Annotated in this window: 49 protein-coding genes (2 of these 49 cut by a window edge); 31 read left to right on the top strand and 18 right to left on the bottom strand. The window is 63.9% G+C overall.

Going from position 1 to position 57671, the window contains the following annotated elements:
* The 4 genes from JNB89_RS05970 to JNB89_RS05955 form a co-directional block, all read left to right on the top strand.
* Positions 1 to 248: the 3' portion of a hypothetical protein gene (locus tag JNB89_RS05970; RefSeq protein ID WP_220361608.1), read on the top strand. Its footprint begins 13 nt before the window's first position; 248 of the gene's 261 nt are visible here — the last part of the coding sequence; the start codon falls outside the window, past its left edge; the stop codon is at positions 246 to 248.
* A gap of 156 nt (positions 249 to 404) precedes the next feature.
* A complete protein-coding gene (locus tag JNB89_RS05965; protein WP_013343040.1) occupies positions 405 to 1358 on the top strand; it encodes a GlxA family transcriptional regulator in 954 nt (317 codons plus the stop codon).
* Positions 1359 to 1405: 47 nt separating this feature from the next.
* Positions 1406 to 2710 carry a flippase gene (locus tag JNB89_RS05960; protein ID WP_220361607.1) on the top strand — a complete coding sequence of 435 codons (1305 nt, stop codon included), beginning with the start codon at positions 1406 to 1408 and terminating at the stop codon, positions 2708 to 2710.
* A gap of 37 nt (positions 2711 to 2747) precedes the next feature.
* Positions 2748 to 3707, top strand: a complete 960-nt coding sequence (locus tag JNB89_RS05955) for a glycosyltransferase family 2 protein (RefSeq protein ID WP_135895768.1) — start codon at positions 2748 to 2750, stop codon at positions 3705 to 3707.
* A gap of 68 nt (positions 3708 to 3775) precedes the next feature.
* On the opposite strand, the gene JNB89_RS05950 is transcribed toward JNB89_RS05955, so the two are convergent.
* The gene (locus JNB89_RS05950) at positions 3776 to 8074 is read right to left on the bottom strand and encodes an AIDA repeat-containing protein (RefSeq protein ID WP_220361606.1); all 4299 of its coding nucleotides are present in this window, start codon (positions 8072 to 8074) and stop codon (positions 3776 to 3778) included.
* Between the two features lie 81 nt (positions 8075 to 8155).
* A complete protein-coding gene (locus tag JNB89_RS05945) occupies positions 8156 to 9490 on the bottom strand; it encodes an autotransporter strand-loop-strand O-heptosyltransferase (RefSeq protein WP_220361661.1) in 1335 nt (444 codons plus the stop codon).
* A gap of 347 nt (positions 9491 to 9837) precedes the next feature.
* On the opposite strand from JNB89_RS05945, the gene JNB89_RS05940 reads away from it, so the two are divergent.
* Positions 9838 to 12282, top strand: coding sequence for a filamentous hemagglutinin N-terminal domain-containing protein (locus tag JNB89_RS05940; RefSeq protein WP_220361605.1), 2445 nt, complete (start codon positions 9838 to 9840; stop codon positions 12280 to 12282).
* Positions 12283 to 12910: 628 nt separating this feature from the next.
* Here the strand turns inward: JNB89_RS05940 and JNB89_RS05935 are convergent.
* Complete coding sequence (locus JNB89_RS05935; protein WP_013343034.1) at positions 12911 to 13294, bottom strand: winged helix-turn-helix transcriptional regulator; 384 nt, start codon at positions 13292 to 13294, stop codon at positions 12911 to 12913.
* 140 nt (positions 13295 to 13434) lie between these two features.
* Between JNB89_RS05935 and JNB89_RS05930 the strand changes: the two genes are divergently transcribed.
* On the top strand, positions 13435 to 14340 hold the full coding sequence (locus JNB89_RS05930; RefSeq protein WP_220361604.1) for an SDR family oxidoreductase: 906 nt from the start codon (positions 13435 to 13437) through the stop codon (positions 14338 to 14340).
* Between the two features lie 119 nt (positions 14341 to 14459).
* Positions 14460 to 14696 carry a hypothetical protein gene (locus JNB89_RS05925; protein ID WP_220361603.1) on the top strand — a complete coding sequence of 79 codons (237 nt, stop codon included), beginning with the start codon at positions 14460 to 14462 and terminating at the stop codon, positions 14694 to 14696.
* A 212-nt stretch (positions 14697 to 14908) separates the two neighbouring features.
* Here the strand turns inward: JNB89_RS05925 and JNB89_RS05920 are convergent, their stop codons facing one another.
* Entirely contained in the window at positions 14909 to 15526 is a 618-nt protein-coding gene (locus JNB89_RS05920; protein ID WP_220361660.1) for a TetR/AcrR family transcriptional regulator, read from the bottom strand.
* A gap of 238 nt (positions 15527 to 15764) precedes the next feature.
* On the opposite strand from JNB89_RS05920, the gene JNB89_RS05915 reads away from it, so the two are divergent.
* The 9 genes from JNB89_RS05915 to JNB89_RS05875 all read left to right on the top strand — a co-directional run bounded on the left by JNB89_RS05915 (position 15765) and on the right by JNB89_RS05875 (position 25975).
* A complete protein-coding gene (locus JNB89_RS05915; protein ID WP_220361602.1) occupies positions 15765 to 17255 on the top strand; it encodes an efflux transporter outer membrane subunit in 1491 nt (496 codons plus the stop codon).
* Between the two features lie 16 nt (positions 17256 to 17271).
* A complete protein-coding gene (locus tag JNB89_RS05910; protein ID WP_220361601.1) occupies positions 17272 to 18480 on the top strand; it encodes an HlyD family secretion protein in 1209 nt (402 codons plus the stop codon).
* A gap of 13 nt (positions 18481 to 18493) precedes the next feature.
* Complete coding sequence (locus tag JNB89_RS05905; RefSeq protein WP_276572769.1) at positions 18494 to 20035, top strand: DHA2 family efflux MFS transporter permease subunit; 1542 nt, start codon at positions 18494 to 18496, stop codon at positions 20033 to 20035.
* A 72-nt stretch (positions 20036 to 20107) separates the two neighbouring features.
* Complete coding sequence (locus tag JNB89_RS05900) at positions 20108 to 21400, top strand: NAD(P)/FAD-dependent oxidoreductase (RefSeq protein WP_220361600.1); 1293 nt, start codon at positions 20108 to 20110, stop codon at positions 21398 to 21400.
* Between the two features lie 59 nt (positions 21401 to 21459).
* Positions 21460 to 21687 (top strand): hypothetical protein, encoded by a 228-nt coding sequence (locus JNB89_RS05895; protein ID WP_135895757.1) that lies wholly within the window; start codon positions 21460 to 21462, stop codon positions 21685 to 21687.
* A gap of 71 nt (positions 21688 to 21758) precedes the next feature.
* Entirely contained in the window at positions 21759 to 22652 is an 894-nt protein-coding gene (locus tag JNB89_RS05890; protein WP_220361599.1) for a LysR family transcriptional regulator, read from the top strand.
* A 183-nt stretch (positions 22653 to 22835) separates the two neighbouring features.
* A complete protein-coding gene (locus JNB89_RS05885) occupies positions 22836 to 23636 on the top strand; it encodes a PadR family transcriptional regulator (protein WP_220361598.1) in 801 nt (266 codons plus the stop codon).
* Between the two features lie 162 nt (positions 23637 to 23798).
* Positions 23799 to 24623 (top strand): siderophore-interacting protein, encoded by an 825-nt coding sequence (locus JNB89_RS05880; RefSeq protein WP_220361597.1) that lies wholly within the window; start codon positions 23799 to 23801, stop codon positions 24621 to 24623.
* A gap of 83 nt (positions 24624 to 24706) precedes the next feature.
* Complete coding sequence (locus JNB89_RS05875) at positions 24707 to 25975, top strand: MFS transporter (RefSeq protein ID WP_220361596.1); 1269 nt, start codon at positions 24707 to 24709, stop codon at positions 25973 to 25975.
* Positions 25976 to 26031: 56 nt separating this feature from the next.
* Here JNB89_RS05875 and JNB89_RS05870 read toward each other — a convergent pair whose 3' ends face one another.
* From JNB89_RS05870 to JNB89_RS05845, 6 genes are all read right to left on the bottom strand, one after another.
* Complete coding sequence (locus JNB89_RS05870) at positions 26032 to 27189, bottom strand: enoyl-CoA hydratase/isomerase family protein (RefSeq protein ID WP_220361595.1); 1158 nt, start codon at positions 27187 to 27189, stop codon at positions 26032 to 26034.
* Positions 27186 to 28016, bottom strand: a complete 831-nt coding sequence (locus tag JNB89_RS05865) for an enoyl-CoA hydratase (RefSeq protein WP_220361594.1) — start codon at positions 28014 to 28016, stop codon at positions 27186 to 27188. The genes JNB89_RS05870 and JNB89_RS05865 overlap by 4 nt, the downstream gene beginning before the upstream one ends.
* The gene (mmsB, locus tag JNB89_RS05860; RefSeq protein ID WP_220361593.1) at positions 28013 to 28978 is read right to left on the bottom strand and encodes a 3-hydroxyisobutyrate dehydrogenase; all 966 of its coding nucleotides are present in this window, start codon (positions 28976 to 28978) and stop codon (positions 28013 to 28015) included. Before mmsB ends, JNB89_RS05865 begins: the two co-directional genes overlap by 4 nt.
* A gap of 28 nt (positions 28979 to 29006) precedes the next feature.
* A complete protein-coding gene (locus tag JNB89_RS05855) occupies positions 29007 to 30515 on the bottom strand; it encodes a CoA-acylating methylmalonate-semialdehyde dehydrogenase (protein WP_220361592.1) in 1509 nt (502 codons plus the stop codon).
* 113 nt (positions 30516 to 30628) lie between these two features.
* On the bottom strand, positions 30629 to 32332 hold the full coding sequence (locus JNB89_RS05850; protein WP_220361591.1) for an AMP-binding protein: 1704 nt from the start codon (positions 32330 to 32332) through the stop codon (positions 30629 to 30631).
* Between the two features lie 104 nt (positions 32333 to 32436).
* The gene (locus JNB89_RS05845; RefSeq protein WP_220361590.1) at positions 32437 to 33570 is read right to left on the bottom strand and encodes an acyl-CoA dehydrogenase family protein; all 1134 of its coding nucleotides are present in this window, start codon (positions 33568 to 33570) and stop codon (positions 32437 to 32439) included.
* 208 nt (positions 33571 to 33778) lie between these two features.
* Between JNB89_RS05845 and JNB89_RS05840 the strand changes: the two genes are divergently transcribed.
* The 5 genes from JNB89_RS05840 to JNB89_RS05820 all read left to right on the top strand — a co-directional run bounded on the left by JNB89_RS05840 (position 33779) and on the right by JNB89_RS05820 (position 39376).
* Positions 33779 to 34816, top strand: coding sequence for an AraC family transcriptional regulator (locus JNB89_RS05840; protein ID WP_220361589.1), 1038 nt, complete (start codon positions 33779 to 33781; stop codon positions 34814 to 34816).
* Positions 34817 to 34898: 82 nt separating this feature from the next.
* Positions 34899 to 36731: an NfeD family protein gene (locus JNB89_RS05835; RefSeq protein ID WP_220361588.1), complete on the top strand. Its 1833-nt coding sequence runs from the start codon at positions 34899 to 34901 to the stop codon at positions 36729 to 36731.
* Positions 36728 to 37504: a slipin family protein gene (locus JNB89_RS05830; protein ID WP_220361587.1), complete on the top strand. Its 777-nt coding sequence runs from the start codon at positions 36728 to 36730 to the stop codon at positions 37502 to 37504. The genes JNB89_RS05835 and JNB89_RS05830 overlap by 4 nt, the downstream gene beginning before the upstream one ends.
* A 127-nt stretch (positions 37505 to 37631) precedes the next feature.
* The gene (locus tag JNB89_RS05825; protein WP_013343012.1) at positions 37632 to 37892 is read left to right on the top strand and encodes a DUF4148 domain-containing protein; all 261 of its coding nucleotides are present in this window, start codon (positions 37632 to 37634) and stop codon (positions 37890 to 37892) included.
* Positions 37893 to 38074: 182 nt separating this feature from the next.
* The gene (locus tag JNB89_RS05820; protein ID WP_013343011.1) at positions 38075 to 39376 is read left to right on the top strand and encodes an NCS2 family permease; all 1302 of its coding nucleotides are present in this window, start codon (positions 38075 to 38077) and stop codon (positions 39374 to 39376) included.
* 96 nt (positions 39377 to 39472) lie between these two features.
* On the opposite strand, the gene JNB89_RS05815 is transcribed toward JNB89_RS05820, so the two are convergent.
* Entirely contained in the window at positions 39473 to 39763 is a 291-nt protein-coding gene (locus JNB89_RS05815; RefSeq protein ID WP_013343010.1) for a DUF1488 domain-containing protein, read from the bottom strand.
* Between the two features lie 453 nt (positions 39764 to 40216).
* Between JNB89_RS05815 and JNB89_RS05810 the strand changes: the two genes are divergently transcribed.
* Together JNB89_RS05810 and JNB89_RS05805 are read left to right on the top strand one after the other, a co-directional pair.
* Positions 40217 to 42229 carry a sigma-54-dependent Fis family transcriptional regulator gene (locus JNB89_RS05810; protein WP_220361586.1) on the top strand — a complete coding sequence of 671 codons (2013 nt, stop codon included), beginning with the start codon at positions 40217 to 40219 and terminating at the stop codon, positions 42227 to 42229.
* Positions 42230 to 42306: 77 nt separating this feature from the next.
* On the top strand, positions 42307 to 42624 hold the full coding sequence (locus tag JNB89_RS05805; RefSeq protein WP_220361658.1) for a 2Fe-2S iron-sulfur cluster-binding protein: 318 nt from the start codon (positions 42307 to 42309) through the stop codon (positions 42622 to 42624).
* A gap of 192 nt (positions 42625 to 42816) precedes the next feature.
* Here JNB89_RS05805 and JNB89_RS05800 read toward each other — a convergent pair whose 3' ends face one another.
* Both JNB89_RS05800 and JNB89_RS05795 read right to left on the bottom strand, forming a co-directional pair.
* Positions 42817 to 43020, bottom strand: coding sequence for a DUF1653 domain-containing protein (locus JNB89_RS05800; RefSeq protein WP_013343007.1), 204 nt, complete (start codon positions 43018 to 43020; stop codon positions 42817 to 42819).
* Positions 43021 to 43037: 17 nt separating this feature from the next.
* Positions 43038 to 43682, bottom strand: a complete 645-nt coding sequence (locus tag JNB89_RS05795) for a helix-turn-helix transcriptional regulator (RefSeq protein WP_013343006.1) — start codon at positions 43680 to 43682, stop codon at positions 43038 to 43040.
* Positions 43683 to 44260: 578 nt separating this feature from the next.
* Between JNB89_RS05795 and JNB89_RS05790 the strand changes: the two genes are divergently transcribed.
* The 4 genes from JNB89_RS05790 (at position 44261) to JNB89_RS05775 (ending at position 47013) form a co-directional block, all read left to right on the top strand.
* Positions 44261 to 44542, top strand: coding sequence for a hypothetical protein (locus JNB89_RS05790; protein WP_013343005.1), 282 nt, complete (start codon positions 44261 to 44263; stop codon positions 44540 to 44542).
* Positions 44543 to 44665: 123 nt separating this feature from the next.
* Complete coding sequence (gene infA, locus JNB89_RS05785; RefSeq protein WP_013343004.1) at positions 44666 to 44941, top strand: translation initiation factor IF-1; 276 nt, start codon at positions 44666 to 44668, stop codon at positions 44939 to 44941.
* Positions 44942 to 45268: 327 nt separating this feature from the next.
* Entirely contained in the window at positions 45269 to 45844 is a 576-nt protein-coding gene (locus JNB89_RS05780) for an ANTAR domain-containing response regulator (protein ID WP_013343003.1), read from the top strand.
* Between the two features lie 8 nt (positions 45845 to 45852).
* Positions 45853 to 47013 carry a CmpA/NrtA family ABC transporter substrate-binding protein gene (locus JNB89_RS05775; RefSeq protein ID WP_220361585.1) on the top strand — a complete coding sequence of 387 codons (1161 nt, stop codon included), beginning with the start codon at positions 45853 to 45855 and terminating at the stop codon, positions 47011 to 47013.
* Between the two features lie 9 nt (positions 47014 to 47022).
* On the opposite strand, the gene JNB89_RS05770 is transcribed toward JNB89_RS05775, so the two are convergent.
* Entirely contained in the window at positions 47023 to 48447 is a 1425-nt protein-coding gene (locus JNB89_RS05770) for a sensor histidine kinase (protein WP_220361584.1), read from the bottom strand.
* Positions 48444 to 49115 carry a response regulator gene (locus JNB89_RS05765; protein WP_041729717.1) on the bottom strand — a complete coding sequence of 224 codons (672 nt, stop codon included), beginning with the start codon at positions 49113 to 49115 and terminating at the stop codon, positions 48444 to 48446. Before JNB89_RS05765 ends, JNB89_RS05770 begins: the two co-directional genes overlap by 4 nt.
* A 140-nt stretch (positions 49116 to 49255) precedes the next feature.
* On the opposite strand from JNB89_RS05765, the gene JNB89_RS05760 reads away from it, so the two are divergent.
* The 4 genes from JNB89_RS05760 (at position 49256) to JNB89_RS05745 (ending at position 54475) form a co-directional block, all read left to right on the top strand.
* The gene (locus JNB89_RS05760; RefSeq protein WP_013342999.1) at positions 49256 to 50344 is read left to right on the top strand and encodes an ABC transporter substrate-binding protein; all 1089 of its coding nucleotides are present in this window, start codon (positions 49256 to 49258) and stop codon (positions 50342 to 50344) included.
* A gap of 123 nt (positions 50345 to 50467) precedes the next feature.
* Positions 50468 to 52237 (top strand): ABC transporter permease, encoded by a 1770-nt coding sequence (locus tag JNB89_RS05755; protein ID WP_220361583.1) that lies wholly within the window; start codon positions 50468 to 50470, stop codon positions 52235 to 52237.
* Positions 52230 to 53297 (top strand): ABC transporter ATP-binding protein, encoded by a 1068-nt coding sequence (locus JNB89_RS05750; protein ID WP_013342997.1) that lies wholly within the window; start codon positions 52230 to 52232, stop codon positions 53295 to 53297. The genes JNB89_RS05755 and JNB89_RS05750 overlap by 8 nt, the downstream gene beginning before the upstream one ends.
* A 74-nt stretch (positions 53298 to 53371) precedes the next feature.
* Entirely contained in the window at positions 53372 to 54475 is a 1104-nt protein-coding gene (locus JNB89_RS05745) for a porin (protein WP_013342996.1), read from the top strand.
* 168 nt (positions 54476 to 54643) lie between these two features.
* On the opposite strand, the gene rhaS is transcribed toward JNB89_RS05745, so the two are convergent.
* The 3 genes in view from rhaS to JNB89_RS05730 are tightly spaced (at most 55 nt apart) and all read right to left on the bottom strand, a layout consistent with a single transcriptional unit that may run on beyond the window.
* The gene (rhaS, locus tag JNB89_RS05740) at positions 54644 to 55651 is read right to left on the bottom strand and encodes a rhamnose ABC transporter substrate-binding protein (protein WP_013342995.1); all 1008 of its coding nucleotides are present in this window, start codon (positions 55649 to 55651) and stop codon (positions 54644 to 54646) included.
* 55 nt (positions 55652 to 55706) lie between these two features.
* Positions 55707 to 56723: an ABC transporter permease gene (locus tag JNB89_RS05735; protein ID WP_220361582.1), complete on the bottom strand. Its 1017-nt coding sequence runs from the start codon at positions 56721 to 56723 to the stop codon at positions 55707 to 55709.
* Positions 56716 to 57671, bottom strand: partial view of an ABC transporter permease gene (locus tag JNB89_RS05730; RefSeq protein ID WP_220361581.1) — the 3' portion only. Its footprint extends 106 nt past the window's final position; 956 of the gene's 1062 nt are visible here — the last part of the coding sequence; the start codon falls outside the window, past its right edge; the stop codon is at positions 56716 to 56718. The genes JNB89_RS05735 and JNB89_RS05730 overlap by 8 nt, the downstream gene beginning before the upstream one ends.

Raw genomic sequence — 57671 nt, 5'->3', positions numbered from 1 at the left:
CGCTGCGCGGTCATTGGCGAAACTTGCCACCGGCGTCGCGTGGCGAAAGGTTCTGGTTCACCCCGATACTCATTGTCTTTGCAACTTTTTATGTGCTGGCCGTATTCATCGTCTTTGTTTTCGTGGCGATTGCATTGATCCCTGTGCGGACTTTCGCCGCGATCGCTGCCCGTGTCGGGGCGGCAATGCGGCCCGAGATGAGGGCCGTAATGAGAGCCGTCATCAAGGCCGCCAAGCGGCGCGGATAACTGCGTTCGAAGCGAGCCGCGCATTGGCGAAGCACGACAAGCAATTGGCGGCTGAGCCGCCGATCAGCAGCACATCCGCAGAAACGGCCGTTATTACAATTCACTGTCCCCCGTGTTTTAGCTCGTTTAATAAATATATTGGGAGCCCTAATCGTGATGGATCTCGTCGAACTTTCCAGGCCGCTCGTCAACGAGAAACCCGACTGTCTGGCACCGTCGATGCACATAGGTCTTCTCGTTTCGCAGAACTTTTTCACCGCAAGCGCAGGTGCGATTGGCGACGCTTTCCGCCTCGCCAATCTGGCTGAGGTGCACCGTGGCGAGGGTGCTCCGTACCGCCTCACCGTATTGTCCGAAGAAGGAGGCCTTGTTACCAGCTCGTGCGGTATTTCGATCGTCACCGAGCAGTTGAGGCGCTACAGCGTGAGCGACTTTCACGCGTTGTTCGTGGCGTGCCGCGACGCCTCCGTAGTCACCGAACCGAACAACCGCCTCTATTCATGGATTACGCGCCAGGGCGCCGTTGCATCGCTGCGCATTACGCAGGGCTCGAAGCTTGCGCTGGTTTATAAAAACGCCTCACGGCTCGCAGTGCCGGTCTTTCTATTCGACGACAATCCCGCGACGTCCCGCACAAGCGGTGCTGCCCCGGCCGAGCTGGCCCTTTCGCAGGTCGAGCGCGACCTGGGTCCGCGCATAGCCCGAAAGGTGGCTGTGGATCTGCAGACGAATACGCTCAAGCATACGAGGCCGCGTGAAGGCGACGCGAAGTCGCTGACTACCACGAACAAGGTTCGCGAGTCGGCTCGCTGGATACAGGAGAACTACAGCAAGCCTATTTCCATTGCGCAGGCAGCGGAATCCGCGGCAATGAGCAAGCGCAATTTCCGCCGCCGTTTCAAGCAGGAATTCGGCATGACTCCGTTGGAGTACCTGCTGCGCACGCGCTTCGACGTGGTTCGAACCATGTTGAGTTCTACCAATATCCCGGTCGGAAAAATTGCGCGGCGATGCGGCATGGGCGACGGCAACCGCCTTGGCCGTCTTTTCAAGGAACGCTACGGCATGTCGCCCACCGAATTCCGCGCACAGAGGCATTTGAGCCTGTAGAGCGGCTTACGCATGACTAAAGCCACCATCGCACCAGGCGTATTTCCATGACCACTCCGATTCGCAAGACGCTGTTGTATCTGATCCTGATTCAGGGCGGCAATTACGTCGTGCCGTTGTTGATGTTGCCGTATCTGGGGCATGTACTCGGCGCGAGAGAGTTCGGAGTGTTGGCCTATTGTCAGGCTGTCGCGCAATACATGGTGTTGCTGACCGACTACGGCTTCAATTTCACCGCAACGCGGCATGTGTCGGTCGCGCGCGGCGATCCGCAAGGGCTCGCCGAGGTCTGTACCAGTACCTCGGCTGCGCGGCTGATACTGGTGGGCGTGGCCCTCGTTCTGATCGTTGCGGGCGTGGTGTTCGTGCCGGACCTGCGTGAGCATGCCGATGTACTCGCCGCGCTATTCATCGGTATTGTTGCCAACGCGGTTACGCCCGTGTGGCTTTTTCAGGGCCTCGAACGCATGCGGGCGCTGGTATTGCCGACTTTCGTTTCGCGGCTTCTCTGTCTTGCATTCGTCTATCTGGCAGTCAAGGGGCCGGGCGATGCCGCACTCGCCGCCCTTGGCGTCAGTCTCGGCAATGTACTGCTCGCGATCTGCGCGCTGTGGATCCTGTATCGCAACCGGTGGGTGAAACTTGTCGGCGTCTCCACGAAAAAGATTGTCGAGGCGCTGAAAGACGGCTTTCCGTTGTTCCTCTCTTTTGTATTGATCAGCTTTTATGTGAACTTCAACTCGATCCTGCTCAACTACTTTCACGGGGCGGAGGTGGTGGGTCAGTTCGCGATGGCGGACAAGATTCGTGTGGCCGCGCAGGCCATGTTCATGGTGATCAGTCAGGCTTTCTATCCGCGCATCAGTCAGTATCACGCAACCGATCCGCAAGCCGCGCAGCGGCTCATGCGCATGGCGATGCTGGCCGTGTTCTCCACGTCCGTGAGTCTCTTTATCGGCATCGAGCTACTGGCGGCATGGGGTATCGAAACCTGGGTCGGCCCGCAATTTCACGCCTCGATTCCTCTTCTGAGACTCGAAGCGGTGCTGCCGCCAATCATCAGCGTAGCCGTCGTATTCGGCGACCTGGGGCTGCTTGCTCAGGGCCGTGCCCGTTCACTGACCAATGTGTTTCTCGCCGCGACGGTTCTGCATCTTCTCTATGTCGTTCCGCTCACGCGCTACGGCGGCGCGAAGGGGACGATCGCCGCCGTGATCCTGACCGAAACGGTCGGTGCGGCGGCCTTCACCTGGCTGTATTTTCGCGGCGTTGCGCCAGTTTCGCGGCGCACGTCGCGCATCTCCGTTGCGTCGCCGGCGGCTCAGGAAGCACGCGGCGCGGATGCCGGTTGAGTTCCGGTTCCTGCTTACCAATCCATCGAGGTGCCCTATGCCTGCTTTTTCCATCATCGTACCGGCCTACAACGTGGAGCACTATCTCGACGAGGCGCTTGCCAGCGTCGCAGGTCAGTCCTTCACGGATTTCGAGGCGATCATCGTGGATGACGGCTCCACGGACGGCACGGCCGCGATTGCGCAGCGCTATTGCGAAAACGACTCGCGATTCAGATACGTGTATCAGCCGAACCGGGGACAATCCGCGGCGCGCAATCTGGGCACCTCGCTGACAACAGGCTCGTACGTGTACTACATGGACAGCGACGACCTGATCGACAGCGACACGTTGAGTGTCTGCCACCGGGAATTCAGCAATCCCGAGATCGATGCCGTGATGTTCGAAGCGGCGGTCTTCCCGAATGACGCCCCAATGTACAAGCAGGAGGTAAACGGATACCGGCGGCCGCTGGGAACCGCGACGTTATGGTCGGACGAGTTCGTGGTCGAGTCGCTCAGACAGGGACGGTACTTCGTTTCGCCGTGCTGCTTCGTCACGCGACGTTCTGCCATTGGCGATCTGCGTTTCGTGGAAGGCATCGTCTACGAGGACAATCATTTTTTCGCGGCGTTGCTGCTGCAGCAAAGAATCAAGCTCGCCGTGCTGAATCAGGCGTTGTTCAAGAGACGCCTGCGCATGGACTCGACGATGTTCACCACCAAGACGCTGCACCACTACAACAGCATGTACCGGCTGCTTCACGAGATCTCGCAACTGTCTTTCATCGCGCTCGAATCACCGGTGCGCGCGCAGATCAAGCAGGAGATCATCGGCAAGACGCTCGGCGACCTGCATTTCGCAAGCGCGCTCGTCGGACCCGATCTGAAGCTGCGCAGCATGAACGTCGCCGCGACGTGGTACGTCGCCACGCATATCTCGCCGCGGCTTTTTTCGTTCAAGCGTCTGTTGCTCGCACTCGTGCCGGAACTGTATCGACTCAAGCCCGAGATGTGAACGAGCCTTCAAGGGCAAGCTGAGAAGGCGCGACATGCGTCGCGCCGCTTCTGCCTGCACCTCGTGCGTCACCACTTCCACTGCGCGCCGGCCGTCGCCTCATAGTTCCGTGTATGCGAACCCGCTTGCGCACCCAGTTTCGCGTACACGGTGGTGCGCGCATTGGCATGCCAGTTCGCGCCAATCGCTAGACGTCCGGCGTCGCGATCCGACGGCGTACCGAATACCTGATACGTCTGCAACGGTGCATCGGCGAAGGCCGCGCTCACCGACTGCGCTGTGCTGCCGAAGCGGTGCTCCCACGCCAGCTCCGTCTGCCAGTCGAGCGGATGACCGAACAAGGTGCCGAGCCCTTTGAGAAAACGCAGCCCCAGCACGCTCGATAGCGCATTGCTGTTGGTCGACGCGTAGTCCAGATTGAACGCGCCGCCGCCATGCTCGCCAAAGCCCTGCTGCATGTAATGGCCGGCACGCATGCCCGCATACGGCTGCAAGGTGCCGATTGCGGACGTCAAATTGAATCCGCTCTCCACGTACATCGCCACGCTCGAGGTGTGAAACGAAGCCTCAGGCGAGCCCGCTATCGCGCCCACACGCGCAGAACGTTTGAGTGCGTTGTCCCAGTAGCCAACGCCTGCAAGGCCGCTCACATACAAGGCCGTGCCCGCGGGCATGTACGAGCCGTACAGCAACGCCTGCGCACCGTCGACCCGTGCATTCGCGTCACGGCTCGAAAACTGCACGGTGTCGTCGTTGATCGCGAGCGCACCACCAATTCGCACCGTGTGGGTCACCGCGCGGTCGTAGCCGAGCGTCAGATTCGCCGACTGGTCTTCGTAGGCGCTGCTGCCAATGCTGTCGTCGCCGGACACATGCGTGCGCTGATAATTGCCGCTGGCCCACAGATCGTTGCGCGTCGCGGCAGACGCGGTGGTCGCGAGGCGCTGCGCAACGACGTCCTGCGTCGCGCTCGTGCGGTGCTGGGCGACCTGCTGGAAAATCGCCGCTTCGTCGCCGGATAGCTGGCTGAGCGCACCGGACGCCTCTCTCTTCGACGCGCTCAGAAGTGCCGTGGTAAGCGCGTCGCCGCCGGCGTTATAGACGCGAGTCAACGCGTTGGCAACGTTCGCCTGATTGCGCGTCGTGGCTGCAATGGCGAACCCAGTAGGCACTGCGGGCGCTGCGGGCGCTCCGGGCGTGGTGGGCGTGGTGGGTGGCGTGGTGAAATCGGTCGACGGGTTCAGGGTGAGCGTAACCGCGCCTGCCGAGTAGTTGACTGATGGCGTCAGGTAGGCGAAGTCCGCATTCACCGCGGTGAACGCGCCGCTTTGCGTACCCGTGTAGGTGATGATTCGGTATGCCGTTCCAGCCGAATACGAACCGGCGCCTGCGGTGACTGCAAGCGTGCTACCGGCCGCGATGACGAGGTTGCCAACCACGGCGGTGACGCCGCTCAGGCCCGCCGCGTTGACGGTCACGGCGTACAAGGAGCCGCTGCCAAAAGTGAGCGTGCCGTTCACCGTGAGTCCCGTACCGAACGTACGGGCAACGAGCGTGCTGCCGCTCGCGAGGGTGAGGTCCGAGGCAATCGTGCCGCTACCCGTTACCACCGCGCCGCTACCGACGCTCAGGTTGGCCGCTGTGCCGTCGACGATAACCGTGCCGGAGGAAACCGTCGTGCCGCTCGCGTAGCCGCCGGCAAGAATGTTTTCGACGCCGCCGTTCGCGACCACCGTGGTGAACGCCGAGCCGCCGGAGAGCACGGTTTGCGTGCCGCCGCTCACCATGGTATCGATCGCCGAGCCAGCGGAATCGACGGTCTGAACGCCGCCCGCTTTGACCAGCGTGCCCGACGCGTAGCCGCCGAATGCCACTTCCTGGATCCCGCCGCTGTTGACCGTCGTGCTATAGGCGTAGCCTTCGATCACGCCATCCACGTATTGCAGGCCCCCGCTGTTGACCGTGGTCGCATAAGCGACGCCCCCGCCAAGGATGGACTGCGTGCCGCCGCTGTTGATCGTCGTGCCCGACGCAGTTCCCCCCGACGACAGCGTTTCGCCGCCGCCCGAGTTCACGACCGTACCGCTCGTCGCGCCGCCAGAGGACACGGTGAGCGCGCCTCCGTCGAGAATCGTTGCTATCGCAACGCCTGCCGCGCCTACCCGTTGCGCGCCGCCCGAGGTCACGTGTGTGTTGTGGGCGGTGCCCGACGTCACGGACTGCACGCCCCCTGCGGAAATCGTGACGCCGGTGGCCGTACCGCCGGAAATGACGTTCTGTGTGCCGCCCGAGAGAATGCGGGCATCCACGATCGTCGCGCCTGAGATGACATCCTGCACGCCGCCGCTGCTGACAACCGTCGAGATCGCCGTGCCGCCCGATGCGACCTGCTGCGTGCCGCCGCCGTTGACGACTGTCGAGCTCGCCGTGCCGCCCGATGCGACCTGCTGCGTGCCGCCGCTGTTGACGACCGTCGAAATCGCCGTGCCGCCTGATGCGACTTGCTGCGTGCCGCCGCCGTTGACAACCGTCGAGCTCGCCGTGCCGCCCGATGCGACCTGCTGCGTGCCGCCGCTGTTGATAACCGTCGAGCTCGCCGTGCCGCCCGATGCGACCTGCTGCGTGCCGCCGCTGTTGATAACCGTCGAGCTCGCCGTGCCGCCAGCCGCGACCGCCTGAGCGCCGCCGCTGTTGACGGTGGCGCCGAGCGCTGAGCCACCCGCAAGCACGCTCTGCGTGCCACTCGAGTTGAGCGTGGTGCTGCTTGCCACTCCGCCTGACGAAACGAGCTCCCTGCCGCCGCTGTTGACGATCGTGTCGATGGACGAAGCACCGCCCAGCACGGTAAGAACGCCGCCGTTTTCCAGCAGCGCATGCGTCGCGGTGTTGTTCGCGATTGAGAACGCTCCAGACGCGTTCGTGCCGGACACGATCGTGTCAGACGTGTCCGCGATCAGCGCGCCGCCCTGCGCGATGGAAAGATTAGCGCCGCCGAGCGCCGTCGGATGCGCGAGGCTACCGCCGCTCGCGACACTTATGGAACCGCCAGAAACGACAACACTGCCGCTCGCGGCGCCCCCGAGCAAGACCGCTTGCGATCCGGCATTGGTGATGGTCGTGCCGTTCGCCAATCCATATACCAGTTGCCGGCCTCCCGAAGTCACGAACGTGTCGAGCGAACTGCCGCCTGCCGATACCGTTTCGGTACCACCGCTGCTCACTTTCGTGTCGACCGAGCCGCCGCCGTTGAGCACGCTCAAACTGCCGCCATTCTCGAGCAATACGGAGTGCGCTGTATTGTTAGCGATCGAGAACGTGCCGGACGCGTTGGTGCCGGACACGATCGTGTCCGAAGTACTGGCGACCAGCGCGCCGCCTGCCGCGATTGTTGCGCTGCCTCCGGCCGTCACGTTCAGCGCCGATATCGCGCCGCCGCTCGATACGACCACGCTGCCACCGGAAGAAACCCGTGTGTCGGTAGCGTGAGCGCCGTTCAGCACGTTCTGCGTGGCGCCGCTGCTGACGAACGTCAACGACGCGGACGCCCCGCCCGAGACGTTCTGCACGCCGCCGAGCAGCAAGGTTGCATAGGCGGTTCCACCGGACATTACGTTCTGCGTGCCGCCCGTGAGGACCTCTGTATAAACCGATGCGCTGCCACCGCTGAAAACGTTCTGGGTACCGCCGTCATAGACAAAGGTGTTCGTAGCGAGGCCGCCGCTCTGGATGTTTTCCACCCCGCCCGAGTGGACGTACGACTGGTCTGCCAGTCCGCCGGACAGCACGTTCTGTTCTCCACCGCTATTGATGGACGTGTAGGTTGCCGAGCCACCTGCGAGTACATCCAGCTTACCGCCGCTCTCCAGAAGCACATTGAACGCGGAATTGCCCGAGATCGAGAAGGAGCCTCCTGAGTTAGTGCCTGACACCGTGGCGGACGTGTTCGTCACGAGTATTCCGCCGCTGCCTATGGCGACGCCGACAGCGGTTCCTCCCGCCGATACGGCGAGCTCGCCGCCGCTGCTCACCGTGAAGGCGTAATGAGTCGAGGTCGGCGCCGTGTCCGAGGCCCATCCACCGCTCGAGACGACCAGCATGCCGCCACCATCGACAGTCGTGCCCGCCGCGCTACCGCCGGCCTCGACGTACATCGCGTCGCCGGCTGACAAGGTCATGCCTACATACGCCGAACCTGCCGGAACGGTAATCACATTGGCATGGGCGCTGCCCGGAACAACAGACGGAGCCACCATGCCCACGCAGTAGAGACCCCATTGAACGAGATTCCAGGCCAGCTTCGACAGCCTTGCACTCGAGTATCCAAAACGATGCACGCCGTATTTACGGCGATATGTTAACGGCTTCATTACGACCCCCGATGTTCCCTTGTTATTGTTTCGCTTGTTCAGCTTGTTTCAGTTGTGCATCCGTTCAGCGCATACAGCGGTTCAGTGCCCTGCACCCCCCGCAGCCTGTGCGGCGAACGCCGGTATCCGCCGGATCGCCTGCTTGACCTGCTCTGTCGTAATGAGCCGCGTACATTCGAATTGGCGCGGCGTGCCGGCATGACGCGGGCACCACAGGAAATCCTTGTGATCGAACCGCACGCGTACGTCGTTCCAGCAGCTGTTGCAGGTGTGAAAGTTGATTACGCGGTACGGCGTCGCAAACTCGTTGGTTGGGTGGGTGAAACCGCTGATCATGACAACCGGCGTGCCCACTGCCCAGGCAAGCCATGACAGCCCGCTCGACAGTCCAACGAAAAATTCCGCGTGTCTGAGCCAGCGCGCGCGCTCGGTGAGCGGCCGGTCTCCCGTGTGATCCTCGGCGCCGTGAGGAATGTGATTCCAGACCATTCCTGCGCCATGCGTGGCCTTCTGGTCGATGCAAATGACGCGGTAACCATGCTCCTTCAGGAACGCGACCAGTTCGCGCCAACCCGGCGGATGGTTCCAGTACTTGCATTGGGTCGAGCTTTGCACCGCGACGCAAACGTATTTTTCAGCGATGGGACGGCTTTCCGTATCGGGAGAGCCGATCTTTGGCGGCTCTTCGGCCGGGTCCACCCCGAGAATGTAGCCGGCGGTGCGATGCAGCCCGACGATCTGAAAGTCGGTCGGCTGATGAACATTCGCTTCGTCGCCGAAAAAGAGTCCGACTCGATAGCTTGCGTAATAGCGCCCGGGCTCGACCTCTTCTGGAGTGACGAATTCGATGTCCGGGTAACAGTCCCGAAACAGCGGAATCAGCAGCGGCCCCATCGAGCACGTGAGTTTGCACTTATGCTGCCGCTGGAATTTCACCGCATACGGAAACCAGCCGATGATGTCGCCGAGCGTGCCAACCGGAAACTCGATTAATACGGGTTTATTCGTTGCGTCGAAACGATGCTCGAAAACCCGTTTGCCGTTTGCTTCCACTTCGATTGAAAACGGCACGAAGTATTTTTTACTGCTTGCCACGGTGCCCGCTTCGATCGTGGTTTCGAACAGCACATTGCCTGTCGAAAAATCCGCGAGCCTGACATGCCACGTGGTTTCCGCAGCCTTGGGCAAAACAATCCGGCAGCCGTCGTTGAAATCGAACCGCACGCCAAGCGGTGCGGTTTGCGTGGGCAACGGCGCCGCTGCGCGAAACGGCGGCTTGCGCGTGTCGGCGGGGTCGCCCGCCGCGCGCGCGCCGCTTCCCGACGCATCAGGCGCGGCAGCATTGGCCGCGGTGGTCTCCGCTGCGGCAGGCGCGTTTGCGGCACTCGCATCGACGGTGGCAAGCTCTCTGGTCATCATTATTGGAAAAATGTGCGTTTCAGGTGCGGAGCGCCAAATCTATGACCAGCACGGACCTCGATTTGGAAACCTGTCGAGTTACTCCCGTTTAAAAGCCAATGCTAAGCGCCCGCTGAATATATCAAATCAGTTTAACGGCGTCTTGATAAATCTTTGCATTTTCGGAAGCGATACATCGACGCGCGCTCAAGGTGTCATGCGCCAAATCGGCTGAAAAACCGGACGTTCCATCGGTAACACGAAAAATGCCGACTAGTATTTTGCGTGTAGATCAGCCACCGTCCACGTGGTTCGGGTCCGACTGCGGGCGCTGGTGAATCCGCGATTCCGATGCAGGAGGACATATGGCACGCTCGTCAGTCCGTCATTCCATACAACCCGCGCTGATACGGCGACAGCGCTGGCCCCGCAAGCTGCCCCTCGCGATTGTTTCGATCGCGGGGTTGTCGTGCGCACACGCTGCGATGGCAGGCGGCGCTCTTCCGCAGGGCGGTCACTATGTGGCTGGGGCGGGAACAATCGCGGTCCAGGGAAACACGCTTTCAGTGACGCAGCCCGGTTCGACGCGCGGCGTGATCGACTGGACCGGCTTTTCTATCGGCAAGGGCAACAGCGTCACATTCGCAAACGGTACGGGCGCCACGCTCAACCGCGTGACGGGCGGCTCGCCTTCGGCCATTCTCGGCAGCCTGAGTGCAACCGGCAGTGTGTACCTGATCAATCCACAAGGTATCCTGGTGGGTCCGGCAGGCGTCGTGAGCACCGGCGGCCGCTTCGTTGCTTCCACCCTCGATCTGCCGAACGACGCGTTCATGAACGGTGGGACGCTCACGCTCACCGGCACGTCGAATGGCAAAGTGGTGAATCTCGGCAAAATCGGCTCGAGCGGCGCTGACGTGTTCCTCATCTCGCGCAACGAAGTAGTGAATGCAGGCTCCGTCAGTGCGCCGAACGGGACGGCCGAATACGTCGCCGGCCAGGAAGTCGTGTTGTACGAATCGTCGGGCAGCAAGCAGGCATTCGTGCAGATCGGCAGCAAAGGCAACGTGTCCGATCGCGGCATCACAGAAGCCGCGCAAATCAATCTGCAAGCGGCCGACGGCAACATCTACGCGCTCGCCGGCAGCGGTGAGCGGATTCGCGCGACCGGCACGGCGATGCGCGACGGTCATATCTGGCTGGTCGCCGACAGCGGCCACGTCACGCAACAAGGCACGCTCAACGCAACCAATGCAGACGGCAGCGGCGGCACCGTCGACACACTCGCGAACTCGCTGACGTTAAAGAAAGACGCTGCTGTACAAGCGGGACTATGGAGCGTTTCGACGCCTGACTTCACCGTCGATCACGCTACGGCGGCCGCCTTCGCGCGCAGCCTGAACGCCGGCACGTCGATCAACGCAATTGCGACCGGCGGGCACGGCACGGCCGGTGAGATGACGGTGGCGTCGAACCTCAACTGGAGCGGTCCGGCGTCGTTAGCGCTGGTTGCTTCGCGCAACGTGAGGATCGCCCCGGCCAGGACGCTTAGGAACACCGGCAGCGGCAACCTCGTGTTGCGAGCAGACGCCGCAGGCATCGACAACGGCGGCAGCGTGCTGAACCGCGGCACCATCGACTGGTCGGGCAGCACCGGCACCGTCACTGCGCTATACGACATGAACGGCAGCTACAGTCCGGGGACGATCCGCACGAACAGCGCGTGGGCCGCGTCGCCGTTCAGCGCGCTGGTGACCCAGGCGACCGGTTACAAGCTGGTCAACACCTTGACCGATCTGCAAAACATTTCTGTCGATCTCGCCGGCAACTACGCCTTGGGAAAAGATGTCGACGCCACCCTTCCCGATGGCGTACACAACACGGCGATCGGCGGGGTCCTCGCACCCTTCACGGGGCAGTTCGACGGCTTCGGACACACGCTCTCGAACGTCAGCCTCAGCACTTCGTTCTCGCCGGGCCCGCCGCCGGCAGGCCACGACGCGCACGGCCTGTTCGCCGTAATCGGCAGCGGTGGCGTCGTGCGCAACGTGACCGTGCAAGGCACGCTGAGAGACTTCGGAAGTTATGGGGGTTTTGGACTGCTCGCCGGCGTCAACGAGGGCACCATTGCCAACGCGCACACGAGCGGGCGCGTGGATGTCTCGGCCGGCGGCAGCGCAAGCGCAAGCTCCGGCGGACTGGTCGGGTGGAACAACGGCACGATTGTCCGGTCGTCCAGCGACGCAGCCGTCAGGAGCGAGGGTGGAGCCGGTGGCCTTGTCGGCTCAAACGGCGGGACGATACAGCAATCATTCGCCGCGGGCGACGTCATCGCTTTCGCGCATACCGGCGGCGGCGGCGGACTGGCGGCCACCAACACCGGACTGATCAGTCAGTCATATGCAACAGGTGCGGTTCAGTTCGCGCCAAATTACTGCGGCGGCTACGGCTCGACGTGTCTGTCGGGCGCGGCGGCAGGCCTCGTGCTGCGCAACACCGGAACTATCGAAGAATCCTTCTCCACCAGCCCGCTGACCAACCGCTATGGACCGGCGGGCGGGCCGCCGACGGTCGGCGTCGCCGACGTCAACAACGGAACCGTTGCGAGCAACGTCTACTGGAACAAGGAGACGACGGGGACAAGCATCGGCGTCAATACAGGCACACCGGTGCCCGCCGCGAATGGTCTCACCACTGCGCAGATGGCGACCCCGGCGTCTTTCGCCGGCTACGACTTCAGCCCGGATGGTGTCTGGGCATTGCCGGCGGGCGCGACACATCCAGTTTTGCGCTGGCAACTCGCGCCTTAAAGCGTTCCATCGCGGCCGTCTGCCGGTTATCCCACGCGCGCTGCTGGTCGTCGCCTATCCGCTGCGCGATGTGGCCCGCAACGGCCGTGCACCGTGCAGTTCAGGGCGCTATCCGGAGCCCGAGTGGCGCGAAGCGCTCGATCTGGTTGTTGCGCACACTGCCCCCTTCTCGGGACACGCGCTCCATGTGCGGTTGGATGCGGCACTGGTCGCTAACCTGCTGACGCGCTCCCACGAAACCGGCTTCAGCCTCGCGCAGCGGTGTGGTGTGCGGTGTACATCGCAATACGGTTGCGGAACATACGTCGATACTCGAAGCGGCCTTGAGGGGCACGCGTCAGAAAAACGAGTGCACTGGAGAGCGCCTTCGCGCGCGTCGATGTGCTGTTACGCGAGGCGAGCATCGTTAGCGACCAAACACAGCCGCAGGCCGCCTGGCCTTGTAGGGCTGCGCGCTTGCGCGTGCGCCGGACATTGCCGTCGCAGTGGAACGCAACAAGGTCTTCGAGGATGGCGATACGGGGAACACAACCTATGCGGGAAGCCCATCCAGCGGGCGCCCTTTTGGAAGCGCAATTTCCGCGCCGCAACGGCGAGGAGATGCAGCGACATCTATCAGCCACTCCTACTATTTTGCCGCCTCGGGTCGCAATGGAACGTACGCATGACGTGCGGCGCGAACTGCGTGCTGGTTGTCCGCTGCCCAGCGCATCATTCCCTTGACGGGCACCAGCAGCGAATGTCCGAGTCCGGTTAGCGTGTATTCGACATGCGGAGGTATCGTCGGAAACGTTCTCCGCGATACAAGTCCGTCCTCTTCTAGCCGTCGCAAGGTCTGGGCAAGCATGCGAGGTGATATGTCGTCGATGCGCTTTTTCAGTTCGCCAAAGCGAAGGGTCGTTTCCTCGAGTTCGTGCAGTACCAGGACAGTCCAACGGTCACCAAGGCGGTCAAGCACATCGCGTATCGGACACGCTTCCGTGTTCGGATTAGCTGCTTTAGTCGTTGTCATCTTTGTCATACCTCGTTGGAGTGAATCACGGTTACTTCGTTGATACCAAGTAACCATTTGCTCCTCTCTTGTGCATTCGAACTGTGTCGATACGATATCAGAAGCAAGTTCCCGTTCGATATTAACTTCGAGGATAGAGTATGACCAACGAATCACAACCTCAACTGCTCGTTACAGGTGCATCCGGCCAACTAGGACGACGCGTCATCTTTCACTTGATTCACACCTTCAACGTGAAACCGGATCGGGTGATTGCGGCAACTCGCAAGCCGGACGCGCTTGCCGATCTGGCCGAACAAGGTGTCGTGGTGAGGTCGGCGGACTTCAACGATCCAGCGTCGCTAGAAAGCGCGTTTACCGGTGCGAGCCGCATGCTGCTCATCAGTACCGACGCGCTGGATGTACCTGGCCGGCGCCTTGCGCAACATAAACGTGCTGTTGAGGCGGCCATTAAAGCTGACGTCGACCACATCGTATATACATCGATGCCCAAGCCAGAACTGGGCTCACCGATCCCGTTTGCGCCCGACCATTACAGTACGGAGCAGGATCTCGCATCCAGTGGCCTCGGATGGACGGTGCTACGGAACAACTGGTACTCGGAGAACCTTTTTGCAAGCATTCCGCGGGCGCTATCTACTGGGAAGTGGTACACATCGGCGGGCGAAGGACGAGTTGCCTATGTGACGCGCGAAGACTGCGCGCGTTCGGCAGCAGCAGTTCTCGCTTCAAATTCACGTGACAACGCACGATACGACCTCACCGGCCCGGAGGCTCTTGGCGTGACAGATGTCGCGAAAATTGCTGGCGACCTGGCCGGAGTACCGATTGAGGTGGTGCACGTTTCAGATCAACAACTGGCGGCCGGCCTGTCCGCCGCCGGCGTACCTGCACCGTTTGTGTCGTTGCTGATAGCCTTCGACGCCAACACGCGTGCAAACAACGTTAGCGCGGTCAGCGACACCGTATTCCGACTGACCGGGCGCGCGCCGACAACTGTTACTGAGTTCTTGCGCGAGAATTTGCAGGCTTTGAACATTAAATAAGTCTGTAAATGCAGTGTGGTGCGGTCAGCAGACGGGGGCGCACCCCTATCAGGGAGCGTCGATGTACCGTCTCGTCCTGTCTATGTATATCGCCGAGAAAACTGATTATGAAGAGAAGCGTGTGGGCCCTGATGATCGTAGCGAGTCTTTCTTTAGAAATCCGTACGGTTTTCGCTGAGGACATGGCCACCAACAGCCAGGACCACCTGGCTGCGAATCCGAAGAAGAAAGAATCTGTTGGTGTATGTGACCACCCGAACCGGACGGGGATGAGCTGCGGTACCCATATTGGAAACAGCGACTCAGATCTCGAAGATAAGAATCGGGCGATCGTGCGTTATGCACGTGGTCATTGAGTCGAGCTCGGGTGACGCCTTACGGCGGGACCAATCCACCGTGCCAGTCAGTCACTCGAAGCCTCGCGCAATCAGGGCTTGACTCGTGTCTCTCGTGTCTCGCGTTCATAACGCTCGTATGCCAGCGCCTTTCTCCGCTCGCCATGCTTTAGTCGCAGCGTAGTCGTGCGAGCGCGTGCCCCCTCGGTTGCGATCCGTCTGTACCTGCCTGCCTAGCAGCTCTGACCCGTGATGTCGCCATAGGCACTCATAAAAACGTCCACGGCCCGGTTGACGACTTGCGTAATGTTGCGTGTCGAGGTGTCGACCGGCGCGCCCAGAAGACACAATTCAGCCAGCTCGGCCTCGAGCAGCGCGCGCAGATGCGCCGTCGCGACCGTGATATTGCATTTGCGCAGTCGTCCTGCTTCATACGATTGCTGCAGGAAACTCGTAACCATCTGCCAGCCGACTTTCGGTCCACGTTCGTAAAACAGCATGCCCACATGCGAACGGCCGCCTTCATGAATGGCGAGGCGGCGTATCGCGAGCAACTGAGGCTTGAGGATGGCGATCAGATAGTGCTTGCCGAAACCTGTCAGCGCTTCGTGGAGCGGCACCGATGTCTTGAGCAGCGCGAACGCTCCTTTAATTTCCTGCGCGGCGCACTCGTTCATCACTTCAAAGAACATCTCTTCCTTCGACTCGAAGTAGCCGTACAGCGTCGCCTTCGACCCGCCAGCCCGCGTCGCGATCTCGGACATCGACGCCTGCTCGAAGCCTGCTTCAATGAATACTTCATACGCGGCCTCGACGATCGCCTGCCGCTTCTCTTCCGTTCTCTTTCTCATTCCCGAGGCTTCCCTGTGCTTTTCCGGGCGGTTCACGAAACACGTCCGTGCGTGATGTTACCAAAGGCCGCTGCCATGTCTCACCCGCAAAACTGAACCGGTCGATTTATTTACGTTGACATGTCGAGACTCTCATAACTAAACTGTACGGTATTGTTAATAGCGAATCAACGACATCGTGAAAGAAGCCGCAGTAAGCGTGAAGCGGGCGCGTTCGGTACGAACGGCGAAGCCGGCCATGAGGTTTGCCACGGCGTTTGCCGTCACCATGCTGGCCAGCGCTTGCGCGCAATTTCCAGACATGCCGCAAAAGCCGTCGCCGAAGGACGTGAGCAGCTACGAAACCACACACAGTTTCAGCACGGAAGCGCAAGCGCAACCGACGTGGCCCACGCAACAGTGGTGGCTGCGTTACAACGATCCGCAGTTGAACGCGCTGATCGCGGAGGCATTGAAGGGTGAGCCGACCTTGGCGAGCGCGCAAGCGCGTCTACACAATGCTGAAGCATCGGCTCAGCAAGCGGGCGCCACGCTGTTGCCTGAAATCAACGCGCAAGGTTCGGTCGAAAAGGAAAAGCAGAGCTACAACAACGGCTTCCCGCCTGCACTGGTGCCGCACGGATGGCGTCCGTACGGCACCGCCGAACTCAATTTCAGCTATGAGATCGACTTCTGGGGCAAGAACCGCGCGTCGCTTGCGGCTGCCACGTCGGAGCTCGAAGCGGCGCGCGCCGATGTTGCCCAGGCTCGTATGGTGCTGGCGGCGTCGATTGCCGACGCGTATGCGGATCTCGCGCGTCAGTTCGCTGAACGCGACAGCGCGGAAGCCGCGGTCAAAGTCCGCACGCAGTCCGCGCAACTGTTCGCCGAACGTTTCACCAACGGGCTGGAGACGCAAGCCGGCGTCAAGCAGGCCGAATCGAGGCTGCAAAGCGCGCGTGCCGACCTCTTCGAACTCGACGAAGCGATCGCGCTTACCCGCAACCGGATTGCTGCGCTGATGGGCGAAGGTCCCGATCGTGGCCTCGGCATCGGCCGCCCGGCTGTGGATCTGACGCAGCCAGTCGCCATGCCCGCCGGCCTGGCGCTCGGCCTGCTGGGCCGCCGTCCCGATGTCGTGATTGCACGCCTGCGCGCGGAAGCGGCGAGCAAGCGGATCGACGTCGCCAAGGCCGGCTTCTATCCGAACGTGAATCTCTCCGCAATGATCGGCTTCCAGTCGCTCGGATTGAACATGCTGACGCGGGCGGGTTCGGCGGTCGGGAATGTCGGTCCCGCCATCACGCTGCCGATCTTCAACGGTGGCCGGTTGCGCGGCCAGTTGCGCGGCGCGCGCGCGACCTACGACGAGGCCGTCGCCAACTACGACGAAACGCTGACCAAGGCGCTGCACGACGTCGCCGATGTCGCCGTCAGCAAACGCGCGCTCACCGACCGCTTGCAGGCGACGCAGGCGTCGTATGACGCAGCCGCGCAGTCGCACCGGGTCGCGCTCGAGCGCTATCAGGGCGGTCTGTCCGGCTATCTCGACGTGCTGAGCGCCGCCGACACGCTGGTGAGCGCGCAGCGCCAGCTTGCCGACATGCGCTCGCGCACCTTCACGCTCGACGTCTCGCTTATACGCGCGCTGGGTGGCGGTTATGAGGCCAATGCGCCGGTCAATGAGCCGGCCGCCACGCCGCCCGCAGCAGCAGCAGCAGCAGCAGCGAACCCGAACAATCAAAGCTGATCCCGAGGACCAGAACATGTCTGAAAGCCATTCTCCCGTCGCCGATGCGCCATCCGTTCCGGCCGCCGAACATTCCACCTACGCGGGCAGCAAGACGGCGACGCCCGCCGCTCCCGTCGCCCGCCGCCAGAAACTGTTCGGCTTGCTGGGTGCAGTCATCGTGCTGGCCGGTGTTGCTTACGGGGGTTACTGGTACTTCATCGGCTCGCGTTACGTGTCGACCGACAACGCTTACACCGCTGCCGAAATCGCGTCGATCACGCCGTCGGTTAGCGGCATCGTGCGAAGCGTCGCCGCGGTCGATACGCAGCACGTCCGTATGGGCGACGTGCTCGTCGTGATCGACGACACCGATGCGAAGCTCGCGCTCGAGCAGGCGGAAGCCGAAGTGGGACGCGCCGAGCGCCGCGTGCGCGGCTACCTCGCGACCGACGCCGGCCTCGCCGCCCAGGTGGACGCGCGCGCCGCCGACGAGGCGCGCATGAACGCGCAGATTGCGTCGGCCAAGGCCGACTTCGACCGCGCGGCGATCGACCTGAAGCGCCGCGAAGCGCTCGCGCATTCAGGCTCGGTTTCGGGTGAGGAACTCAGCAACGCACAGACGTCGTTCGCGAGCGCCCAGGCGGCATTGATGGCGGCCCGCGCCGCGGCATTACAGGCGCAGGCGAGCCGTGCGGCGGCCGTCGGTTCACAGGACGCCAACAAGGTGCTGTTCGTCGACACTACTGTCGACACCAATCCCGAAGTGCGGCTCGCGCGCGCAAAGCGGGATCAGGCGCGCGTCGATCTCGAACGCACGGTGTTGCGCGCGCCCGTCGACGGCGTCGTTGCGCGCCGCCAGGTGCAGGTGGGTCAGCGGGTCGAGCCGGGCGCGTCGCTGCTGTCCGTCGTGCCGGTTGATTCGCTGCACGTCGATGCGAATTTCAAGGAAGTCCAGCTCGACAAGGTGCGGATCGGCCAGCCGGTGGAGCTGACGTCCGACCTGTACGGCAGCAAGGTTGTCTATCACGGCAAGGTCGCGGGACTGGCGGGCGGCGCGGGCTCGGCGTTCGCGATGATCCCGGCGCAGAACGCGACGGGCAACTGGATCAAGGTGGTCCAGCGCCTCCCTGTGCGGGTCGCCATCGATCCGGCCGATCTTCGCGCGCATCCGCTCGGCGTCGGCCTGTCGATGGAAGCGACCGTCGATACGCGCAACGGCGGCGACGCCACGCCCGCAAACTGAGGCCGTGCCCACCATGTCTTCCTCTCCAACGCGGGACATCCCGTTGCCGCCGCTGAGCGGCGGCATGCTGATCGGCGCAGCGCTGCTGCTGGCCGCGGCCAACTTCGTCGCGGTGCTGGACACGACGATCGCCAACGTTTCGGTGCCGACCATCGCCGGCGCAATGGGCGCGTCGTCCAGCCAGGGCACTTACGTCATTACCTCTTACGCGGTGGCCGAAGCGATCACCGTGCCGTTGACCGGCTGGCTGGCCGGCCGCTTCGGCACGGTGCGCGTGTTCATCGCGTCGCTGATCATGTTCGGCGTATGTTCGGCGCTGTGCGGGATGGCGACGTCGCTCGAAATGCTGGTGCTGTTCCGCGTGTTTCAGGGTCTCGCAGGCGGGCCGTTGATGCCGCTGTCGCAAACACTGCTGCTGCGCATTTTCCCGAAAGAGAAAGCGGCCGCGGCGATCGGCTTGTGGAGCATGACGACGCTGGTCGCGCCGGTAATGGGCCCGATCCTCGGCGGCGTGATCTGCGACCGGCTGCACTGGGCGTACATCTTCTACATCAACGTGCCCGTCGCGTTGATCTGCGGGTATCTCGGATGGCGTTTGTTGAAGCGCTACGAGACGGGCCTGATGCGCCTTCCCATCGACGCCGTAGGTCTCGCGCTGCTGGTCGTATGGGTCGGCGCGCTGCAGATCATGCTCGACGAAGGCAAGGACAACGACTGGTTCGCATCGACGGAAATCCGCGTGCTCGGAATCATCGCGGCGATCGGCTTTGCGTCGTTCCTGATCTGGGAGCTGACGGAACGTCATCCCGTGGTCGACTTGCGGGTGTTCCGTCATCGCGGCTTCAGCGCGAGCGTGGTCACGATTACGCTTGCGTTCGGCGCGTTTTTTGGCGCGACCGTGCTGACGCCGTTATGGCTGCAGAACTACATGGGCTACACGGCGACGTGGGCAGGCTGCGCGACGGCGATGACGGGCATTCTCGCCGTGATCTCGGCGCCGCTCGCGGCCAACCTGTCATCCAGGTTCGACGGCCGCTGGCTGGTGTTCGCAGGGGTGATGTGGCTCGGCGCGATCACGCTGTTGCGAACGCATGCGAACACCGACATGACGTTCTGGCAGGTGGCGTTTCCGCTGCTGCTGCAAGGCGTCGGCTTGCCGTTCTTCTTCGTGCCACTCACGGGTCTCGCGCTTAGCAGCGTCGATGAGCCCGAAACGGCATCGGCGGCGGGGCTCATGAATTTCTGCCGGACCTTCGGCGGCGCGATTGCTACGTCGCTGGTCAATACAGGTTGGGAAGACCGGACCAAGTATGACCGCGCGGAACTGTCCGGACTCGTCGATCAGGCCGGCCACTTCTCGACCATGCTGAAGAGTTCCGGCTTTAGCGCGAGTCAGGCCCAGGCGCAAATCAGCGACATCTTGCAGTCGCAAGCCGTGATGCTCGCGACCAACCAGCTCTTCACGATGGCAGGCGCATGTTTCATTTTCGCCGCGCTGGCGGTCTGGCTGGCGCCGAAACCGACGCGGGTCGCGGACACATCGCAGGCGCACTGAAACCGCATGCGTGCTTCGTGCGTGCTTCGTCTTCGCGCGGAATTCGCGAACTGTAATCAACACGGAACCGTTATGTCCAACGCAACACGCATTGTCATCGTCGGTGGTGGGATTGCCGGCATTCTGCTCGCCACGCGGCTCGGCAATCACTTTGCACATTCGCACGAGGCGTCGGTGACGCTGATCGACAGCAGCCCCACGCACATCTGGAAGCCGATGCTGCATACCATCGCGGCCGGCACGCGCGATGTGAAGCAACAGCAGGTGAGCTACCTCGCGCATGCGAGCGCGCACCGCTTCGCCTGGCAGGCAGGCGAGATGTGCGGACTGGACCGGCAGCGCAAGGAAGTCCTGCTCAACGAAGTGAGGACGCCCGAAGGCGAGTTGGTGCTGGAGGCGCGAACGGTTCCATACGACGTGCTGGTGCTCTCTCTGGGAAGCAGGGCAAACGACTTCGGTGTGCCCGGCGTCAGGCAGCAGTGTCATTTCATCGACAGCCAGCAGCAGGCCGAAGCCTTCAACAGCGTGTTGCGCGCGCGCATGCTGCGCGCGGTGGTGCGAGACGAACGACTGCGCGTCGCGATTGTCGGCGCCGGCGCGACGGGCGTCGAGCTGGCCGCCGAGTTGAGCCGCGTGCTCGAAATCGCGCAAGGCTACGGCGATCCCACGCTGCGCAGCCGCCTGAGTCTCACGCTGCTCGAAAGCGGCCCGCGCGTGCTCGCCTCGTTTCCACCGGCGATTTCGGCATCGACCCAGCAGCAACTCGAACATATCGGCTTTCGCGTGCTGACCTCGGCGCGCGTCACAGCGGCGCAGCAGGACGGCTTCCGGCACGGCGAAAACCTGCTGGCGAAGGCGGATCTCATGGTATGGGCCGCGGGCGTCAAGGCGCCGGACTTCATGCGCGAGCTGGCCGGGCTGGAAACCAACCGCTCGAATCAGATCTTGATCGACGCAACGCTTCAGTCGACTCGCGATGAACGCGTGTTCGCCGTTGGCGATTGCGCGAGCTTGACGCCGGCGAACCACGAACGGCCGTTGCCGCCCACCGCGCAAGTTGCCACGCAGCAAGCGGAGCATCTGGCCCGCCACCTGCCCGGGTGGCTCGCCGGTGTGCCGATGCCCGCATTCGCGTTTCGCGACTTCGGCTCGCTCGTGTCGCTGAGCGACTACGGCGCGTTCGGCACACTCGGACGGTTTGGCTTCTTCCCCGGCGGCTTCATCCGCGGGCGGTTCGCGCAACTGAGCCACGCGATGCTTTATCGACGTCATCAGCAGGCGCTTCACGGTTTCGGCAGAGCGGGGCTGATGTGGACCGCCGAGAAGATCAACGGGCTGGTCCAGCCGAAGATCAGGCTGAGTTGACGACGCATCGCCCGCTTTAGCGCAGCGGCCCCCATGCCGCGATTCCAGACGGACCAGCCATGATGAACGACGACGACGCAGGACATTCCCGCGCAATGTGGAATGAAATGACCGTGCTCCACACGAGCGTGTGCGCGATTCGCAAGGCGCAGGGCAAACGCAACCCGTCCGACTGCGAAGCGGACACCGCCGAATACGAAAAGGTGGTGAACGAGTACGTGGACGATCTCGAATGCGCGATGCGCATTGCGTGGTGGGACAACTGGGTCAACAACCTGCAGCGCTGACGGCCGATCATAGGGGCATTGGACTGATGGCTGCTGCGGCATCGTCAGGTTCTTTCTATCACCGTACAGTTATGGATCTCTTTCGCGCCATGCAGGTGTTCACCCAGGTCGCCGAGTGCCGGAGCTTCTCGCAGACGGCAGAGCGGCTCAGCACGTCGACGTCAGTCGTCACGCGCCATGTGTCGTGTCTGGAAAAACATCTTGGCATCCGCCTTTTTCAGCGCACCACCCGCAAAGTCGTGCTGACCCAGGCGGGCGCCGAGTATGCCGACGGCTGCCGCGACCTCCTGAGGCAACTCGAAGCAGTCGAATCCCGCGCGACGACGGAGCAAACGGAACTGAGCGGTGAAATCCGCATCGTTGCATTGGGCAGCTTTTCGCTCGTGCAGCTCACGCCGCTTTTCGCGGACTACCAGGCAAGGTTTCCGCGCGTGAACCTCAACGTCACGCTGACCGAGCGCCGCGTCGACCTGCTCGAGGGCGGCTTCGAAGTCGGGATCGTGAGTGAGCACATGGTCCGCTCCGAAACATTGATCTTGCGCAGGCTGATCAGTTCGTTCTGCATTCCGGTAGCGTCGCCCGATTATCTTGCACTGGCTGGCCACCCGAAAACGCCTGCGGACCTGAAGACATGCAGGGTGATTTCTGTACCCACCGACACTGCTCAGCAAGCGTGGGTCTTCGTCGACCGTGAGGGGAAGCAAGAAAGCGTAACCGTTCAACCCTCGATGACCGTCAACAGCGTCGTGATGCAAATGCAGTTGGCGCTCAACGGCATGGGCGTCGCGCTGCTGCCTAACGAGCTGGTTGCGGATGCGCTGCGCGCGAGGACGCTGGTCCATGTCCTCGACGCGTATTCGCTACTCAACGCGGACGTGGCCGTTTCGCTCGTCTATCCGAGCCGGGACTTTGTATCTCGCAAGGTAAGGGCGTTCATCAATCTTGCGGTGAACCATTTCAGTTGACGTGCCGGTGTGGGAACCGGACGAAAGGCCCTCTACCCGTTCGCGGACGGTTTGGCACGGAGGAGTTTGCCGCTACGACCGACCGGCTGCTGGCGGAATCGGAACGTCCCCAAAAAAAACTTTGACAAACCATCTTTAGATATATATCTTACGACACATCTTAAGACATATCTGGAGAACAAGATGCGTCACTACCCTCGTTCCGGCCGCCCACACGGTGCGGACCACGCTTTCGACGCCCGCTTCGAGCGCCATTCGCTGCACGCGCTCTGGCATGCGTTTGCCCATCGCCGTGCGATGCACGACGATCGCGACGAACACTCGCATCGCTTCTCCCCGTGGGCTCTCTGGCATGCCATGGGACGTCATCACGAGCATCGCGGCGGACGCGGTCTGTTCGGCGGCGGCCCCGGCGGCTTCGGCGGCGAAGGCGACGGTTTTCCGCGCGGCCGCAAGTTCACTTCCGACGATCTGCAACTGCTGCTGCTCGCGTTGATCGACGCACAACCGAGCCACGGCTACGAGCTCATCAAGGCGCTTGAAACGCGCTCGAACGGCTTCTATAGCCCGAGCCCCGGCATGGTGTACCCCGCGCTCACGTATCTGGAGGAACTCGGCTACGTGACCGTGCAGCTCGAAGGCAACCGCAAGCGCTACGAACTCGCGCAAGCCGGCCGGGATTACCTCGCGGCCAATCGCGAGCGCGTCGAACTGATGCTGGCAAAGCTCAGCCACATTGCCCGCAAGATGGATTCGGTGCGTCGCGCGTTTGCCGGCGAAGAACCCGCCGACATCAGCGAAGGCGGCTGGCTGCCCGAGCTGAGCCAGGCGCGCCGCGCGCTGAAAAACGCGCTGCTGCGCCGTGACAACGCGCCCGCCGAAGAACAGCGCCGCATCGCCGCGATTCTCATGCGGGCCGCGAAAGAAATAGAAGGCGAACAAAACTCTGCCAGCAGCAACAGCGACGACGCGCCCACCGCGTGAGCGCACGAGCGCCGGAGCCTTCTTCCACGCGCCGGCGCTTCGTTCCACCCGCCGCCCTGATTCGCCGCACGCTGGCCGCGCTGGCCCCTCTAGCCCCTCTGGCCCCTCCGGCGCCCGGCCCGCGGCGCATTCACTCACCGAACCGACAGGACCAGTGCCTCCATGCCGACTCAGCAAAACCGCCCCGACCTCGCCGTGCAGCGTGTACGGCATCCTCTCAAGTTCCGTCTGCTGCAAGTGAAAAACGTACGAACGATCACGCCGCATCTGGTGCGTGTGACCTTTAGCGGCGAGGACCTGCATGACTTCATGTCGGCCTCGTTCGACGATCACATCAAGGTGTTCTTCCCCGAGCCGGGCGCGGACAAGCCGGTGCTGCCGCAAGCAGGCCCAGACGGTCCCGTGTTCCCCGAAGGACGCAGGCCGACCGCGCGCGACTTCACGCCGCGCCGCTTCGACCCCGAGGCGCGCGAACTCGACATAGAGTTTGCGATGCACGAAGCCGGCCCGGCGGCGACATGGGCGGCGCAGGCGAAAGCCGGCCAGTATCTGGGAATCGGCGGACCGCGCGGCTCGCTCGTGATTCCGACCGCTTTCGACTGGCACCTGCTGATCGGCGACGACACCGCCCTGCCCGCCATCGCGCGGCGCCTCGAAGAACTGCCGGCCGGCAAGCGCGTGGCCACGGTGATCGAAGTGGCCGATCCGTCGGCTCGCATCGAGTTCCGGACTCAGGCGGAACTGCATCCGGTATGGGCATACCGCAATAACGAAGCCACGCGCGGCGAGACGTTGCTGCAAGCTGTCCGCGCAACGTATCTGCCGGAAGAAGGCGAAGGCTATGTATGGGCCGCGGGCGAAGCCGCGACGATGCGCGCGATCCGCTATCACCTGTGCACCGAACGCGGCGTCGACAAGTCGCGCATTCGTGCGGCCAGCTACTGGAAACAGGGCGCCGCGGCCGTGCATGAAACGCTGGACGACTGAGCGCCGCCACTGAGCGCCGCGACTTCAAGCGGCGGTTGCAAGCGGCGGCTGCAACGACAACAACAAAAACAGGAAACCTGCCGATGTATTCAATCGATTCGACGCATGAGCGCCGGCTGCTCTGGCTGCTTGCGCTAACCCAGTTCACCATCATCATGGACTTCATGGTGATGATGCCGCTCGGTCCACAAATCATGCATTCGTTTGCCATCACGCCGGCCGCGTTCGCGACGGCGGTGTCGGCGTATTCATGGTGTTCGGGCCTGTCGGGACTGTTCGCGGCCACCTATATCGACCGCTTCGACCGGCGCCGTCTGCTGCTCGCCGTGTATGCGCTGTTCGCGTTGTCCAACCTCGCGTGCGCGCTCGCGAACAGTTTCCACTTGCTGCTCGCCGCGCGCGCTTTTGCGGGTATCACGGGCGGCGTGCTGGCGTCGGTGATCATGGCGATCGTCGCGGACGTCATTCCCGTGCAAAGGCGCGGCGCCGCGACGGGCACCATCATGACCGCCTTCTCGCTCGCAGCGATCGCGGGCGTGCCGGCCGGCGTGATGCTCGGCGCGCACTTCGGCTGGGCCGCGCCGTTCCTGCTGCTGGTCGCGCTTTCGGGCGCAATCTGGCTGGCGGGCTGGCAACTGGTGCCGTCGCTCGCCGCGCATCTGGGCGCGCGCCAGCCGCCGCTCGCCGAAGTGCTGCCCGAACTCATGCGGCTGCTCGGCAATCCGCGCCACATGGCGGCATTCGCGCTGACCTTCGTGATGATGGTCGCGCACATGCTGATCATCCCGTTCATCGCGCCGGTGCTCGTCGCGAACCACGGCGTGGCGCCCGAGCAATTGTCGTGGCTCTACATGGCGGGCGGTGCGGCAACCTTCTTCACGTCACGCCGCGTCGGCAAACTCGCGGACCGGTTCGGCGCGCGGCGCGTGTTCCGCATCGCGGCGCTCTTTGCCTGTCTGCCGGTACTGTTCATCACGCACTTGCCGCATGTGCCGTTCTACGCGCTGCTGCTGTTCTTTCCGCTCTTCATGGTGCTCATGTCCGGGCGGATGGTGCCGATGCAAGCGCTGCTGACCACCGTCCCGCAGCCCGAGCGGCGAGGCGCGTTTCTCAGCGCGAACAGCGCACTTCAGGCGTTGGGCACAGGCTGCGGCGCATGGATCGGCGGCCTGATGCTCGGCAACTCGTCTGCCGGCCAGATCGTCGGATATGGGACGGTGGGGTGGGTCTCGGTAGCGGTCGCGCTGGCAGGCGTTCTGTGGGTTTCGCGCGTGCGAAGCGCGCAGGCGCCGCAAGGCCAGGCACCCGCGCCCCCTGTGCTGCGCAGCGATGCGGTAGTCGGCGAAGGCTGAACAAAGCGGCCATGACTCGAGCGGCCCTGACTCGAGCGCCTTCGCCCGAGCGTCAGTCAGACTGCGCCACCAAGGTCCGCGAGAGGATGCGCTTCGCGCTTCCACGGCGAAGTCAGAAAGTGCCTGACGCGCTCCGGCCGCACTTCCGGCAGCGTGGCGGGCGCCCAGCGGCCCTTGCGGTCCTTGTCGATCAGTTGCGCGCGCACGCCTTCGCAGAAGTCGCCCTCCTCGATGGCGCGTTTGACGATGCCGAGCTCCATCCGGAAACACTCGGCAAGCGTCATCTGCCGGCCGCGCAACAGCGCCTCGCGCGTCACATGAAGCATGGTGGGCGAATGCGCCGTGAGCGCGTCGTAAGTGGACTGCAGCCACTGTCTCACCTCGCGCGGCGAGTCGCGTTCGAGGTCGTGGCGCAACGTCGCCACGATTCTGTCGACGCCGGAGCGCCGGTCGAAATGCCGCAGGACCACTTGCGTCAACGGCGCCAACGCAGCATGCGGCACGATGTTGCACGGCGGCTCGAAGACGCCGCGCAATGCGCTCAGCAGATCGGCTTCATGCGACATGCGCCGCAGCCGTTCTTCGGCGGAGGCAAGCCAGTCGGCCGGCACGCACAAATCGGCGAGTTGCAGCCGCAATGCGTCGGCGCCTGACAAGGTCGCGCCGCTCAGGCCGACATACAACTCGAATTCGACGGGCATCACGGCGAGAAAGCGCGTCGCGCCGACATCCGGCACGAAGCCAATGCGCGTCTCCGGCATGGCGATTTTGCTGCGCTCGGTGACGATGCGCAGCCGTGCCGCCTGCCCGAGCCCCATGCCGCCGCCCATCGCGATGCCGTCGAGCAGCGCGACCACCGGCTTCGGGAAGGTATGCAACGCGTAGTCGAGCCGGTATTCGTCGACGAAAAACGCAAGCCAGCGGCTGTCGCCGTTCTTCGCGAGGCGATACACCTCGCGCACGTCGCCGCCTGCGCAAAAGCCCTTGTTTCCAGCGCCTTTGAGCACGAGCGCGGCGATCCCGTCGTCGTTGCGGCAATGTTCGACGAGCACCGCGAGCTCGCGAATCATCGCGTGCGACAGCGCATTGAGCGCGGCCGGGCGGTTCAGCGTGATGATCGCGACGCGGTTGACCACGCGAAACAGGATCTCGCGCTCGACGTCCACGCCCGCGGGCGGCGCAAACTCGGGCACGACGCTTTGCAAAGCGCTCATGGGTGCGTCCCCTGGTTGGTGGTGTGGGTGGCGTTGGTTGCTTCATCGCCTTGCATGACCTGCCAGCGCGGCGCGCGCTTTTCGAGGAATGCGTTCACGCCTTCGCGCTGGTCGGCACCGTCGAACAGATCGACGAAACGTTCGCGCTCGAGCGCAAGCGCGGCCGAGCGCGGCACGCCGTTGCGGGCGCCATGAATCAGTGTCTTGCTGAAACCGACGGCCTGTGGACTCAGCGTCGCGACACGCGCCGCCATGGCGAGCGCGGCGTCGCGTGCAGCGCCCTTTTCCACGACTTCTTCGACGAGCCCGATACGCAGTGCAGTCGCGGCGTCGACGCGTTCGCCGGTCACAATCATCCGCTTTGCCCAGCCTTCGCCGACCAGCCACGGCAGCGTCTGCGTGCCGCAACCGCACGGCAGCAAGCCGACGGCGGTCTCGGGCAGCGCCATCACCGCGTGCTGTTCGGCAATACGGATATCGCAAGCCAGCGCGCATTCGAGCCCGCCGCCCATTGCATAGCCGTTGATCGCGGCGATCACCACAGGCCGCGCATTTTGCAGCGCTTCGAACGCGGCGCCGAAGCGGGCTGCCGCGATCCGCGCCACTTCGCGATTGCCGTCGGCGAACGTATTCAAATCAGCACCCGCGCTGAAAAACTTCGGCCCCTCGCCGGTAACCACGATTGCGCGCACGCGTGGTTCGCCGTTCAGACGCTCCACTATCTGCTGCAATTGCAGCAAGCCCTCCGGTGTGAATGCATTTGCGGGCGGCCGCCTCAACGTGAGTTGCGCGACGCTGCCTTCGTGCATGTAATCGAGGTCGATCATCGCGCGGCTCCGTTTGCGGCGCGGTTGCCGCTGTTGTTGTCGTTGTTGTCGTCGTTGTTATTGCCGCTGCCGTTCTCGCTGTCGTTGCGATACAGCCTGATCACCGCCGAAAAATCCAGACGTCCCGCGCCTTTCGTGCTCATCGTTTGATAAAGCTGCTGCGCGAGCGCCCCGAGGTACACCGGTTGACGCGCGAACTTTGCGGCGTCGGTGGCGAGCCCGAGGTCTTTGAGCATCAGGTCCGTGCCGAAACCGCCGGTATAGCCGCGCGAGGACGGCGCGCTGTCTATCACGCCCGGCATCGGGTTATAGGTGTCGGAGCTCCAGCAGCGCCCCGTCGACGTATTGATGATGCCGCCCAGCACCTTCACGTCGATGCCGAGCGCTTCGCCGAGCGACATCGCTTCCGCCACGCCCGCCATCGTGATGCCGAGCACGAGGTTGTTGCAGATCTTCGCGACCTGGCCCGTGCCCGTGTCGCCGCAATGCACGATGTTCTTGCCCATCGCCGACAATACCGGCTTGACCCGCTCGTACGCGCTCGCACTGCCGCCCACCATGAAGGTCAGCGTGCCCGCAGCCGCGCCGCCCGTGCCGCCCGAAACAGGCGCATCGACAAATGTGTTGCCATGCTGCTGCGCGAGTTCGGCGAATGCTTTGACGCTTGCCGGGTCGATCGTGCTCGAATCGACGATAGTCACACCTTTGGCAATGCCGGCCAGCACGCCGTCTTCGGCAGTCAGCACACTGCGCACATGCGCGGCTGCGGGCAGCATCGTGATCACGCACTCGGCGTCGCTCGCCGCCGCTTTCGGCGAAGCGGCCGCTTTCGCGCCGGCCTCGACAAGCGCCTGTACGGCCTGCGCGCTGAGATCGAAAACGTTGACCGCGTGACCCGCCTTCAGCAGGTTGTGCGCCATCGGCGCGCCCATGTTGCCCAGTCCGATAAAACCAATCTTCATGATGCCGCCTCCGTTGTTGCGGGCTCGCTCAGCGCAGGGTGATGGTGGTATTCACGCCGTCGTTGACCGCGTCGTCGTCGAACCAGCGCGCGGTCACGGTCTTGGTCTGCGTGTAGAACTGCACGACCTGCTTGCCGTATGGGCCGAGATCGCCGAGCTTGGAGCCGCGCGAACCCGTAAAGCTGAAGAACGGCACCGGCACCGGAATCGGAATGTTGATGCCGACCTGGCCCACGTCGATCTCACTCTGGAATTTGCGCGCCGCCGCGCCGCTCTGCGTGAACAGTCCGACACCGTTGCCAAACGGATTGCGATTGACGAGCGCAATGGCGTCGTCAAGCGTGGCCGCGTTGAGCACGAGCAGCACCGGCCCGAAAATCTCCGTGCGATAGATCTCCATCGCGGTGCTCACGTTCGTGAAAATCGTCGGCCCGATAAAGTTGCCTTGCTCGTAGCCCGGTACCTTCACGTCGCGGCCGTCGAGTGCGAGCGTCGCGCCTTCCCGCACGCCCGCTGCGATCAGCCCGAGAATGCGTTCCTTCGCGGCGCGCGAAACGACGGGGCCGATATCGGTGTTCGGCTCGCTGCCCGCGTTCACCTTGAGCGTCTTCGCCTTGGCGACCAGATCGGGCAGCCATTGCTGCGCCGCGCCCACCAGCACGACTACCGAAGTCGCCATGCAACGCTGCCCCGCCGCGCCGAAACCCGCACCCGCGAGCGCATTCAAGGTCTGCTCGCGATTCGCGTCGGGCAGCACGACCGCGTGATTCTTGGCGCCCATCATCGATTGCACGCGCTTGCCGTGTTCGCTGCCGAGCCGATATACGTGCGTGCCGACCGCCGTGGAACCGACGAACGAAATTGCCTTCACCAGTTCATGCGTGCAGAGCGCATCCACCACGTCCTTGCCGCCGTGCACGACGTTGAGCACGCCCTTGGGCACGCCCGCCTCGAGCGCAAGTTCGACCAGTTGCATGGTCGACAACGGGTCCTGTTCGGAGGGCTTGAGCACGAAGGTATTGCCGCACACAATTGCCATCGGGAACATCCACAGCGGAATCATCGCGGGAAAGTTGAACGGCGTAATGCCCGCGCAGACGCCAAGCGGCTGGCGCAACGTGTAGGTGTCCACACCGCCCGCGACGTTTTCCGCGAATTCGCCTTGCTGCAAGGTGCCGATCGAGCACGCATGCTCGACCACTTCGAGTCCGCGAAAAACGTCGCCTTCGGCGTCCGCGATCGTCTTGCCCTGCTCCGCGCTCAGCGTCTTCGCAATGCGCGGCATATGCTCGCGAATCAGCGCCTGGTACTTCAGCATGATGCGCATGCGCGCACCGACCGGCGTGTTCTTCCACGTGCCGAACGCGGCATGCGCAGCGCGAATCGCTTCGTTGACTTCGTCCGGGGTTGAAAACGGCACGCGCGCCAGTACTTCTTGCGTGGCCGGATTCACAATGTCGCGCCATTCAGTGGTTTTGGATTCGACGAACTCGCCGTTGATCAGCAGCTTCACGGTGTTCGAGGCCATTGCGTTCATGCTGGAACTCCTGTTGTGGGCCTGGGCCCGGACAGTGGCTTGAAAAATGAATGTCTGATGTGGTCTGAGCGGCCTCAGAGGGCCAGGCGGTCTGAGCCGGTCAGAAGTGCGCGCTAGCGCAGGTCGGGGAAATCTTCTTCCCAGTATTCGTGTGGCAGGCGCGCGGGTTCGGCCTGCCGCTCCATTTCACGGCGCCGCAATTCGACGCGGCGGATCTTGCCCGAGATGGTTTTCGGCAACTCGCTGAATTGCAGACGGCGAATCCGCTTATACGGTGCGAGCTTTTCGCGCGAAAATGCGAACACCGCCCGCGCGAGCTCAGGCCCGGCTTCGTAGCCCTGGCGCACGGTGACAAACGCCTTCGGCACAGAAAGGCGCAGCGTATCGGGGCTCGGCACGACCGCTGCCTCGCCGATCGCTTCGTGTTCGATCAGCACGCTTTCCAGTTCGAACGGACTCAGCCGGTAGTCGGACGATTTGAAGACGTCGTCGGCGCGGCCCACGTACACGTAGTAACCGTCATCGCGGCGCAGCGCCACGTCGGACGTACGATAGAAGCCGTTGCGCATGGCCTCGGCGGTAGCCTTTGCGTTGTTCGCGTAGCCCGTCATCAGCCCGAGCGGACGCCCTTTGCCTTCGGGTCCCAACGGCAACGCGATCTCGCCTTCGCTTACCGGCTGGTCGTCGGCGTCGAGCAGCTCAATTCTGTAACCCGGCAATGGACGCCCCATCGACCCCGCGACCACTGCTTGCCCCGGCGGGTTGCCGATCTGGCAGGTGGTCTCGGTCTGCCCGAAACCATCGCGAATCGTAATGCCCCATGCGTGCTTCACGCGCTCGATAATCTCCGGATTCAACGGCTCGCCCGCGCCGACAATCTCGCGCAGCTTCACCGGATAATCCGCGAGATGTTCCTGCACGAGCATGCGCCACACGGTGGGCGGCGCGCACAGCGTGGTCACGTTGAAGCGAACCAGCACGTCCAGCGTGTCTTTCGGCACGAAGCGCGCGAAGTTGAAAACGAACACGCACGCCTGCGCATTCCACGGCGCGAAAAAGCAGCTCCATGCGTGTTTGGCCCAGCCCGGCGAGCTGATATTCCAATGTATGTCGTTCGGCTGCAGGCCGATCCAGTACATGGTGGACAGATGCCCGACCGGATAGCTCTGATGCGTATGCTCGACCAACTTCGGCTTCGACGTCGTGCCGGACGTGAAATAGAGCAGCAGCGGATCGGTGGCGCGCGTGACGCCTTCCGGCGTGAAATGCGGCGACGCCTCGTATGCCGCGGCCAGATCGATCCAGCCGTCGCGCGGCGCGCCCACGCAAAGGCGCGTCAACGGTACGTCGAGCGAATCGAATTTGGACAACTCCGCGCTGTCGACCACCACGAAGTTCGCACCGCCAATCTGCACGCGATCGCGCACGTCGTCGGCGGAAAGCTGGGTGGTGGCGGGCAGCACGATTGCGCCGAGCTTCATCGCGGCGAGCATCACGTCCCACAGTTCGACACGGTTTGGCAGCATCAGCAGCACGCGGTCGCCGCGCTTCACGCCGACACCGCGCAGAAAGTTGGCCATGCGCGCGGAGCGTTCCGACATTTGCGCGTAGGACACCCGCAGGCCGTCATGGGCCGGGTCGTCGACGATCCATAGTGCGGGGTTGTCGTTGCCGCGCGCGATCACGTCGAAGTAGTCGAGCGCCCAGTTGAACTCGTTGAGCACCGGCCATGCGAATTCGCGGTAGGCGCGCTCATAGTCGGTTCGATGGCGCAATAACAGCTCGCGGGCGTCGAAGAAGGCTTTCGCTGCAGTCATGGTCGTCTCCTGATGGGCGCGGTATGGATCCGCTCTTGTTCCGGTTGAACTCGCGTTGCTCTGTCGGCAAGCTATTTTGCGCTCAAACGCGGCTCGCGCAGCGTTCACACATGACGCGCAATCACCATGCGCTGCACTTCGCTGGTTCCTTCGTAAATTTGCGTGATGCGGGCGTCGCGATAGTGGCGCTCCACCGCGTAGTCTTCCAGATAACCGTAGCCGCCGTGAATCTGGATGGCGTTCGAGCAGACCTGTTCGGCCGTTTCCGACGCGAACAGTTTTGCCTGCGACGCCTCCGACAGACACGGCTCGCCCGCCGAGCGCAGCCGCGCCGCGTGATGTACGAGCAGACGCGCGGCGTTCAGGCGCGTGGCCATGTCCGCGAGCATGTTGGCGATGGTCTGATGATCCTTGAGCGCCTTGCCGAACTGCGTGCGCTCGCTCGCATAGGCGCGCGCCGCGTCGAACGCGGCCCGCGCAATGCCGACCGCCTGCGCCGCGATGCCGATGCGCCCGCCCTCGAGGTTCGACAGCGCGATGCGCAAACCCTCGCCCGGCTCGCCGAGCAGGTTTGCCTCGGGCACCGTGCAGTCGTCCAGCGAAACCGGACAGGTGTCCGAAGCACGAATGCCCAGCTTGTGCTCCGGCCTGCCCACGTTGAAGCCCGGCGTGTCCGTGGGCACGATGAACGCGGAGATACCGCGCTTGCCGCGATCTGGGTCCGTCACGGCGAACACGATTGCGATGTCCGCCCGTGCCCCGTTCGTCACGAACTGCTTGTTGCCGTTGAGTATCCACTTGCCGTCGCGCAGCACTGCTCGCGTGCGCAGGTTGTTCGCTTCCGAGCCCGCTTGCGGCTCCGTCAGGCAGAACGCACCGATGCGCCGGCCGCTCGCGAGGTCCTGCAAATAGCGGTCTTTCTGTGCGTCGCTGCCGAAGTTGAGGATCGGCCCGCAGCCGACGGAGTTGTGCACGCTCATCAGCGTCGCGCATGCGGCGCAGCCGGCCGCGATTTCTTCGAGCGCGAGCGCGTAGGCCACGTAGTCGGTATAGGAACCGCCCCACTGCGGCGGCACGATCATGCCGAGAAAACCCAGTTCGCCCATTTGCTTGACGACGTCCTCGGGCAGGTGCGCGTCGCGGTCCCACTGGGCGGCGTTCGGCGCGAGGCGCTCGGTCGCGAAGTCGCGTGCGGCGTCGCGAATCATGCGTTGTTCTTCGGTGTAGAAGCTGTCCATGAGCCTGAGTCCTGTGCTTGCGTTCGCAGCAAGTGTAGGCAACTCCCCTGCGCGCTTCGATGCTCAGCGCGATCATTGTGCGTGAGCGCGTTTGCCATACTGCTACCATGTGGTGCCGTGGATTCCCGCGTTGGGCAGTGCAACGCCTCGTCCGCGAGGCCAGGCGTTGAGCGCGATTGCCACACTGATCACACCGAGGTCGACCTGCATGAAAGCCGAGAAGGGCACCATTTCCGTGAGTCTCGTCAACGAAACGTTGGCACTTGCACTCGCCCGTGGACTGGACGCATCGCAGCTCGCCGAAGCCGCTGGAATTGCCGCGCCCATGCTGGCTTCGCCGAAAAGCCGCGTGTCGTCGGCGCAATATGGCGCGCTGTGGAGCGGCATAGCACGCGCGCTCGACGACGAATTTTTCGGTCAGGATTCGCATCGCATGAAATCCGGCAGCTTCGTCGCGATGACGCAGGCCGCGCTCACGGCACGCACCGGCGCGCAGGCGCTGGCGCGCGCCGTCGGCTTCATGCGGCTCGTGCTGGACGACCTGGGCGCGCAGATCGAAATGCACGCGCAGCGCGTGCGTCTGCGCTTTGTCGAGCGAGAAGGGACGAAGCCGCCTGCGATGTTTGCCTACGCGACCTATTTCATCGTCGTGTACGGGCTACTGTGCTGGCTGGTCGGGCGCCGCATTCCGCTGATCCAGGCGCGCTTTCGCTGCGCGGCACCGCCCGCCGCGCATGAGTACCAACTGATGTTTTGCGACGACATGGCGTTCGACCAGGCCGAGTCGTATGTCGATCTCTCGCCGGTTTTTCTCGAGCTTCCGGTGATTCAAACTCCGCGGTCGGCGAAGCCGTTCCTGCGCGACGCGCCGGCGAGCTTCATCGTCAAGTACCGCAATCCGGGCTCGCTTGCCGCGCGGGTGCGCAAGACGCTGCGCGCCTTGCCGATGGCCGCCTGGCCCGCCGCGGACCAAATGGCTGCACGCCTGAACGTCGCGGAGGCGACGATGCGGCGCCACCTGAAACAGGAAGGCCATACCTATCAGTCGATCAAGGACGACCTGCGGCGCGACATTGCAATCGGCGAACTGCAGAAGTCGCGGCGCACCATCGCGGATATCGCCGCTTCGGTGGGATTCGCGGAGCCGAGCGCGTTTCATCGCGCGTTTCGCAAATGGACCGGCATGCGCCCCACCGACTACCGGCCGGCGCGCGCGGACCTCACGCGGCGCGCGGAATCGGACTAAGCTGTAAGCAGCAGGCCAGTCTTTCTGGAGTGTCGGCCCGCGCCGGCGAATATCCGTCGACGGCGCGCGGCGCCCATTAGCGATGAGCACGTATCCGCGTCGCCCGTTCCGGCAGTCTGGCGCGCGCCCGTCCTTGATCCACGGCGGTGCCGCGCGCCGGTTCCTGCGCGGCATGACCGCGTTCGGGAGAGGTTTGGCGTTTGCGCTGCTGCTTGCTTCTCCGTTCGCATCTTTGCTGGTATCTCAACTGGCATCCTTGTTCGCGTCGGGCGAAGAGATTGCCGTGCCCACAGCTCACGCGGCAGCCGTCGCCGAGTCGCCCGGCAACGCATATGCGAGCCACAGCGTGGTGGTCATTCCGGTGAGCGGCGCAATCGGTCCTGCTAGCGCCGACTTCATCGTGCGCAGCCTGCAGCGCGCCGCCGACGGCCACGCGCAACTCGCAGTGCTGCAACTCGACACGCCGGGCGGGCTCGATACCTCCATGCGGCAGATCATCAAGGCGATTCTCGCCTCGCCGGTTCCGGTTGCGACGTTCATCGCGCCGAGCGGCGCGAGAGCCGCGAGCGCCGGCACGTACATCGTTTATGCGAGCCACATTGCGGCAATGGCGCCGGGCACCAATCTCGGCGCCGCCACACCTATTCAGATGGGCATTGGCGGCACCGAGCCGCCCGGGGGCGGCACGCCGCGCCTGCCAGGCACCGGCGACCGGGAACGGCAGGCGCCGGGCCCTGCCAGCGCGACGGCGCCTGCTGCGAGCAGCGCCAGCGGCGCTCCAGCCAGCAACGCCAGCGGCACATCCGCCGCACCCGCCAACCTGCCGCTCGACACCCAGTCGACCGAACTGCGCAAGCAGGTGCACGATGCGGCCGCGTATATCCGCGGCCTCGCGCAAATGCGCGGGCGCAATGCCGACTGGGCCGAGCGCGCGGTCCGCGAGGCGGTGAGCCTGACGGCCGCCGACGCGCTCGCGCAGCACGTCGTCGATGTGAATGCGCGCGACGTGCCCGACCTGTTGCGCCAGCTCGACGGCCGCACGGTCGCAACCAGCGCGGGCAACGTGAAGCTTGCCACAGCCCGCGCGCCGCTCGTCACGCTCGAGGCCGACTGGCGCAGCCACTTTCTCGCGGTCATCACCGATCCAAACGTCGCGCTCATGCTGCTGATGCTCGGCATGTACGGCCTCTTTTTCGAATTCGCCAACCCAGGCTTCGTGCTGCCCGGCGTGGTCGGCGCAATCAGCCTGCTAGTGGGACTGTTCGCAATGCAGATGCTGCCCGTCAACTACGTCGGCCTCGGGCTCATCTTTCTCGGCATTGCGTTTCTGATCGGCGAGGCATTTCTGCCGACCTTCGGTTCGCTCGGCTTCGGCGGCATTGTCGCGTTCGTGATCGGCGCGTTGATGCTGATCGACACCGACGTGCCGGGCTACGGCATTCCGTTGCCGATGATCGCCGCCGTCCTCGTATTCAGCGTGCTGTTCGTGCTCGGTGTGTCCCGGCTCGCGCTGCGCGCGCGGCGCAGGCCGGTGGTGACGGGTTCGGAGGGATTGATCGGCAGCATCGGCGTGGTGCTCGACGAGGGTCTTGTCAGCGTCGCAGGAGCCGGCGGCAACGCAGGCAGCGACGTGGCCAGCAAAGCAGGCGGCGGCACACGCAACCTGGCAGACAACATGGCACACGGCGCGGCACCCAGCGCAACGACCACTGCGACGAGCCCCACGCTATCCAGCCCAGCGGCCGGCTGGGCGCGCATCAACGGCGAGCGCTGGCACGTGTCGAGCCCGGTTCCGCTCGCGGCGGGCGAGGCGGTGCGGGTGAGCGCGCGGCAAGGGCTCACGCTGCTGGTCGAGCCGGTCATTGCCCCTCACACGCAGCAGCAACAGCCCTCTCTCGGAGGAAAGACCTCATGATCGGTTTCACATTCGGTTTCAGCAGTCTTCTGATTCTGCTGGTGGCGGCGCTGATCGCTTCGTCGATACGGATATTCCGCGAGTACGAACGCGGCGTCGTGTTCATGCTCGGCCGCTTCTGGAAGGTCAAGGGGCCGGGGCTCGTGCTGATCGTGCCGGTGGTGCAGCAGGTGGTGCGCATCGACTTGCGCACTGTCGTGTTCGACGTGCCGCCGCAGGATGTAATCACGCGCGACAACGTCTCGGTGAAGGTGAACGCCGTGGTGTATTTCCGCGTGGTCGATCCGGAGAAGGCCGTGATCCAGGTCGCGCGCTACTTCGAGGCCACCAGCCAGCTCTCGCAGACCACGTTGCGCGCGGTGCTCGGCAAGCACGAACTGGACGAGTTGCTCGCCGATCGCGAGCAGCTGAACGCCGACATCCAGAAAGTGCTCGACGCGCAGACCGATGCGTGGGGCATCAAGGTGGCCATCGTCGAAATCAAGCACGTGGACATCAACGAAACGATGATCCGCGCGATTGCCCGCCAGGCGGAAGCCGAGCGCGAACGGCGCGCCAAGGTGATTCATGCCGAAGGTGAATTGCAGGCTTCGCAGCAACTGTTGCAGGCGGCACAGACGCTGGCGCGCGAGCCGCAGGCGATGCATTTGCGCTATCTGCAAACGCTCACGACCATTGCCGCGGACAAGAACTCGACGATCGTGTTTCCGCTGCCCGTGGATCTGCTGAACACCGTGGTGGACCGTCTCACCGCCAGGCCGCCGGCGCCATGACCAGGCACGCGCAAGCGTCGCCGGGCGCACCGGATGCAACAGTGCATTGCGCAACGGGCGCCTTAACCGGCGCACCCGGCGCCCCTACAATACCAGGGACATCCCTAACTGCTTCAATGAGCCTGTCATGAAAACGCTTTCCCGTATCGGACTCGGCGCGCTGCTGGCCGCCGTCAGCATGAGCGCCGCGATGGCGCAATCGTCGCCCCGCCCCTCGGACCCGTCCGCGCCGAAAACCCGCGCCGAGGTCAAAGCCGATCTCGCCGAGTGGCGCGCGGCCGGCTACGATCCGCTCGACTGGATCAACTACCCGCACAACGCGCAGCGCGCCGCGCGCATCGTCGCGCAACGGCATGCGCAGCAGACGGACGGCACCGTCACGCAGTAAGCATCTGAGCTCAGCACGGCAGGCCATGCCGCTCGCGACCGCAATGGTCGCCGGGCCCGCCCGGGCCTACTGAAACCCGGCCTGCCGCCAGGCTTTGCTGCCCAAGCGCACAAATTCGCTTGCGGCTGCGCACGAGGCGCTGGCAAGGTATCATCTCGCCCCTACGACGAGAGATCCGCCCTATGGATTCGATAAAACGCTATTTCGGCCTCGATGCGGCCGGCACCAATCTGCGCACGGAAGTGCTCGCCGGCCTGACCACGTTCCTGACGATGGCCTACATCATCTTCGTGAACCCGGCCATTCTGGGCGACGCGGGCATGCCGAAAGACGCGGTATTCGTCGCGACCTGCCTCGTGGCCGCGCTCGCCTCGCTGATCATGGGTCTGTATGCGAATTACCCGATTGCGCTCGCGCCGGGCATGGGACTGAACGCGTACTTCGCGTACACCGTGGTAAAGGGCATGGGTTTCACGTGGCAGGCCGCGCTCGGGGCCGTGTTCATCTCGGGGTGCCTGTTTCTCGTGGTGACGCTGTTTCGCGTGCGCGAGGTGATCGTCAAAGGCATTCCGCATTCCATACGCATTGCCATTACCGGCGGCATCGGCCTCTTTCTCGCCATCATTTCGCTGAAGACAGCAGGCGTGGTGGTCGGCAATCCCGCCACGCTCGTCACGCTCGGCGATCTGCATAACCCGCATGTGGTGCTCGCGATCATCGGCTTCTTTGCCATCGTCACGCTCGACTACCTGCGCGTGCGCGGCGCGATCCTGATCGGCATTGTCGGCGTGACCGTTTTGAGCTTTTTCTTCGGCGGCAACCAGTTCCACGGCATCGTCTCCACGCCGCCCTCCATTGCCCCGACGCTGTTGCAACTCGACATTCGCGGCGCGCTGTCCACCGGCGTTCTGAACGTGATTCTGGTGTTCTTTCTGGTCGAACTGTTCGATGCGACGGGCACGCTAATGGGCGTCGCCAACCGCGCGGGTCTGCTGGTGGAGGGCAAGATGCACCGGCTCAACCGCGCGCTGCTCGCAGACAGCACCGCAATTCTGGCGGGCTCGGTGCTCGGCACTTCGTCGACGACCGCGTATATCGAAAGCGCCTCGGGCGTGCAGGCGGGCGGCCGCACTGGCGTGACGGCCATTACGGTGGCCGTGCTGTTTCTTGCGGCGCTATTCTTCGCGCCGCTCGCGGGCGTGGTGCCCGGCTACGCGACGGCGCCGGCGCTGCTTTACGTGTCGTGCCTGATGCTGCGCGAAATGCTCGACCTGCCGTGGGACGACGCAACCGAAGTCGTGCCGGCCGCGCTCACCGCACTGCTGATGCCGTTCACCTACTCCATTGCGAACGGCGTTGCCTTCGGCTTCATTTCATATGCGGGGCTCAAGCTGCTGACCGGCCGCGCGCGCCAGGTGAAGCTCGTGGTGTGGATCATCGCGGCGATCTTTCTGTTCCGCTACTTCTATCTCGGCAGCGAGTAGGCTCGCAGCAGGCGCGGCGCCGCCGCCGCGCTTTCGCGCGTCAGGCATCATGCATGACGCGGCACCGCTAAGGCATCACGTATCACGCATCACGCGTCAGGCGCGTCCGTTGGCTTCATAGAAGCGCACATAGCCGCTTCGCAGTACGACGCACTGTGCGCTGGTTTCCGAGAGCAGACGCCGGGTGGCCGCCTGAATACGCTCGCGGTGCGTGTCGAACGCGCCGACCATATCCTCGAGGCGCGTCGAGGCCGCGCCAAAGTGATCTTCGAGTGCTTCCGCGGTGATCATGCACTCCACCCTCTGCCCATCGACCAGCGCCGGAAACGCCAGGGTGAGTTCGCGACCTGAATATTCAGGACTTTCATTCGGGAAAAGGATCTGCATGGAGGTCACCTGGAAGTTAGGCACTGCGCACCATTCGCATGGGTAATGGCGCAAGCCGGTTACATCTGATCGCGCCTGGCCGATGCTCCCTCCTTTTCCAATGCCGGCGACGCGGGCTCGTCATCCGTCGGCACGGCACGCACTACGCGCGCCGCGAGGATGATTTGATCCACTTTAGACGAGTTCGCGCGCGGCGCAAGTTTTCCTTCAGGTTTGCTTGACGCTGGTGCGGGTTGCGCGGAACTCGTGCATCCGACACACCGGTGCCGAGGCGTCGACCACACATGGATGTGCCGCGCGAGCCCGCTGCCGCGACCGCGTCGCGGTGTTTTCCCTGCCGCGCGCAGGGCTTCGGCTCCTGTAATATCGGTGTTCTGCCGCCGGCGTGCATGCTGCGCCGCGGCATGAAACGGCAGGCAACGTACCCGCCGCACCGTTCACCGGAGACATGCCTTGAGCCATCGCCCCGCCACGCCGTCCCGCATCGGTCGGCCCGATGTCATCGCGCAAGCTCACGCGCGCTCGCTAGAACTCGGGCTGCGCGCGTCCGAAATGCCGGATTTTCATCCGCTGCGCCGGCCTGCGTTGCGCGAACTGGTCGATCGCAATCAGTCGCTCTTCACGCATGCGCTGCCGGTCATGGAAACGTTGCATGCGCAAATTGTCGACACGCAAAGCATGGTGCTGCTCACCGACAGTCAGGGCGTGGTCCTGCATAGTCTCGGCGACAGCGACTTCGTCGCGAAGGCCAAGCGCGTCGCGCTGTGTCCGGGCGTGTCATGGGCCGAGGCCGACCGCGGCACGAACGCCATCGGCACGGCGCTCGTCGACGGCCAACCCACCGTAGTCCACGCCGACGAGCACTTCCTGCACGCGAACCGCATTCTCACCTGCTCGTGCGCGCCAATTGCGGACCCGTTCGGGCACACCATCGGCGCGCTCGACGTGAGCGGCGACACGCGCGGCTTTCACAAGCACACGCTCGCGCTGGTCAGAATGTCGGCGCAGATGATCGAAAATCATCTGTTCTCCAATCAATTTGCCGAGGCAGTGCGCGTGCACTTTCACGCGCGCGCGGAATTCATCGGCACGCTGTTCGAAGGGCTCGCCGCGTTCGCCGCCGACGGCACGTTCCTGTCGGCCAATCGCAGCGCGCTGTTCCAGTTCGGACAGCCGCTTGCTGCATTGCAGGCTCAGCCGTTCGAGGCGCTGTTCGGCGTTGCCTTCGCCCAGGTATTGCAGCGGATCGCGCACGCGCCGCGCGAGAATGTGGTGCTGACGTTGCCAAGCGGCGTACGGGTGGTCGCGCGCGGCGAATACTCGGCGCAGCGTTATGTGGGGGCAGCGGCGGATAGTGGGGACAAGGTGAACGAACTCGCCTCGGACGCCGCGCGACGCGCAGCGCGCGCGGCCAGGCCGGCACTGCCCGCCGCCACGAGCACGCCTGCCACGCTTCAGACGCTCGACACCGGCGACCCGCAAGTCTCGGGCATTTTGCGGCGCGTCGCCAAGGTGCGCGGCCGCGACATTCCGATTCTGATCCTCGGCAAGACGGGCACGGGCAAAGAATGGCTCGCGCGCGCCATCCATCACGATTCGCCGCGGCGCGCGGCGCCCTTCGTCGCGTTGAATTGCGCGTCCCTGCCCGACACCTTGATCGAAGCCGAGCTGTTCGGCTATGAGGACGGCGCATTCACCGGCGCGAAAAAGCGCGGCAGCGTCGGCAAGATCGTGCAGGCCGACGGCGGCACGCTGTTTCTCGACGAAATAGGCGATATGCCGCTTGCGCAACAGGTGCGGCTCATGCGTGTGCTGCAGGAACGCACGGTGGTGCCGCTCGGCGGCACCCGCGCGATTCCGGTGGACCTGCGCGTTGTCTGCGCGACGCACCGCAATCTGCGCGCAATGATCGAAGAAGGCACCTTCCGCGAAGACCTGTATTACCGCATCAACGGACTCGTGGTGACGTTGCCCGCGCTTTGCGAGCGCACCGATCTGCCCGCGCTGGTCACGCGCATGCTCGAACTGCAAAACGAGGGCGAGAATGTGCCGCGGCGTGTTTCGCAGCAGGTGTTGGAACGCTTCATGAGCTACCGTTGGCCCGGCAATTTGCGGCAACTCGCGAACGTGCTGCGCACCGCGGGCATCATGGCCGAGAACGCGGATCAGATCGAGCTCGCCGATCTGCCCGAAGATTTCCTGCACGATTGTGCCGAGGCGGCGGCGAAACACAGCGCGGCTCGCCAGCCGCTCGGGACACGAGCCAATGACGACGACACGCGCGGGGTGCCACTCGACGCGCCGGCGCAGATGCCCGCGCCGTCGCGCATGGAAGACTGGCAGGCCACGCTGATTGCGCAGACATTGGCACGGCTCGACGGCAACGTGTCGGCGGCGGCCCGCGAACTGGGACTCGCCCGCAATACCGTGTACCGCTATTTGCGGCGGGGCGGCTCGACTCGCTAAGGCGCTCCCGCCGCGATTGCCGGTGATCGGCCGCACGAGCGTGTAAAGTGTGACGAGCACAGTCACACTTTCACATGATGTCCGACCCGCACCGCCCGCCTCTCGTTCGCGTCGAGCCGCTTGGCCGCAGCTTCGAGGCGCCCGATTCGCTCACCATTCTCGAAGCCGCCGGCTTCGCCGATCTGCGCTTGCCGCGTTCATGCCGCAACGGCACCTGCCGCACCTGTATGTGCAAAATGACGGCGGGAGAAGTGCGCTACACGATCGAATGGCCGGGTCTTAGCCGCGAGGAAAAGCAGGAAGGCTACATTCTGCCGTGCGTGGCGATTGCGCAAACGGATGTGGTGATCGAAGCGCCGGAGGCAATCGCATTGCCGGCGCGGGAGCCGCGCTGAAGGGGTTGGGCGGGCTGAGCTGGTTGAGCTGGTTGAGCTGGTTGAGCTGGTTGAGCCGGTTGAGCTGGTTGAGCTGGTTGAGCTGGTTGAGCTGGTTGAGCGGCTGAACAGGGTGAGCTGGTTCCGCTGGTTAAGCTTGTTGAACGGCCTGAACTGCGGTGCGTGCTCCGCGCCAGTCTGCCGTGCTCAACCTCAATCGATCTGCGCGAAGCGCGGCATGCTCACGCCTTCATGCTCGATCTGCTCGAAAAACACCGTTGCCGGGCGTGTCCAGATCGTGCCGTTGCTTGCCCTGTAGACGATCATCGTGACCGACGGATCCGACTCGAGCGTCGCCTCGCAGATCAACTCATAAATTCCGCCTTTGTAGTGACGGTAGCGCGTGTTTGTCGACATGAATTGCGTGGCGGCGCTCAGCCGCCTTCCTTCATCTGCTTGAGAATTTTATAGACGGTGGCGCGGCCCATGGTCAGCACGGCCGCCACGTAGTTCGCGGAACTGCGGCCGCGAAAAGCGCCTTGCGCATGCAGCGCCTCGACGATTTCACGCTTGTGTTCGCGCGTGAGCGCGTTGATGCCGATCTGCCGTTCGCGCAGCCACGTGTGCAGATACGTGTTGATGCGGTCCTGCCAGTCGTCGCGGAACAGGTCTTCGGCGGGTGCGTCGGTCAGATTGCCGCCCCGGATGAAAAGGTCGAGCGTGGAGCGCACGTCTTCGAACACCGCGATATTGAAGTTGATGCACAGCATGCCTGCGGGCTTGCCGTTGTCGTCGAACAGAATGTTGCTCACGCAACGCATGCGCCGGCCGTCCCAATTGAGCTTTTCGTAGGGACCGATGGTGCGCCCGCGGGCCGCATAGTGAACCTCGTCGAGCACCGAAGGGCCGCCGACCTCCAGCTTCGACAGATTGTTCGCGAGATACGCGATGCTCTGGTCGCGCAGGTCGTGAATGACGACTTCGGCGCATGGGTAGAAGAGCGCCGCAATGCCGTCGGCAATGGGAGCGTAGCGCTCGAGCAGCAGGTCTTTCACGGGGGACGCGGTGGTCTGGCGCATTGGCAGATGACGGTGTGGCGGCGTTGAAAACGAAGGGTAAAGCGCGCAGCCCGGCCGGAGCGCTCATGCACGATCAGGCTGCAAAACCGGCGGCGCAGGTGCGGCTTGCCTCGCGCGGCAACTCGCCATTGTAGCGAGCCTGCCGGGCGATCTGGGCGTGCCGGGAACTTTTTGCTATCCAATCGGACCTATTTAGTGCATCATATTGGAATAGTTGTATTCCGCATTTGCAGCACAGGCAGTCTCGTACCGGCATTTCCGCAACATCCCCGACTGTTCGAGCGCCGCCCGTCGGCGATCCCGTCACTCCGGCAATGCGCCGCCTGCATTAGCCGCCGCGAGTTGTGTAGCTGAGCTGTTCAGCTGAGTTTCAGCTTTCACGCGCCCGGTGTCCACGCGACACCAGCGTGTTTCTTCTCCATCGAATCCGCGACTTTGCGCGGCGTGCTCAGGCCTTTCGAATCGGGCCTGCGCCAACTTTTTCCATGGCGGCGCGCCTTTCGACGCAGCGCTGCCCGGCCTGTCGTGCCGCGCGTAACACGCGTGACACTCCGGCCACGTAATACAGGACATATGCGATGAGTTCAGCAGTCAAGACGTACAAGGGTTATGAAATCCACCCGCTCGTCTATCCGCGGCGCCCCACCAACGGCCAGACGAGCCGCAACGCAGACGCCGGCTACGACGCATCGGTGCGAATTTGCCGCGTGGGCGCGAACCCCGCGGCCGAGGGCCGCGTGTTTCGTCTGCAGTATCTGTTTCCGTTCGACGGCACCGGCAAGGCGCGCATTGCATGCACGGCCCACGCCGAGCAGCTGATAGACGGCCGCGTGGACGGCCAGTCGGTCGCCGATCTTTGAGCGGCGTCAACGGTACAACAGCCGTTGCCGCCAACCGCGGGCTCGCCGCCCGCTCGCAACACTATCCGCTGCAGCGCCTTGCCAAGGCGTCGCGCACCCTATCCCATCGACCAGGAGTTATGCATGGCGAAAGAAGAACTGCTTGAACTTGACGGTATCGTCGACGAAGTACTTCCGGACAGCCGTTACCGCGTGACGCTCGACAACGGCGTCGTGGTTGGCGCTTACGCGTCCGGACGCATGCGCAAGAACCACATTCGTATTCTCGCGGGCGACCGCGTGACGCTGGAGCTGTCGGTCTACGACCTGACCAAAGGCCGCATCAACTTCCGTCATAAGGACGAGCGCGCAGGCGGCGGCGGCGCGGCTCGCAGCAATTCGCAATTCCGTCGCCGTTAAGGCGAACTGCAGCCGGCCGGGCAAGTGCTTGCTCGTGCTCCGGCGCCCGCGTTGTACGCAGAGCCGCTCGCGCGCGTTCTCCGGTCCGGCATGAGCCGAACCGGGGCGGCGTAGCGGCAGTGCTGTTGCGGCACTTCCCCGTTGGTCTTCCCCGTGAAACGTTCAGCGTGCGCCGCTTCGGTGCAGCGCGTGCGCATGCCCTGTCCTGGTGCGTGACTGCTGTGGCAAAGCTGCGCCTAGGCAGGCGCTTCCTTCGCAGACAGGGCTTTCCTGCATATGGCATTGAAGTTGCTTTAACGGTGTCCAGCCGTCGATTGCCACTACTCCATGCTGCGTGTTCTCCTCGTCACCGATACCGACAAGCCGATAGGCGACCTACGTGACGCGCTCGCCCGGCTCGGCTATGAGATGCTGGCGAGCACCGCGACTCCGCACGCGCTGCACAGCACGGTTCAGAGCGAGCGCCCGGACGTCATCATCATCGACACGGATTCGCCCTCGCGCGACACGCTCGAGCAGCTCGCGGTAATGAACGCTACCGCGCCGCGGCCGGTGCTCATGTTCAGCCACGACGACAACCAGCAGTTGATCCGCGACGCCGTCGGCGCAGGCGTCACTGCCTATCTCGTCGAAGGACTCGAAACCGGACGGCTCGCGCCGATCCTGGAAGTCGCGCTTGCGCGTTTCGCGCAGGAATCGCAACTGCGCGAACGCCTCGCCCAGGTCGAGAACGAACTTGCCGAGCGCAAGCTGATCGACCGCGCCAAACGCCTGCTGATGGATCAGCAGAAAATCACCGAGCATGCCGCCTACGCCGCGCTGCGCAAACGCGCGATGAACCAGGGGGTCAAGCTCGCCGAGGTCGCGCGCGCGGTCGTCGCGGCGGCCGAATCGCCCAAGTGAAGCATTCCATGAACTCTGCCAGCCCTCCCGCTTCGTCGTCTGCTGCATTGCCATTGGGGCAGCTCGAGAAAACGCATCTGCGGCTCGGGTTCGTCGCGCTTTCCGACGCGGCACCGCTCGTTGCCGCAAAGCTGCTCGAATTCGGTCACGCGCACGGACTCACGCTCGAACTGTCGCGCCAGCCTTCGTGGGCCGCCGTGCGCGACAAGCTGCTGGCCGGCGACCTCGACGCGGCGCACACGCTGTACGGCCTCGTCTACGGCGTGCAGCTCGGCCTTGGCGGTCCGCAAACGGACATGGCGGTGCTGATGGTGCTCAACCGCAACGGCCAGGCGTTCACGTTGTCCAACCGTCTCGCGGATGCGCTCGCCGCGCACGGCACGCTGCGGCAAGCGCTCGCCACGCTCGGCCGCAAGCCGGTCTTCGCGCAGACCTTTCCCACCGGCACGCACGCCATGTGGCTGTACTACTGGCTCGCCGCGCAAGGCGTGGACCCTTTGCGCGAAGTGGAAAGCGTGGTCATTCCGCCGCCGCAGATGGTCGCCGCGCTCGCCGAGGAGCGGCTCGACGGCCTGTGCGTGGGCGAGCCGTGGAATGCAATGGCCGAAGCGGAAGGCGTCGGCAGAACAGTGGCTTATACGAGCGAAGTGTGGTCCGATCATCCGGAGAAAGTGCTCGCCTGCCGGCGCGATTTCGTCAGCGCGAATCCCAATACCGCGCGTGCCCTCGTGCAGACGATGCTCGAAGCCTGCCGCTGGCTTGACGGCCCCGGACACCGCAGCGAGATCGCGCGCTGGCTCGCGCGGCCGGAGTATATCGGCATCGACGAAGCACTAATCGCGGCGCGTTTTGGCGACGCGCTTCCGGCCTCCGCGCCGCGTGGTTTGCCGGTGCGCTTCTTCGACGAGGGCGCGGTCAACTATCCGCAGCCGTTCGAAGGGGCCTGGTTCCTGACGCAATTCGAACGCTGGGGCATGATCGACGCGCGCGGCGACTACGCGCAGATCGCCGGGCAAATCAATCAGACGCAGTTGTACCGCGAGGCCGCCGCGCAGGTGAAGGTCGCCGTGCCGGCGCAGGCACCCACGCCCGTATTCATGGACGGCGCCCACTGGAACAGCGCGACGCCGGCTGCGGCGTTTGCTCAAAGCTTCGCGATCCGTCGATAAGCGCCCGGCTCACGCAGCCTGTTGCGCGCGCGCCGGAAACCACACGCTCACGACGAGGCCGCCGCCGCGCGCATCGCTCAGCTCGACGCGCGCCTCGTGCACCCGCGCGATCTCGCGCACGATCGACAGCCCAAGCCCGCTGCCCTCCACTGCCTGCGTCGCCTCGCTGCGATAGAAGCGCTCGAATACCGCGTCGCGTTCGCTCGCGGCAATGCCCGGTCCATTGTCGATGACCTGAAGCAGCGGCGCGCCATCTTCGCATGCGACCCGCACGGTAATGACCGCGCCGTCGCCCGAATAACGGATCGCGTTGTCGATCAGATTGCCCGCCAGTTCCGCGAGCAGATCGGCCTGCCCCGTCACGTCGATGCGCGTGTCCTCTTCGAAGCCCAGATCGATGCCGCGCGAGCGCGCCACCGGCGACCAGTCGAGCGTGACGCTGCGCGCCACCTTGTGCAGCGGCACCGCGGCATGCCTGACGGTGTAGCCGCTGTCCGCATCCAGCCGCGACAGCGACAGCAACTGCTGCACGATGCGCACGGCCTGCTGCACCGCGCGATTCAGGCGCCGCAGATGGACACCCTCGCGCCGCGGGCCTGCCCCACTCTCTTGCCCACCGTCCAGATCGCGCAGCGCCAGTTCGGACTCCGCCTGAATCACCGCCAGGGGCGTTTTCAACTGATGCGCGGCGTCGTTGAAAAAGCGCCGCCGCGACAACTGCATGTTGCGCGTGCGGCCAATGTACTGGTTGATCGAATCGACGAGCGGCGCGACTTCGCTCGGCAGACCGACGGTGTCGAGCGGCGTGGGATCGTCTTCGGCGCGCGCCGCGACTTTTGCCGACAGACGGTTGAGCGGCCGCAAGCCGCGCGCGACGCCGAGCCACACAATGCCGAGCGCGAGCATGACGAGCAGCCCTTCCTGCTGCAGAGAGCCGGTGAGAATCTCGCGCGCGAGCGCCTGGCGCGGCTCGATCGTCTCGCCCACTCTCACCAGCACCACGCGGGTTTGCGCGGTGGGCACGTCGTGCACCGGCAGCCTGAGAAAAGCGACGCGCAACGGACGGCCGCGAAACACATCGTCGTAGAACTGGACGCTGAAGGGCTCGGCCGGCATCTTGACCGTTTCGGGCAGATCGGGATAACCCGTGATCACGCGGCCATGTTCCTCGCGAATCTGATAGTAGATGTTGCCGCCGCCGTTCGACTCGAACATTTCCAGCGCGAGATAAGGCAGATCGACCTCGATGCGTCCATCGCGCAGACGTACGCCGTCGCGAATGGAGCGCAACGCGAATTCGAGCGTGCGGTCGAATGCGGCGTGCGCCGCGTTCATTGCACGTTGATAGGTGAGCCAGGCATCGAGCGCGAGCAGCAACAGCAGCGGCAACAGCAACCACAGCGCAACCCGCACGCGCAGGTTCGGCCGTGTCATGGCGTGCGCGCTTCGAGCAGATAGCCGAGGCCGCGCAACGTGACGATGCCGACCGAACTGCGTTCGAGCTTCTTGCGCAAACGGTGCACGTAGATTTCGATGGCGTCCGCGTTGACCGATTCGTCGAGCCCGAAAATTTTCTCCGACAGCGTTTCCTTGTTGATCGCGCGACCGTTGCGCAAGATCAATACTTCGAGCACCGAACGTTCGCGCGGCGTGAGCGCGAGCGGCTCGCCGTCGAGCGTGAAGCTGCGGTCGACGCTGTCGTACACCAGCGTGCCGCATTGGGCACGCGTTGCCTCCTGACCATGACCGCGACGCAGCAGCGCACGCGCTCGCGCTTCGAGTTCAGTGAGCGCGAAAGGCTTGGCGAGATAGTCGTCTGCGCCGAGGTCGAGCCCGCGCACCCGCTCTTCCACCGAGCCGTGCGCGGTCAGCATGAGCACCGGCACCGCGTTGCGGCGCGCACGCAGGCGGCGCAGCACTTCGAGCCCGTCGAGCTTGGGCAGACCAATGTCGAGAATCACCAGCGCGTAGTCTTGCGTGCGCAGTACGTGATCGGCGGATTCGCCGTCATGCATGCAGTCCACAGTGAGTTTCGCACTGGTCAACGCGTCGGTAAGAGAGCGGGAAAGAATCGGATTGTCTTCGACAAGCAGCACACGCATGAACAGAATCCCAGGGAAATCCATGAGGCGATTTCGATCATTGTGACGCATTTCCTTCGAAAAATGAAAGCGATCAGAAAGCGCCTGTCTCTTACCATTCGCCTTCACAAAATCAATATGACATCTTTCTGGAGGAAGACATGCACATCTCTCTGAAGCTTCTCGCCGCCGCTGCGGCGTTCGCCGCAAACGCCGCGTGGGCAGCCTTTCCGGCCGGCTATCCGGGCGACTACCAGGCTACTGTCGACGGCGCGAAGAAAGAAGGCAAGCTGATCGTCTACTCGGTGACCGACACTGCGCTCGTGCGTCCGCTTATCAAGGACTTCGAAAGTCTTTACGGCGTCAAGGTCGAGTACAACGACATGAACAGCACCGAGCTGTACAACCGCTACATCAGCGAGAACGCGGCGAGCAGCACGAGCGCCGACGTGTTGTGGAGCTCGGCTATGGACCTGCAGGTGAAGCTCGTCAACGACGGCCTGATGGCAAGCTACGACTCGCCGGAAGCAAAGCAGTTGCCGCAATGGGCTCAGTACCAGAAGCAGGCGTACGGCACCACCTACGAACCGCTCGCGATCGTCTACAACAAGCGTCTTGTGCCGGCCGGCGAAGTGCCGCAAACGCGCGCCGATCTGATAAAGCTGCTGCAGACCAGGCCCGACCAGTTCAAGGGCAAGGTCACCACTTACGACATCGAAAAGTCCGGCGTCGGCTTCAACTATCTGACTCAGGACGCGCGCGTGAACCCGCAGGTCACGTGGGATCTGGTGAAAGCGATGGGCGCCACCGGGCCCAAGCTGCAGTCGAGCACGGGCGCAATGATGGAACGTATCTCGTCAGGCGAAAACCTGATCGGCTACAACATTCTCGGCTCGTACGCGCTCAGCAAGGCCAAGAAAGATCCGTCCATCGGCTACGTCTACCCGAAAGACTACACGCTCGTGGTGAGCCGCCTCGTCACCATCTCGAAGAAGGCAAAAAATCCGAACGCGGCGAAGCTGTGGGTCGATTATCTGCTGTCGCAGCGCGGCCAGACCCTGCTCGCGAACCAGGCGAGCCTCTTCTCGATCCGCTCGGACGTGGAAGGCGAAACGTCGATGGCCGGCCTCACGAAGCAACTCGGCGACTCCCTCAAGCCGATTCCCATCGGCTCGGGCCTGCTGGTTTATCTCGACCAGTCCAAGCGCCTGGAATTTCTCAAGCAATGGCAACAGTCGATCAAGCGCTAAACGCTTGCCTCTGAGCTAAAGGCTTTCGCCTGACGCCCGCGTTCGCGCCGCCACGCGCGAACGCCTGCGGTTTTCCGTTGAACACCTGTCGATATGCGGCTTTTGTGCCGCAGGGGGACACTCATGCTTTCCACTAGCGCAACCGGGCCTCGCCAAAGCGCGCCGCTCGCGGCCGACGAGGGCCCCATCGGCGCATTGCCGCGCGGCCGTCTGCAACCGCTGGCGGGGCTGCTGCGCTGGCTCGTGGTCGCCGTGCTGACCGTCGCCGTCGCGTTGCCGCTCGGCTTCATTCTGTTTCAGAGCGTGCTGAGCGCGCCGTTCTTCGACGCCAACCGCACGCTTGGCCTCGCGGGCTTCCAGTTCATTTTCAGCGACCCGGACTTCTGGTCCGCGCTGAAGAACTCGTTCGTGATCGCGGGCGGCATGCTGTTCATTTCGATTCCGCTCGGCGGCATTCTCGCGTTCCTGATGGTGCGCACCGACCTGCCTGGCCGCCGCTGGCTCGAACCGCTGCTGCTGACGCCGGTCTTCGTTTCGCCGATGGTGCTCGCCTTCGGCTATGTCGTCGCGGCCGGCCCGGTCGGCTTCTATTCGGTCTGGTGGAAGGCGCTCTTCGGCAGCGCCGAAGCGCCGTGGACCGTGTACTCGATTCTCGCGATCACGGTGATCGTCGGCCTCACGCACGTGCCGCACGTGTACCTGTATTCGTCGGCGGCGCTGCGCAATCTCGGCTCGGACGTCGAAGAAGCCGCGCGCGTCGCCGGGGCGCGCCCGTTTCGCGTCGCCCTCGACGTGAGTCTGCCGATGACGCTGCCCGCGCTCCTCTTCGCTGGCGTGCTGGTGTTCTTCCTCGGCTTCGAGGTATTCGGTCTGCCGCTCGTGCTCGGCGACCCCGAAGGCCACCTCGTGCTCGCCACTTATCTGTACAAGCTCACCAACAAGCTCGGCGTGCCGTCGTATCACCTGATGGCAGCGGTCGCGGTGTGCATCGTCGCTATCACGTTTCCGCTCGTGCTGCTGCAACGCCGGCTGCTCAGGCGTGCGAACCGCTTCGTCACGGTGAAGGGCAAGGCCGGCCGCCAGACCGTGTTGCCGCTCGGCGCATGGCGTTGGGTCGCGCTGGCAATCGTGGCCCTGTGGTTGTTGCTGACGGTGTTTGTGCCGCTTTCGGGCATCACGCTGCGCGCGTTCGTCACCAACTGGGGCGAAGGCGTGCGTCTTGCCGACGTGCTCACGCTCGCCAACTTCACCGAACTGTTCGAACAGGACAACCTGGTTCGCGCGATCCTCAACACGCTCGGCATCGGCGTGCTCGGCGGCGCGCTCGCGGTCGGCTTCTATTCGCTGGTGGCGTTCGCCGGTCATCGCCGCAACGACTGGGCAACGCGTCTGCTCGACTACCTGGTGCTGCTGCCGCGCGCGGTGCCGGGGCTGCTCGCCGGTCTCGCGTTCCTGTGGATCTTCCTGTTCGTGCCCGGTGTGAAAGAACTGAAGAACTCGATGTGGAGCATCTGGATCGCATACACGGTCGTGTGGCTCGCATACGGCATGCGTCTGATTCAAAGCGCGCTGCTGCAGGTCGGCCCCGAACTGGAGGAAGCCGGGCGCAGCGTCGGCGGCACGCGTGCCCGCGTCAGCCTCGACGTCACATTGCCGCTCGTGCGCTTCGGTCTGCTCGCGGCGTGGCTGCTGATCTTCATGATCTTCGAGCGCGAATATTCGACCGCTGTCTATCTGCTGTCCCCCGGCACCGAGGTGATCGGCGCGCTGCTCGTGTCGCTGTGGGCGACCGGCGCGGTCGATCAGGTCGCGGCGCTTTCTGTCATCAACATTGCGATGGTCGGCGCCGGGCTCGGCGTGGCCCTGCGCTTCGGAGTGAAACTTCATGGATAAGCTCTCGGTCGACAATCTCTTTCTGAGCTATGGCGACAACCCGATTCTCAAGGGCGTGTCGTTCCAGTTGAATCCCGGCGAAGTGGTATGCCTGCTCGGTGCGTCCGGCAGCGGCAAGACCACCCTGCTGCGCGCGGTCGCCGGCCTGGAGCAGCCTTCGTCGGGCCGCATAGAACTCGACGGCAAGGTGTTCTACGACGGCGCTGCGCGCGTCGATCTGCCGGTCGAACAACGCTCGCTCGGGCTTGTGTTCCAGTCGTATGCGCTGTGGCCGCATCGCACCGTGGCGGATAACGTCGGCTATGGGCTGAAGCTGCGTCGTGTCTCGTCTGCCGAACAAAAGAAGCGCGTGCAAAGCGCGCTCGATCAACTCGGGCTCGGTCATCTCGCAGCGCGCTACCCGTATCAGCTTTCCGGCGGCCAGCAGCAGCGCGTCGCGATTGCGCGCGCGCTGGTCTACAACCCGCCCGTCATTCTGCTGGACGAACCGCTTTCCAACCTCGACGCCAAGCTGCGCGAAGAAGCGCGCGCATGGCTGCGCGAGCTGATCGTCTCGCTCGGGTTGTCGGCGCTTTGCGTGACGCACGACCAGACCGAAGCGATGGCGATGTCCGATCGCATCCTGCTGCTGCGCAACGGCCGCATCGAACAGGAAGGCACGCCCGCGCAACTGTATGGCGCGCCGCGCTCGCTCTACACCGCCGAGTTCATGGGCAGCAATAACCGCATCGACGCACGCGTGGCCGCGGTGGACGGCGAGCGCGTCACGTTGGCCGGCGACGGCTGGCAGTTGCAGGCGCAAGCGCGCGAGCCGCTGAGCGCCGGGCAGCAGGCACAAGCCGTGATTCGCCTCGAGCGCGTGCAGGTGGCCGACGGCCCCGGCGCGAACCGCCTCGAAGCGGAGCTCATCACGTCGATGTATCTCGGCGACCGCTGGGAGTACCTGTTCCACTGCGGCGAGCTGCGTCTGCGCGCGTTCGGCAACGTGCCGCGCGCAGCGGGGCGCCACTGGATCGAATTTCCGGCGAACGACTGCTGGGCGTTCGCCCAGGCGAGTTGACAGGCCGGCACGGCGCCGAGCCGCTTTGCAGAATCACCCATTGAAGTAGAAAAAGCAGTTATAGGAGACTGTTGATGAAGTTGAGCATCAGGAAGAAGACCCTCGGCGCGACCTGCGCCGGCCTCGCGGGTTTTGCCGGTCTGGCGGGCTTGGCGGGTTGGACGACCAGCGCGCATGCGCAGTCGAGCGTGACCTTGTACGGCATTGTCGACGCGGGTGTCGAATACGTGAACCATGCGAGCGCGGACGGCGGCGCGACGCGCCTCGTGTCCGGCGGCAAGAACACGTCGCGCTGGGGTCTGCGCGGCGTGGAGGATCTGGGCGGCGGCCTGAAGGCGGTCTTCCAGTTGGAAAGCGGCATCAACATCGCGAACGGCCAGTTCGACGACGGCCCCGGCGCGATCTTCGACCGGCGCGCGACCATCGGCCTGAAAAACCGCTTCGGGCAGATCACGCTTGGCCGCACCTTCACGACCACCTACGACTACATGCTGCAGTTCGACCCGATGGGCTACGCGCCCAACTACTCGTGGGCGACTTCATCCACGGCGACGGGCGCCCGCAAGGACGGCATGTTCACGCGCTCGGCCAACGCCGTGCGTTACGACGGCACCTTCTCCGGCTTCAAACTCGGCGCCATGTACGGCTTTGGCAACGTGCCCGGCAGCATGAAATCCAGTTCGAAATACGACTTCGCCGTGGGCTACGAGAACGGTCCGTTTGCGGCCGTGGTCACCTTCGACCGGCAGAACGGCGCGAACGACAGCGTGACGCCCGCCGACACCACCAATTACATCCAGGGCATTCACGCCGGTCTGAGCTACGACTTCGGCGCGGTGAAGGCGATGGCCGGCTACCGCAACTACCGGCGCACCTTCCACACGGCCACACCGACGCTGCGCAGCGACATGTACTGGATCGGCGGCCAGTACGAGATCACGCCGTTCTTCTCGCTATTCGGCGCGGTCTATCACCAGGACATCAAGAACGCGAGCGACGCAGACCCGACGCTCATTTCGCTGCGCGGCCAATATGCGCTCTCCAAGCGCACGGTGCTGTATCTGGCGGGCGGCTATGCGATGGCCAAGCACGACAATGCCGTCAGCTTATCGCGCGATCTGACCGGCGCAGCGGACACGCAAACAGGCGTGACCGCCGGTATTCAGCACCGGTTCTAAAAGCGCTGCGGGTGCGGCACGCGAGCCCTGCCTTCCATGTGAAATGACAAAGGCGCGCCGGGCGGTTCATCTCCCGGCGCGCCTTGCGTTTCGTCGTTCAAGCCCGCACCTCGCGCGTGATCTTGAAGACATGGGCGCCGCGCGGAAAGGCGCGGCGTTTTCCGTCGATCAGAAATTGAAGTTGTCGATATTGCTCGCGTCGAAGGTGGTCGGCGGTCCGAGAATGATTTCGCCTTGCGCGCCGATGGTGCGCTTGCCGAGCTTGCCTGCGTCGAACGACTCGCCCTCCTTGCCGCTGATCGTGCCCGAAGCGAGTGCCGCCGCCGCATAACCGGCGAGATAGCCCAACTGATTCGGGTCCCACAACTGGAATGCCTTCACCGTGCCGTTTTTCACGAACGCGCGCATCTGGTTCGGCGTGCCGAGCCCGGTTACCGCGACCTTGCCCTTGCTCGACGACGACGAGATATAACGCGCGGCCGCCGCTATGCCGACCGTGGTCGGCGCGACTATCGCCTTCAGATTCGGATACGCCTGCAGCAGACCTTGCGTCTCGACGAACGACTTCTGATCGTCGTCGTTGCCGTACGCAATCTTGACGAGCTTGATCTTCGAATACTCCGGCTTTTTCAGTTCCTCCTGCATCCACTTGATCCACGTGTTCTGATTGGTCGCATTCGGCGTGGCGGACAGCACCGCGAACTCGCCCTCGCCGCCCATCAGCTTCGACACGAGCTGAATCTGCCCGCGGCCGATGCCCTCCGCGTTCGCCTGGTTGACGAACAGTTGCCGGCCTTCCGGCGCCGTGTCCGAGTCGAAGGTGACGACCTTGATGCCTTGCGACATCGCCTTCTTTAGGTACGGCACGACGGCGTTCGCGTCGTTGGCGGCGATCACGATCGCGTCCTGACGCTGCGTGATCAGCGTGTTGATGTACTGCACCTGCGACGACGCGCCCGCATCCGACGGCCCTACCACTTTGCCCGTGCCGCCGAATTCCTTGATGGCGGCCATGCCGCCGTCGTCGGCAATCACTTCGTAGGGGTTGTTGATCTGCTTCGGCACGAACGCTATTTTCAGGCCGTTTTTCAGGCCGGCCGCAGACGTCGCGCAACTGATCGCGAGCAATGCTGCGCAGAGCGCCGCCGCGCCGGTGTGACGTAGGGGTTTGAACATGACGTGTCTCCTGCTTGTTGTTGGACGAAGTGGTGTCCGGGTTTTGATGGTCAAGCTATGAAGAAGAAGCCGACCTGGCGATGAAACGCCGGTCGCGCGCCGCGCGCCAACGGGCGACCAGGTTCGGTATCAGCACGGAGGCGAGCAGCAGCACGCCCGTAACAATCGTGAGCGTCTCGCTGGAAACGTCGTCGAGCGTCAAGGCGTTTTTCAGCACGCCGATAATCAGCAGCGACAACAGCACCCCGATCATCGAACCGCGTCCGCCGAAAATGCTCACGCCGCCGAACAGCACCGCCGCGATCACGGACAACTCGAAGCCCTCGCCGTTGTCGCCGCGCGCGCTCGTGAAGCGCAACGTGTAGATCACGCCCGCGAGCCCGCTCATCAAACCGGACAGCACGAAAAGGCGCAGCCTGATTTTCGCGACCTCGATGCCGGAGAACGCCGCGGCGGTGGGATTCGCGCCGATCGCATACAGACTGCGGCCGAACGCCGTGGCTTGCAGCAGCACGGTGAACAGCACCGCGCCGACAATCACAATTGCAAACGGCAACGGAATGAACGTCGCGCCGAGCGTATCCATGCCGAACGCGGTGTACGCAGGCGGAAAGTCGGCTACGGCCTGATCCCCGAGCAGCACATAAGCAAGGCCGCGAAACAGCGCGAGCGTGCCGATCGTGACCGCAAGCGAAGGCAGATTCAGCTTGACGATGACAAGACCGTTCAGCAAGCCCGCCAGCGCGCCTGCGACCAGCACGAGCGCGATCACGACCGGCATCGGCAAGCCCATGTGCCACAGCACGCCCATCAATGCGCTTGACGCGCCGAGCACCGAAGCCACCGAAAGATCGATCTCGGCGGCAACGATGATCAGCGTCATCGGCAACGCGATCAACGCGATCTCGGTGAGGTCGGCGAGCACGTTGCTCAGGTTCGCGCCCGTCAGAAACACCGGCGAGAGCACGCGTCCGAGTGCCAGCGAAGCTATCAGTACGATTGCCAGCAGCGCTTCCCATTGCAGCGGCGTTTCGCGTTTGCGCGTGAGCAGCGCGGAATCGGGTTTAGCCATGATCGCGTTTCCTCATCATGCGTTTGGCGACGGAGCGGGCCAGCAAGGTGTCGGCGGTGATCGCGGCAACGATCAACGCGCCTTCTATCGCCTGCTCCCAGAATGGCGAGACATGCAGCACGACGAGCGCGATACTGATCACGCCCAGCACGAGCGCACCGAGCGTGGCACCGAGAATCGTACCGACGCCGCCGGTGATGGCGACGCTGCCCACCACGGCCGCCGCCACCACTTGCAGTTCGATGCCTTTCGCGGTGCTGGCGTCCACGGTGCCGAAGCGCGCGAGCCACAACGCGCCTGCAAAGCCGGCAATCGCCCCGGACAGCAGAAAGCCCGCCATTACGCGCCGCTCGACATTCACGCCGGCAAGACGCGCGGCCTCGGGATTGGAGCCGATTGCGTAATGCTCGCGACCGCCGCGAAACTGCTTCAGGTAGAGCGCAAGCGCGAGCAGCACGACGAGCGAGATCAGCGCAAGCGTCGGTATGCCGAAGAGCGTGCCGGTGGCAAGGCGCGAAAACGCTTCGGGAAGACTGGTTGCGTTGATCTGTCCGCCATGCACCCACGCGTAGTCCGCGCCGCGAAAAATGTAGAGCGTGGAGAGTGTGGCGACCAGCGACGGCACGCGGCCCACCGCCACCAGCAACGCGTTGATGCCGCCCGCCACGAGGCCGATGGCGAGCCCCGCCGCGAGCGCGACGATCACGGGCATGTGCGGGAAAGCGACGTAGAGGCTACCCACCGCATAGGCGCTGATGCCGACCGTCGAGCCGACCGACAGGTCTATATGGCGCATCAGGATCACCACGGTCATGCCCGCTGTCAGCAGACTGATGATCGACACGTTGAGCAACACGTCGCGCAGGTTCTGCATGTTCAGGAATTGCGGCCGCGCGAGCGCGGTGCCGGCAATCAGCAGAATCAGCACGATGAAGAGCGTCGTCTCGC

The sequence above is a fragment of the Paraburkholderia phenoliruptrix genome (genome assembly GCF_019511605.1).
Classification (GTDB): domain Bacteria; phylum Pseudomonadota; class Gammaproteobacteria; order Burkholderiales; family Burkholderiaceae; genus Paraburkholderia; species Paraburkholderia phenoliruptrix_A.
This window is presented reverse-complemented; position numbering and strand designations above follow the sequence as displayed.

Excerpts from the sequence above, each read along its gene's own strand:
- JNB89_RS05875 (WP_220361596.1), top strand. The coding sequence starts at position 24,707 with ATGTATTCAATCGATTCGACGCATGAGCGCCGGCTGCTCTGGCTGCTT.
- JNB89_RS05775 (WP_220361585.1), top strand. The coding sequence starts at position 45,853 with ATGAACTCTGCCAGCCCTCCCGCTTCGTCGTCTGCTGCATTGCCATTG.
- JNB89_RS05905 (WP_276572769.1), top strand. The coding sequence starts at position 18,494 with ATGTCTTCCTCTCCAACGCGGGACATCCCGTTGCCGCCGCTGAGCGGC.
- JNB89_RS05940 (WP_220361605.1), top strand. The coding sequence starts at position 9,838 with ATGGCACGCTCGTCAGTCCGTCATTCCATACAACCCGCGCTGATACGG.
- JNB89_RS05885 (WP_220361598.1), top strand. The coding sequence starts at position 22,836 with ATGCGTCACTACCCTCGTTCCGGCCGCCCACACGGTGCGGACCACGCT.
- JNB89_RS05900 (WP_220361600.1), top strand. The coding sequence starts at position 20,108 with ATGTCCAACGCAACACGCATTGTCATCGTCGGTGGTGGGATTGCCGGC.
- JNB89_RS05845 (WP_220361590.1), bottom strand. The coding sequence starts at position 33,570 with ATGGACAGCTTCTACACCGAAGAACAACGCATGATTCGCGACGCCGCA.
- JNB89_RS05840 (WP_220361589.1), top strand. The coding sequence starts at position 33,779 with ATGAAAGCCGAGAAGGGCACCATTTCCGTGAGTCTCGTCAACGAAACG.
- JNB89_RS05965 (WP_013343040.1), top strand. The coding sequence starts at position 405 with ATGGATCTCGTCGAACTTTCCAGGCCGCTCGTCAACGAGAAACCCGAC.
- JNB89_RS05800 (WP_013343007.1), bottom strand. The coding sequence starts at position 43,020 with ATGTCGACAAACACGCGCTACCGTCACTACAAAGGCGGAATTTATGAG.
- JNB89_RS05830 (WP_220361587.1), top strand. The coding sequence starts at position 36,728 with ATGATCGGTTTCACATTCGGTTTCAGCAGTCTTCTGATTCTGCTGGTG.
- JNB89_RS05790 (WP_013343005.1), top strand. The coding sequence starts at position 44,261 with ATGAGTTCAGCAGTCAAGACGTACAAGGGTTATGAAATCCACCCGCTC.
- JNB89_RS05945 (WP_220361661.1), bottom strand. The coding sequence starts at position 9,490 with ATGACCAGAGAGCTTGCCACCGTCGATGCGAGTGCCGCAAACGCGCCT.
- mmsB (WP_220361593.1), bottom strand. The coding sequence starts at position 28,978 with ATGAAGATTGGTTTTATCGGACTGGGCAACATGGGCGCGCCGATGGCG.
- JNB89_RS05750 (WP_013342997.1), top strand. The coding sequence starts at position 52,230 with ATGGATAAGCTCTCGGTCGACAATCTCTTTCTGAGCTATGGCGACAAC.
- JNB89_RS05850 (WP_220361591.1), bottom strand. The coding sequence starts at position 32,332 with ATGACTGCAGCGAAAGCCTTCTTCGACGCCCGCGAGCTGTTATTGCGC.
- JNB89_RS05780 (WP_013343003.1), top strand. The coding sequence starts at position 45,269 with ATGCTGCGTGTTCTCCTCGTCACCGATACCGACAAGCCGATAGGCGAC.
- JNB89_RS05920 (WP_220361660.1), bottom strand. The coding sequence starts at position 15,526 with ATGAGAAAGAGAACGGAAGAGAAGCGGCAGGCGATCGTCGAGGCCGCG.
- JNB89_RS05820 (WP_013343011.1), top strand. The coding sequence starts at position 38,075 with ATGGATTCGATAAAACGCTATTTCGGCCTCGATGCGGCCGGCACCAAT.
- JNB89_RS05880 (WP_220361597.1), top strand. The coding sequence starts at position 23,799 with ATGCCGACTCAGCAAAACCGCCCCGACCTCGCCGTGCAGCGTGTACGG.
- JNB89_RS05760 (WP_013342999.1), top strand. The coding sequence starts at position 49,256 with ATGCACATCTCTCTGAAGCTTCTCGCCGCCGCTGCGGCGTTCGCCGCA.
- JNB89_RS05825 (WP_013343012.1), top strand. The coding sequence starts at position 37,632 with ATGAAAACGCTTTCCCGTATCGGACTCGGCGCGCTGCTGGCCGCCGTC.
- JNB89_RS05865 (WP_220361594.1), bottom strand. The coding sequence starts at position 28,016 with ATGATCGACCTCGATTACATGCACGAAGGCAGCGTCGCGCAACTCACG.
- JNB89_RS05755 (WP_220361583.1), top strand. The coding sequence starts at position 50,468 with ATGCTTTCCACTAGCGCAACCGGGCCTCGCCAAAGCGCGCCGCTCGCG.
- infA (WP_013343004.1), top strand. The coding sequence starts at position 44,666 with ATGGCGAAAGAAGAACTGCTTGAACTTGACGGTATCGTCGACGAAGTA.
- JNB89_RS05890 (WP_220361599.1), top strand. The coding sequence starts at position 21,759 with ATGGATCTCTTTCGCGCCATGCAGGTGTTCACCCAGGTCGCCGAGTGC.
- JNB89_RS05915 (WP_220361602.1), top strand. The coding sequence starts at position 15,765 with ATGAGGTTTGCCACGGCGTTTGCCGTCACCATGCTGGCCAGCGCTTGC.
- JNB89_RS05870 (WP_220361595.1), bottom strand. The coding sequence starts at position 27,189 with ATGAGCGCTTTGCAAAGCGTCGTGCCCGAGTTTGCGCCGCCCGCGGGC.
- JNB89_RS05895 (WP_135895757.1), top strand. The coding sequence starts at position 21,460 with ATGATGAACGACGACGACGCAGGACATTCCCGCGCAATGTGGAATGAA.
- JNB89_RS05935 (WP_013343034.1), bottom strand. The coding sequence starts at position 13,294 with ATGACAACGACTAAAGCAGCTAATCCGAACACGGAAGCGTGTCCGATA.
- JNB89_RS05955 (WP_135895768.1), top strand. The coding sequence starts at position 2,748 with ATGCCTGCTTTTTCCATCATCGTACCGGCCTACAACGTGGAGCACTAT.
- JNB89_RS05795 (WP_013343006.1), bottom strand. The coding sequence starts at position 43,682 with ATGCGCCAGACCACCGCGTCCCCCGTGAAAGACCTGCTGCTCGAGCGC.
- JNB89_RS05805 (WP_220361658.1), top strand. The coding sequence starts at position 42,307 with ATGTCCGACCCGCACCGCCCGCCTCTCGTTCGCGTCGAGCCGCTTGGC.
- JNB89_RS05855 (WP_220361592.1), bottom strand. The coding sequence starts at position 30,515 with ATGAACGCAATGGCCTCGAACACCGTGAAGCTGCTGATCAACGGCGAG.
- JNB89_RS05815 (WP_013343010.1), bottom strand. The coding sequence starts at position 39,763 with ATGCAGATCCTTTTCCCGAATGAAAGTCCTGAATATTCAGGTCGCGAA.
- JNB89_RS05765 (WP_041729717.1), bottom strand. The coding sequence starts at position 49,115 with ATGCGTGTGCTGCTTGTCGAAGACAATCCGATTCTTTCCCGCTCTCTT.
- JNB89_RS05930 (WP_220361604.1), top strand. The coding sequence starts at position 13,435 with ATGACCAACGAATCACAACCTCAACTGCTCGTTACAGGTGCATCCGGC.
- JNB89_RS05745 (WP_013342996.1), top strand. The coding sequence starts at position 53,372 with ATGAAGTTGAGCATCAGGAAGAAGACCCTCGGCGCGACCTGCGCCGGC.
- JNB89_RS05950 (WP_220361606.1), bottom strand. The coding sequence starts at position 8,074 with ATGAAGCCGTTAACATATCGCCGTAAATACGGCGTGCATCGTTTTGGA.
- JNB89_RS05770 (WP_220361584.1), bottom strand. The coding sequence starts at position 48,447 with ATGACACGGCCGAACCTGCGCGTGCGGGTTGCGCTGTGGTTGCTGTTG.
- JNB89_RS05835 (WP_220361588.1), top strand. The coding sequence starts at position 34,899 with ATGAGCACGTATCCGCGTCGCCCGTTCCGGCAGTCTGGCGCGCGCCCG.
- JNB89_RS05910 (WP_220361601.1), top strand. The coding sequence starts at position 17,272 with ATGTCTGAAAGCCATTCTCCCGTCGCCGATGCGCCATCCGTTCCGGCC.
- JNB89_RS05960 (WP_220361607.1), top strand. The coding sequence starts at position 1,406 with ATGACCACTCCGATTCGCAAGACGCTGTTGTATCTGATCCTGATTCAG.
- rhaS (WP_013342995.1), bottom strand. The coding sequence starts at position 55,651 with ATGTTCAAACCCCTACGTCACACCGGCGCGGCGGCGCTCTGCGCAGCA.
- JNB89_RS05735 (WP_220361582.1), bottom strand. The coding sequence starts at position 56,723 with ATGGCTAAACCCGATTCCGCGCTGCTCACGCGCAAACGCGAAACGCCG.